Origin of the sequence: Bacillus sp. BF2-3 (assembly GCF_008368795.1) — a bacterium.
In the GTDB taxonomy this organism is placed as follows: domain Bacteria; phylum Bacillota; class Bacilli; order Bacillales; family Bacillaceae_G; genus Bacillus_A; species Bacillus_A cereus.
The window spans coordinates 1-57,671 of record NZ_QOSA01000031.1; the positions used below are offsets into that span (position 1 = coordinate 1).

Below are 57,671 nucleotides of genomic sequence, written 5' to 3' on the forward strand. Positions count from 1 at the left end.
ACTCCTATACCGGTAGCGCCTGTGGTACCCGTGTTACCTTGAGGTCCAGTAGCACCAGTAGCGCCGGTAGCACCTGTGTTACCTTGAACACCTTGAGGTCCAGTAGCACCAGTAGCACCTGTGTTACCTTGAGGTCCAGTAGCGCCAGTAGCACCCGTGTTACCTCGAGGCCCAGTAGCGCCCGTGTCACCTTGAGGTCCAGTAGCGCCTGTGTTACCTCGAGGTCCAGTGGCACCGGTAGGTCCAGTAGCGCCTGTGTTACCTCGGGGCCCAGTGGCACCGGTAGGTCCAGTAGCGCCCGTGTTACCTCGAGGCCCAGTGGCACCAGTAGCGCCTGCTGGTCCAGTAGGTCCGGTAGGTCCTTGAATGAACGAAGCAGAATTAACTAGAGCAGTTTGTAATGCTGCTATTAATTTAAGGAGCTCTTGAAGTGTGCAAGGGTCAATTCGGAATAATTTTGTAATGTATAGTAAATAGTTAATGAGATTTTGAAGCTCAATAAATACAGCGCTTGCTACAAAGGTTGGATTTCTTAATATAGTTATTAAGTTTTTAATAATAGCTAACCCTTGTGCTTTCAGGGAGGAAGTAGCGTCTAGTGAACAAATAAATTTACTCAGTAGGTTCAATGTATCGATTAGATCTTCAATATTTTGGGGAGATGGATTTGCGAAAAGTTTTGGGATTATTTTTGTTAAATCAATAATAATCGCACGAAATGTTCTAAGTTGAGCTTTAGTAATTGGGATTGATGGAGTATTTGGAATTCGTCCGGCGCTACTTGGAAAGCATGGTTTGGAGAATTTGTTTTGATTGTCGTTATAACGAGACATTAAATCTCTCCTTTCTCACGAAAATGTGAACGAAACTCATCATAGTAGATGCAGAAATTAGTTAAATGGTCATAATAAAATCGTTTGTTTAAAGAAAAAATAGAAAAAACGCCTTACAATAAGGCGTTTTTTCTATTTTCTGCGTATTGATAATATCGCTTTAATGAAATTTTTGATTTGAATCCAGCGAGTTTTATAATTTCTGATTCAGGAGTTTCTTTTTTTATTAAGTTTAAAATATAGGTGTTACGAAAATGTTGTCCTGAAATTCCTTTACGTAAATTGGCTCTAGCCACTTCGAGGCGAATCATTTTTTGTATAGCAATTTCCGTTAATGCCTTTGGTGCATCATTTTCATATACCCACCTGTATGTTCCACGGTTAAAATCGAATGCGACAAATAATGGATCATCACTATGGTATTTAGGACGAACTGGTTCCGGGATGCTTTTGTAATAATTATATAGTTGTTTTTTGTCTTCTTTTGCTAATGTAATTGTTCTTTCTACACCTGCGGTTGCTGGGATTGATAATGTGTTAGTTTCAAAGTGAACGTGATGCATTGTTAATGCTGTAAGTTCTTGTAAGGATAAACCGTAGTCAATCAATAGATTTAAAATAGCAATATTGCGATCCATTAATAAGGGGCGCACAGGAAGTTGTTTTTCTGAAAGTCCTTCTAATGAAGTGACTATATACTTTAACCTTTTTTCTTCATCAGGTGAAATGAAATCTTCGTTACGAAGTGTACGGTCTGGTTGAATAGATATCTCCATATTTTTCAATGGATTAGGAATGTTTAGAAAATGATGCATTCTATTTAGTACAATAAATACACGATGCATCGTTTTTTCTGAGTAATGTCGATTCGTTTTTAAATCGGAAAAGTAATCTTCGTAGTCTTTTGTACAAAGTGTAGCCCATATATTACTGGAAGGGAGCTTTTTGTTTTTTTCTAACCAATGTCCGAAGTCTTCAACGTCATAAACATAACGTTTAATAGTTGAGGGTTTTCGGCCTTTATTCAATAAAAAAATAGAAAAGGCTTGTATTGTATCATGGAATTCCGTTGTCTCCATAGTCCCACCACCTTAATTATTTCTTATATTATAGCAAACTTTTCTGAAAATAGGCATTTACAAGGGGGACAGGAATAATAATATTTGGTGAGTGGATAAAATGAGGTGATTGTATGGAACAATCGATGCGAAAGAAAAACAATAATCAAATTAATATTGTGTTAAACCATCGAAAGAAAATTTCTTTGCCAGCCGCAGAAAATAAAACGGTAATTTCAAATGAAACTACAATTAAACATGAAATGCTGCAGAGAATTGAAGAAGAGATGGGGAAGCTTGTTGGGATGGATGATATAAAAAAGATAATAAAAGAAATATATGCTTGGATTTATGTGAATAAAAAAAGACAAGAGAAGGGATTGAAGTCAGAGAAGCAAGTACTTCATATGCTGTTTAAAGGGAATCCAGGTACAGGGAAGACAACAGTTGCTAGAATGATAGGAAAATTGCTGTTTGAGATGAATATTCTATCGAAAGGCCACTTGGTTGAAGCTGAACGTGCTGATCTTGTAGGAGAGTACATCGGCCATACAGCCCAAAAAACAAGAGACTTAATAAAAAAAGCAATGGGAGGTATTTTGTTTATTGATGAGGCGTATTCTTTAGCTCGAGGAGGAGAGAAGGACTTTGGAAAAGAAGCAATTGATACGCTTGTAAAACATATGGAAGATAAACAACATGGTTTTGTATTGATTTTAGCTGGATATTCAAGAGAGATGAATCACTTTCTTTCATTAAATCCAGGGCTGCAATCTCGTTTTCCATTTATTATTGAATTTGCGGATTACTCGGTAAATCAGTTGTTGGAAATTGGGAAAAGAATGTATGAAGAGCGTGAATATCAGTTATCGAAAGAGGCTGAATGGAAATTTAGGGATCATTTACATGCTGTAAAGTATTCGTCGCAAATTACATCGTTTAGTAATGGGCGGTATGTACGGAATATTGTTGAAAAATCAATTCGTACACAGGCGATGCGGTTGTTGCAAGAAGATGCCTATGATAAAAATGATTTAATTGGAATATCGAGCATGGATTTGATGCTCGAAGAGGAGACGCACAGTACATAAACTGTGCGTCGATTTTTGTGTATAAGTTCGTTTACTCTTTTTTTGCTTTTTCTTGGTGTGCTTTATGGAAGTGTTCCATTTTAGCGCTCTTTTCGTGTGCTGAATTAGGATCGTGCCCGAATTGATTTACTGAGCTTTTTTGAGCTCCTTTATTAACGTGGTTTGTCATTTGTATTCACCTCACTTTAAAAATTAGTATAAACATTATATAAAGAAAAAATCGTTAGAAAAGAAAAACCTCTTTACGATATGCAAAGAGGTTAGATTGCTATTTATGCATTGAACGTTCTTTCGTTTCGATACGTCTGTGTGGTAAATGCCATTTGTAATGAATAGAAACCATGCGGAAGCAAACAATTAAAATGAATAAAATGTAAAGAGCCCAATCGCTAACAATAATTTGAGCGCCAATTAAGAAACCTGCTAAAATTGTCCAAAAGGCATATACTTCAGCTCGAAGAACGAGAGGTTTTCTGCGGGCTAAAAGATCGCGAATGATACCGCCGCCGATACCAGTTAAAACAGCTGCTACAATTGTGGCGCTAATTGGTAAATTTAATTTTTGGGCATATAATGCTCCTTGTACAGCAAATGCTGATAAGCCGATAGCGTCAGTGATATTTTCCCACTTTTTCCAATGTCTAATTAACTTATTTGGAAAAAGAAAAATAATAGTCATTGATAAAAGTGCGATTTGGAATAACATGTCTTGTTGCCAAAATGCGACAATCGGATAACCGATTAATAAATTACGAACGGCACCTCCCCCAAATGCGGTTGCCATTCCTAAAATATACACCCCGAAAATATCATAATCCTCTTCCATTGCAACAATGGCTCCGCTTAGTGCGAAAGCGATTGTGCCTATGATGCTAAAAATCTCCCATGCCATGAATTTTCTCCCCCGCTAACTAGATGAAATGTGCTTCCTCTGCTATTATATTAGAAGGTTTAAATTTCGAAAAGGATGAGTGAACATATTTGATGGAAGAAAAAGAAAAAGTCATATTAGTAGGCTGTCAATTGCCACAAGATGATGATGAAAAATTTATGCATTCCATGAAAGAGCTTGCATCACTAGCGAAGACTGCACGAGCAGAATTGTTAGTGTCAACAACGCAAAAACGACCAAAGTTTCATCCGGCAACTTACATAGGTAAAGGGAAATTAGAAGAGCTTACAATGTTAACTGAAGAATTAGAGCCGGATGTTATTGTATTTAATAATGAATTAACGCCGAGTCAAATTCGGAATTTATCCTCAGTATTAAATGCGAGAGTAATTGATCGAACGCAACTAATACTGGATATTTTTGCGCAACGTGCGAAGTCGAGGGAAGGTAAGCTTCAAGTAGAATTAGCTCAGTTGCAATATACAATGCCGCGTCTTATGGGGCAGGGATTGTCCTTATCGCGTCTTGGTGGTGGTATTGGAACGAGAGGACCGGGTGAGACGAAATTAGAGACGGATCGTCGTCATATTCGATCCCGTATTGATGAAATAAAGAAACAACTTGCAGTTGTTGTGGAACATCGAAAAAGATATCGTGAGAGAAGAAAAGATAATAAAGTATTTCAAGTTTCGTTAATAGGGTATACAAATGCAGGGAAATCGACACTGTTTAATAGATTAACGGAAGCTGATACGTTTGAAGAAAACCTTCTGTTTGCAACATTAGACCCAACGACGAGGAAGATGCCGTTACCTTCTGGTTATACAGTATTACTAACTGATACTGTTGGTTTTATACAAGATTTACCCACTTCATTAATCGCTGCTTTTCGTTCGACACTGGAAGAAGCGGGGGAAGCAGATGTCATTTTACATGTAGTTGATTCCGCGGATTCTAACTACATAGGGCATGAAAAAACAGTAAAACGATTATTATCAGAACTTGAAATTAACCATATTCCTATTATTACGTTATATAATAAAAAAGATGAATTACATCAAAACTTTATTCCGTTTCCGAAAAGTGATTTCTTAATGACTAGTGCTTTTGAAGAAAGTGATTTATTGCGTATAAAAGAAGCGATAGAAACGAAGATGAAGAAAGAAATGGATTGTTATCGAGTGGAAATCCCTCCGAGTGAAGGTAAGTTGTTAACGCTTTTAAAGACGGAAACTCTATTAGCAAAGATGGAGTTTCTAGAAGATAAATTTGTATATGATTGTGCAGGGTATATTTTTACTCATTCATCGCTTAATGTGCAATTAAAGAGATTTTTAGTGGAAGAAGGAGAAAATAAAAATGTTTGATCGTTTGAAAAATGGAGAAAAAATTGCTCCAATTGTAAAAGAAGTAGAGAGTCAGATTACAGAAGTACATAAACGTGCGGATGAAGTGATTGAAAGCAATCAGTTTCGTGTATTAGAAAGTTTTCGGAAACATAAAATTAGTGACTCGCATTTTATCCCGACAACAGGTTATGGTTATGATGATATTGGCCGTGATACGTTAGAAAAAGTGTATGCTGATGTATTTGGGGCGGAAGCTGGACTTGTTCGTCCGCAAATTATTTCAGGTACTCACGCTATCTCTACAGCGTTATTTGGTATTTTACGCCCGGGAGATGAGTTATTATATATCACTGGGAAACCGTATGATACGTTAGAGGAAATTGTTGGTGTGCGTGGGAAAGGTGTAGGTTCATTTAAAGAATATAATATCGGTTACAATGCAGTTCCGCTAACTAGTGCTGGGCTTGTTGATTTTGAGGCTGTTGCAGCGGCGATTCATAATAATACGAAAATGATCGGTATTCAGCGTTCGAAAGGTTATGCTACTCGTCCATCGTTTACTATTTCTCAAATTAAAGAGATGATCGCGTTTGTTAAAGAAATTAAACCTGATGTTGTTGTGTTTGTAGATAACTGTTATGGCGAGTTTATTGAAGAGCAAGAGCCATGTCATGTTGGTGCAGATTTAATGGCGGGTTCACTTATTAAAAACCCGGGCGGCGGAATTGTTAAAACTGGCGGTTATATTGTCGGGAAAGAACAGTATGTTGAAGCGTGTGCATATCGTTTAACATCTCCGGGAATTGGTGCGGAAGCTGGAGCGTCTTTATACAGTCTGCAAGAAATGTATCAAGGGTTCTTCTTAGCGCCACATGTTGCAGGACAAGCGCTGAAAGGTGCAATTTTTACAGCTGCGTTTTTAGAAAAGTTAGGAATGAACACGTCACCAGCGTGGAATGCGCCAAGAACAGACTTAATTCAATCGGTTCAATTTGATGATAAAGACCGTATGATTGCCTTCTGCCAAGCGATTCAATATGCATCTCCAATTAATTCGCATTTTACTCCGTATGCAAACTATATGCCAGGTTATGAAGATGATGTAATCATGGCGGCGGGAACGTTTATTCAAGGTGCAAGTATTGAATTGTCTGCTGATGGTCCAATTAGACCACCGTATGTTGCGTATGTGCAAGGTGGCTTAACGTATTCGCATGTTAAAATTGCGATTTGTTCTGCGATTGACGAATTGATTGAAAAGAATTTATTAATAATTTCTTAATGGGAAGCTGTCGATTTTGGCAGCTTTTTTCGTATAAAAGTAATGATTTATGCGATTAGAAAAAAGAATGAAAAAATTCGTAAAAAAAATTATAAAAAATCATGTGAGAAAAGCTAACATCTATTGACACTAAACATAACATGGTATAAAATGAGAAGCAGTTAAGGCGAAGGAGGAACTGAAAAATGAAAGAAGATAGACGTTCTGCCCCGCTGTTTCCTATTGGTATTGTTATGGATTTAACACAATTGTCTGCACGTCAAATTCGCTACTATGAAGAGCATAATCTTGTTTCTCCAACCCGTACAAAGGGGAATCGTAGATTATTTTCATTTAACGATGTAGATAAGTTGTTAGAAATTAAAGATTTGTTAGATCAAGGCCTGAATATGGCTGGTATTAAACAAGTGTTACTAATGAAAGAAAATCAAACAGAAGCAGTGAAAGTAAAAGAAGAAACGAAAGAAATTTCAAAAACTGAGCTTCGCAAAATACTTCGAGATGAACTACAACATACAGGTAGATTCAATCGAACTTCATTGCGACAAGGTGACATTTCAAGATTTTTTCACTAAAGATAACTGATTCTGAAGGCGATTAGAGGGACTAAGGAGGAATTTATAATGTCTAGATACACAAAAGAAGATATTTTCCGTTTGGCGAAAGAAGAGAATGTAAAGTATATCCGTTTACAATTTACGGACCTTTTAGGGGTAATTAAAAACGTAGAGATTCCAGTGAGACAATTAACGAAAGCTCTTGATAACAAAATGATGTTTGATGGATCTTCGATTGAAGGTTTCGTACGTATTGAAGAGTCTGATATGTATTTATATCCTGATTTAGACACTTGGGTAATTTTCCCTTGGACAGCTGAAAAAGGTAAAGTAGCTCGACTAATCTGTGATATTTACAATGCAGATGGCACTCCATTTGATGGAGACCCACGTAACAACTTAAAACGTGTGTTAAAAGAAATGGAAGCTTTAGGATTTTCAGACTTCAATCTTGGACCAGAGCCAGAATTCTTCCTATTTAAGGTTGATGAAAAAGGAAATCCAACATTAGAACTAAACGATAACGGTGGATACTTCGACCTTGCGCCGATGGATCTAGGGGAAAACTGTCGTCGTGATATCGTTCTTGAACTTGAAGAAATGGGATTTGAAATTGAAGCATCTCACCATGAGGTTGCTCCAGGACAGCACGAAATTGACTTTAAATATGCAAATGCAATTCGCTCATGTGATGACATTCAAACATTCAAACTTGTTGTAAAAACAATTGCTCGTAAACATGGTTTACACGCAACGTTTATGCCAAAACCACTATATGGTGTGAACGGTTCAGGTATGCACTGTAACTTATCATTATTTAAAAATGGTGAGAACGTATTCTTTGATGCAAACGGTGACTTACAATTAAGTGATGATGCTCGTCACTTCATCGCAGGTATTTTAAAACATGCACCAGCATTTACAGCGATAGCAAACCCAACTGTAAACTCATATAAACGTCTAGTACCTGGATATGAAGCGCCTTGTTACGTAGCATGGTCTGCACAAAACCGTAGTCCGTTAGTACGTATCCCTGCATCTCGTGGTATTAGTACACGCGTAGAAGTGCGTAGTGTTGACCCAGCTGCAAACCCATATTTAGTAATGGCTACATTATTAGCTGCAGGTCTTGATGGAATTAAAAACAAATTAACTCCACCAGCAGCAGTAGATCGTAACATCTATGTAATGACAAAAGAAGAGCGCGAAGAAGCAGGTATCGTTGACTTACCAGCAACATTAGCGCAAGCATTAGTTACATTACAATCTAATGAAGTAGTATGCGGTGCACTAGGAGAACACTTACTTGAGCACTTCATCGAAGCGAAAGAGATTGAGTGGGATATCTTTAGAACACAAGTTCACCAATGGGAACGCGATCAATATATGTCTCTATACTAAGAGGCTTGAACCCTTGATACAACTAGTATCAAGGGTTTTTTAATTCCCTATTATTACAATTTTATGTGGTTGCAAAATGAAAAACAACCACATAAAAGCCAATAATTAATAACAAGTAGTGATATCATAGAAAAACATTATCAGATAAACGTAAGTTTTATATAATTTATGAACTAAAAAAGCCTTGATACTACGGTATCAGGGCTTTTTTAGTGAAGTTATTGGATATATTAACTACTAGATAATGGATTGTTTTTGGTTATTTTGAATCATGTTACTAAGAAAATCTTTTCAAAAGAATTGATTTTATCTTTTTTAAATCACTTGTGCTATAACTTAATAATTCTTTACTGCCTGTACAACGCGAGCGATGATTTTTATGTCCTCATCTGCAAGGCTATAAGTTTGTGGCTTGTGAATCAGATTATCACTCAATGATATTAACGTAATGATGCTTAGTTATAACGCAGTCTTATTCAGGATTTCGTTAGTTCATTTTCTAAATTTAGGGAATAAATATAGTTTAGTACCTTGCAATAAACAATACTAAGTGGTATATTATGGATAAAACAGGTACCGTGTATTGAACAGTACTAAGATAGGAAAGGAGGATGGCACTTGAACGTTCAATTTAAAAAAGGTGTGCTTGAACTTTGTGTATTAGCACTTGTAAAACGTAAAGATAGTTACGGTTATGAACTTGTTCAGCAAATTTCTAATAAATTTTTAATATCGGAAGGATCAGTATACCCTTTATTACGTCGTTTGACGAAAGAAGGGTATTTTCAAACGTATTTAAAGGAATCTACGGAAGGGCCACCTCGTAAATATTATCAATTAACAGAGCAAGGGGAGACGCAATTTCATTTGTTAGTAACAGAATGGCGTGATTTTGCGAAAGGGGTACAAGAAATTGTTGAAGGGGTGGAATGGGATGAGTAAAGAAGGGTTTCTTAAAGAATTATCAAGTTATCTTAGAAAGTTACCAGAGGAAGAGAGGCAAGATATTTTATTGGATTATGAAGAGCACTTTCAGTTTGGACTAGAAGAGGGGAAAACTGAATCGGAAATAATACAGGGCCTTGGTTCTCCGAAAGTAATCGCGAAAGAATTACTTGCGATGTATCGCTTCGATGAAATGAAAAAAAATCCATCGACTTCAAATGTGACAAGAGCTGTTATGGCAGCGATTGGACTTAGTTTGTTTAATTTTATTATTGTGTTAGGCCCGTTAGTCGCAATTATTGCTTTTATATTTTCTTTTTGGATCGGTGGTATTGCTAGTGTAGTAACACCATTTTTCGTTATTGGAAAAGTATTTATGGGTACTTTTATATGGTTGGATCTTTTCGTTAGTATAACGTTTGTTGGGGTAGGTTTATTTTTATGTATTATCGCTTTTTATAGTACAAAGTGGTTTAAGAGATTGTGTGTACGATATGTAATATGGAACTTCAAAATGATAAAAGGAGAGTAAATGATGAAAAAACTATTTTTAATCGCTATCGCTTGTATCATTATTGGAGTAATAGGAATTTCCCAAACATATGAAAAAGCAGTACAAACTGCTGAAAAAGGCGATAAAGAAAATGTAATTAAAAACGAAACATTAAAAAATATAGAAGTTAAGTTAGATGCCGGGGATATTATTGTCCAAAAATCTCCTGACTCTTCTTTTTATGTAAAGCAATCGGGAGATGTACGTAAACAAGAGATTCGTATCGCAGAAGATGGTGACACATTAAAAATTATTGGGGAAAGAGAAAAAGGTGCTTCATTTGATTTTTCTTTTTACGATTTTAGGTTTCAAACGTCTAAATTGACTCTCCTTGTGCCCGAACGCTCTTACCAAGATGTAAAAGTAAATTCATCTGCTGGACAAATCGAAATGAGTGATGTGAAAAGTGATAGCGTAAGTGTTAGGACACTTGCTGGAGAAGTAGAGTTGAAACAAGTAACGGCTAAGAATGTGGAGGGATCGACAAAAGCTGGTGAGGTGAACTTTAAGAAGGTATTAGGGAAAGTGACCGCAAAAACAACAAGTGGGGAAATAAATATTCAAGATCATGATTCTAAGTATAATCTAGAAGCAAGTTCAACTGCGGGAGATATAGATATTACTTTATCGGAAAAACCACAAGATGCGGTAATTACTGGGCAAAGTGCTGCTGGAGATGTAACAATTTTTAATGAAGAAAATAAAAATGTAACAATTGGAAATGGTAGTAAAAAGATTAGCGGTAAAACGGCTGCGGGAGATGTGACGATTGAAACTCGTTAATAAGAAATAGAATGCATGGAAATCTATCAAAATACAAAAAGAAGATAATTACCGTATATAAATAAGGTAATTATCTTCTTTTTGTTATTTTTAATGTAAATCACGATATACGCCAATTACTTTCCCGATAACTGACACTTGTTTTAAAATGATAGGTTCTAATGAAGAGTTTTCTGGTTGTAGACGGAAATGGTCTTTTTCTTTATAGAAACGTTTAACTGTTGCTTCGTTATCCTCTGTTAAAGCGACTACAATTTCACCATTATATGCAGACTGCTGTTGGCGAACAACAACTAAATCTCCATCGAAAATACCAGCTTCAATCATACTATCTCCAGAAATACGTAACATGAACACTTGGTCTGCTCCAGCAACAATACTAGCTGGAAGTGGGAAATGTTCTTCTACGCTTTCGACCGCTGTAATTGGTAAACCAGCAGTGACTTTTCCGACAATTGGAACTTGAATAACAGATTGTGTTTCCGTATCCATTCGGTCTTCACCTAAAATTTCAATGGCACGTGGTTTTGTTGGATCGCGTCGAATGTATCCTTTTTCTTCTAATCGTGATAAATGTCCGTGCACTGTAGAACTAGAAGCGAGGCCGACTGCTTGACCAATTTCACGTACGGAAGGTGGATATCCTTTTTCTTGTACTTTTAGCTTAATAAAGTCGAGAATGTCTTGCTGGCGTTTCGTTAACTTTTCCATGTTTTCTAACACCTCGTTTTCTTTCATTTTTCTTATTAATAAGTATAACATGTGAAAAAACATTCTACAAACATAAGTTCGAACAAATGGCGGATTTATGTTACACTATAGGGAAATAATAGGGAGAAAGAGGGGTTCAAAATGAATGCAATTATTTATGCACGTGTGAGTACAACGAAAGAAGCGCAAGAAACATCATTATTACGTCAAAAAGATGAATTATTGCATTTAGCTGAGCGCTATCAAATGAATGTTACTAAGGTGATTGAAGAGCAGGCTAGTGGATATACAATTGAACGTGACGGTATATTAGAGGTGTTGGATACAATTCGAGACGAACAAATTGATGTGTTACTTATACAAGATGAAACGCGTCTTGGTAGAGGAAATGCGAAGATCGCGTTAATGCATTGTTTACATAAAGAAGGCATAAAAGTATATACGCATACACATAATGGTGAATTACAATTGTCGGATTCTGATTCAATGGTATTAGATATTATTGGTATTGTTGAAGAATATCAAAGAAAGATTCATAATTTGAAAATTAAACGAGGTATGCAACGTGCAGTAGAAAAAGGTTATCGTCCAGAAAAAAATTTAAAAAATCGTCATTTAAGTGTAGGAAGAGAGAAAAAAGAAGTGCCAATTGAGGAAATTGTACGTTTGCGAAAAAGTGAACTCACGTTTGAAGAAATTGCAGCAACATTACGTGGATTTGGTCATAATGTTTCAAAGGCGACTGTACATCGTAGATATGTAGAGTATACGAAGCAATTGCTTGATAAAGAAGAGTAACTATTGTATGATAATAATCAGTTTTGATTAGAAGGGGGATTCGAGATGATTAATCACGAACTCGTTGAACGCATTAACTTCTTAGCGAAAAAAGCAAAAGCTGAAGGTTTAACTGAAGAAGAGCAACGTGAGCGTCAATCGCTACGTGAACAATATTTAAAAGGATTTCGTCAAAATATGTTAAACGAACTTAAAGGTATTAAAGTTGTTAACGAAGAAGGTACAGATGTTACACCGACGAAATTAAAAGCTTTAAAAAAGCAAGATAATGCAAAATTAAATTAAAAGATGGGCGAAGCCCATCTTTTTTATATGTAAAAATCGTTATTTAATAACTTTCCAGTTGTTATTAACTGTTGCTTCTATCGTTTTATGTTCCAATATATAATTAGCGATAAGTTCAGACATATCTGTGGGTATATCTTTTACTACCGGTTTGTTTTGAAACATAAAGAAATTTCCCCCGCCACTTGCACGATAATTATTCATTACAACGTCATATTCTTCATTCATATTAAGAGGAGCACTGTTATGCTGTAAAGATTCTACTCTTTCACCAATTGGTTTTGAAATGTTTAATACGTATGAAATCCCTTCCCACATATCATAATTATAATGTTGTGGCTTTGGTTCTATGTAGGTAGGACTTACGGTGATGGATCCATCTGTTTTTAATGTGAAATAAGAAGCAGAGAGTTCAAGAGCATTTTTTATATCCGCTCCAGTTATTCTAATTACTTTTAATGTGTTTGGATAAATATAATTAGAAACGATGTCACGCATTGTTACATGTTCCGGGAAACCTGGAGATGTATTATGGAACAAACTTGTACAAGAAATTGATACATTAGCTATATCCATCTGTATTTTATTTATGAATTCGATAAAAGGATGATCATGCAAACGAGTTTGCATAGCATCTGAAATTTGCATATCCCCCTGAATGATTCCAATAGGTTGATCAAGCCACTTTTGTGTTTTCTCTTCGTAATCGGCTACCAATGAAAGTACATCTTGGTCAGCCTCAACTCCTTGTACAGATAATAATTCAGAAGAACTCTCTTTTTTAACCCATTTATGTTTTGTTTTTTCGAATGTTATTTTTACTTTTCCAACTGAGTTTCCATTACATCCGGTCTGTAAAATTGTTACACCGTTAGCCATTGTGTGAGCAATTTCCCGGTGTTGGTGACCTGTTAATAAAATATCTATGTCTTCAATTTCATGGCACATTGCATATCCTTGGTTTTCTCCTGTTAAAACTTCAGTCGGTACCCCGGTTTGTAAATCTCGTTCAACTCCCCCGTGATACGCTACGACTAGTAAATCTGGTTTCTCATGTTTGCGAATGTAAGAAACCCACTTTTTCGTTGTTTCTAATGCATCTTCAAATTGTAAGTCTTTAATGTGATGGGGTTGTTCCCAATTGGTAATGTAGTGCGTTGTCACCCCTAAAATAGCGATTTTTATATTGGATTCAATCTGTTTGATTATATAAGGTTTTCCGAAATAAGGTTTCTTTATGTTTTTATCTAAAATGTTTGCTGATAGGTACGGGAAGTTCGCAGTAGTCACAGCGTTATTTAATATACCCATCCCGTAATTAAACTCATGATTGCCGATAATTGCAGCGTCATACTGTAAGTAATTCGCTAATAAGGACATTGGGTTTTTTTTGTTTTTTTCGTATGTAACATAATGATAAGTAAATGGTGTTCCTTGAATAAAGTCGCCATTATCAATTAAAAGAACGTTTGTATTTTGGGAACGTTCTTTTTTTATAAGAGTAGAAATTTTAGCTAAACCAAGTTCTGCTGGGGAGTTATCTTGGTAGTGAATAGGATAAACAGTGCCATGTATATCGCTTGTTAATAAGATGTTTAAAGTTACAGTTTGATTTTGTTCCAATATGACTCACCTTTTCTATTGTTATCTTCCAATTCATCATATCAAATATGTGAAGAGAATTTTAATGTGAGTGTATAGAATGTGTAAAGATTCTGTAAATAATCAATTATTTGTAAAAATATGTGATATATTTCTTCATGTTTATGAAAGGTTATTTTATAACAATGAAAAATGGAGGCATTAATATGTTGAAAAAAGTTTTTGCAATGAGCACAACAGTTGTACTAGCAGCGGGATTATTAAGTGGCTGTGGAACGAAGGAATCAAGTGCAAGTAAAAATGAAGATACGAAAAAAGGGTATGTACCGAAGACTTTAAATGTTCAATTTGTTCCTTCTCAAAATGCAGATACGTTAGAGGCGAAGGCAAAACCGCTTGAGAAGCTATTAAGTGATAAGTTAAATATTCCAGTAAAAGTTAGTATTTCAACGAACTACAATACAATTGTAGAAGCGATGGCATCTAAACAAGTAGATGTAGGATTTTTACCGCCAACAGCGTACGTATTAGCACATGAAAAGAAGGCTGCAAATGTAATTTTACAAGCACAACGTTTTGGAGTAGAGGATGAAACAGGAGCTCCTACAAAAGATTTAGTAGATTATTATAAATCTGAGTTTGTTGTTAAAAAAGACTCTAATATAAATAGTGTAAAAGATTTAAAAGGTAAAAAGATTGGTTATCAAGATGTAACATCATCAGCAGGGTATGTATGGCCTGCAGCTGTTCTATTAAAAGAGGGAATTGATCCGTTAAAAGATGTGAAACCTGTTACATTAAAAGGTCACGATCAGTCGCTTATTGCTCTTTTAAATGGTGACGTAGATGCAGCTGTTGTATTCCAAGATGCTCGTAATATTGTAAAAAAAGATTATCCGAATATATTCGAGCAAACGAAAATAGTGAAATTTACGGAGAAAATTCCAAACGATACGATTTCGGTACGTTCTGATTTAGATGAAGAGTGGAGCAAGAAATTACAGGATGCTTTCATTGAAATTGGAAAAAATGAGGAAGGTCACAAAATCATTAAAGAAGTATATTCACATGAAGGATATGTTAAATCTGATGATAGTAAATTTGACATCGTTCGTGAATATGGGAAGAAAGTAAAAACGCAATAATACATATGGAAATGGCAGCTAGCTGAAAGGGAATGTTTTCAGTTAGTTTGTCGTTTTGAATACATAGAAGGTAGGTAAGATGTGTGATAGAATTTCGAAATGTCTCCAAAGTGTATCCAAATGGTACAAAAGGATTGAATAATATAAACTTGAAAATTCAAAAAGGTGAGTTTGTTGTAATGGTAGGGCTGTCCGGAGCTGGAAAGTCTACACTTCTAAAATCGGTAAATCGTCTTCATGAGATTACAGAAGGCGAAATCATGATTGAATGTGAGTCTATTACTGCTGCAAAAGGAAAAGATTTACGACGTATGCGCCGGGATATTGGTATGATCTTTCAAAGTTTTAACCTTGTAAAGCGATCAACAGTATTGAAGAATGTATTAGCTGGCCGTGTTGGATATCATTCGACATTGCGTACAACGTTAGGTTTGTTTCCGAAAGAGGATGTGGAGCTCGCATTTCAAGCGTTAAAAAGAGTGAATATTTTAGAAAAAGCATATGCACGTGCTGATGAATTATCAGGAGGACAACAACAACGTGTATCGATAGCTAGAGCATTGGCGCAAGAAGCAAAAATCATATTGGCAGATGAACCTGTTGCGTCGTTAGATCCGCTAACAACAAAGCAAGTATTAGATGATTTAAAGAAAATTAATGAAGATTTTGGAATTACAACAATTGTAAACTTACATTCTATTGCTTTAGCTAGGCAATATGCGACGCGTATTATTGGATTACATGCAGGCGAAATTGTTTTTGATGGTTTAGTAGAAGCAGCAACGGATGAAAAGTTTGCTGAAATTTATGGTGACGTAGCACAGAAAAGTGAATTGTTAGAGGTGGCAGCTAAATGAATGATGTGACGATATATTCGAAGTCGATACCGAAGCCGCCGAGTAAGTTAAAACATATGTTAACGTTTATTCTATTCATTTTACTGTTGTGGGGAAGTAGTATACAGGTCGACGCATCATTTTCAAAGATAGTAGTTGGTTTTCCTAATATAATGGATTTGTTAAAAGAAATGGTGCCGCCAGATTGGAGTTATTTTCAAGTTATTACAACAGCAATGTTAGATACAATACGTATGGCGATTATTGGGACGACTTTAGGAGCGATTTTAGCTATTCCACTTGCACTGTTTGCGGCAAGTAATGTGTTTACTAGTACATTTTTATACAGTCCAGCTCGATTGATTTTAAATTTTATTCGAACGATACCAGATTTATTATTAGCGGCAATTTTCGTAGCTATTTTTGGAATAGGACCACTTCCGGGTATTTTAGCTCTTACTTTTTTCTCAATTGGGCTCGTGGCGAAATTGTTGTATGAATCAATTGAATCAATTGACCCTGGCCCACTAGAAGCGATGACAGCTGTAGGGGCTAATAAGGTGCAATGGATTGTTTATGGAGTCATTCCACAAGTAAAAGCACACTTTGTTTCCTATGTACTATATACATTTGAGGTGAATGTACGGGCAGCGGCTGTCCTAGGTTTAGTAGGAGCAGGTGGTATTGGACTATATTATGATCGTACACTTGGATTTTTACAATATCAACAAACTGCATCTATTATCATCTATACTCTTGTTGTTGTATTGGTAATTGATTATGTAAGTACATTGTTGCGGGAGAAATTATAATGAGTAAAACGACGATAATCGTACCAAAACCGAAGAAACCGAGTGTGTATCGCTCGTTTATTTTTATAGCACTTACATTTGTTTATATATGGGCTTTTTCAGGAGTACCGCTAGAGGGAATAAAGGAAACGGCGGGAGAAATTACAAAAGCAATTATGACAGGGATATTGACTCCAGACTGGTCGTATGTATCTTTGCCAGATGGTGAAGATTTATTACATGGATTAATTGATACGTTGGCAATTGCGATATTAGGTACATTTATTTCTGCATTTTTATCTGTTCCGTTTGCTTTTTGGGCGGCAACGAATATGAGTAGTGGAAAATTAACTTCAGGATTTGGGAAATTTGTACTTAGTTTTGTTCGTACGTTTCCTGAATTAGTTATGGCTCTTTTATTTATAAAAGCTGTTGGTCCAGGCTCTTTTGCAGGAGTATTAGCCTTAGGATTGCATTCTATTGGAATGTTAGGAAAACTATATTCAGAAGGAATTGAAAACATAGATAAAGGACCGACGGAAGCGTTACTAGCAACAGGAGCAAATCGTTTTCAAATACTTTGGTATGCGGTGTTACCGCAAGTGTTACCAGATTTTCTATCGTATACGTTATACAGATTTGAAATTAATGTACGATCCGCTGCGATTTTAGGAGTTATCGGAGCAGGAGGGATTGGTACACCTTTAATTTTTGCGCTGAGTTCACGGAATTGGTCTCGTGTTGGTATTATTTTATTAGGTATTATTTTAATGGTAATTATAATTGATTTGATTTCAAGCTCGATTCGGAAACGGATTGTTTAACTTATTTGAAAAGCATCGAAGTTAGATGCTTTTTTATGTTTTTAAAAACTTATTTAAAAAAGTAAGTGTAGAAGAAATTTGTATAAATATACAGATAATTCCCTTTCTTTTTAAAATAAAAATAATGAAAAAGTATGTCATATTGAATGCCCATACATTCCCGGATACATTGATTTTTTTATAAAAAATCAAAAAAATATCAACATATTTGTCGATACATGTTGTATAATCTTGCGTGGGAAGCTATCATATAAATGTATAAAACGTTTACTAATATAAGCGAAGGGAAGAATAGCATGTCACATTCAATCGAACAACTTTCTATCAACACGATTCGCACATTATCCATCGATGCGATTGAAAAAGCAAACTCTGGTCACCCAGGAATGCCAATGGGTGCAGCACCAATGGCTTATACATTATGGACTCAATTTATGAAACACAATCCAAATAACCCAACGTGGTTTAACCGTGATCGTTTCGTATTATCTGCAGGTCATGGTTCAATGTTATTATACAGCCTACTTCACCTATCTGGTTATGATGTAACAATGGATGACTTAAAGAACTTCCGTCAATGGGGAAGCAAAACTCCAGGACATCCTGAGTATGGTCATACAGCTGGTGTAGATGCAACGACTGGTCCACTTGGACAAGGTATTGCAACTGCTGTAGGTATGGCAATGGCTGAAAGACATTTAGCTGCTAAATATAACCGTGATGCGTATAATGTAGTAGATCATTATACATACGCTATTTGTGGTGATGGAGATTTAATGGAGGGCGTTTCTGCTGAAGCATCTTCATTAGCTGCTCATTTACAATTAGGTCGTCTTGTTGTGCTTTACGATTCAAACGATATTTCATTAGATGGCGATTTAAATCGTTCATTCTCTGAAAGTGTAGAAGATCGTTACAAAGCATACGGATGGCAAGTAATCCGTGTTGAGGATGGAAACGATATTGAAGCAATCGCGAAAGCAATTGAAGAAGCGAAAGCTGACGAAAAACGCCCAACGCTAATTGAAGTAAGAACGACAATTGGTTTCGGTTCTCCAAACAAATCAGGAAAATCAGCTTCACATGGTTCTCCACTTGGTGTAGAAGAAACAAAATTAACGAAAGAAGCATATGCTTGGACTGCTGAGCAAGACTTCCACGTAGCAGAAGAAGTATATGACAACTTCCGTAAAACAGTACAAGATGTTGGTGAAACTGCGCAAGCTGAGTGGAACACGATGCTAGGTGAATATGCACAAGCATACCCAGAATTAGCAAACGAATTCCAAGCAGCAATGAACGGTCAACTTCCAGAAGGTTGGGAGCAAAACTTACCAACTTATGAATTAGGATCAAAAGCAGCAACTCGTAATTCTTCTGGTGCTGTAATTAATGCAATTGCAGAGTCTGTACCATCATTCTTCGGTGGATCTGCTGACCTTGCTGGTTCTAACAAAACATACATGAATAACGAAAAAGACTTTACAAGAGATGATTACAGCGGTAAAAACATTTGGTACGGTGTACGTGAGTTCGCAATGGGTGCAGCAATGAACGGTATTGCACTACATGGTGGTTTAAAAACTTACGGTGGTACGTTCTTCGTATTCTCTGATTACTTACGTCCAGCAATTCGCCTTGCAGCATTAATGCAATTGCCAGTAACGTATGTATTCACACATGACAGTATCGCTGTTGGTGAAGATGGTCCAACACATGAACCAATCGAGCAATTAGCAGCGCTTCGTGCAATGCCAAACGTTTCTGTTATCCGTCCTGCTGATGGTAACGAATCTGTTGCAGCTTGGAGACTAGCTTTAGAATCTACAAACAAACCAACTGCTTTAGTATTAACTCGTCAAGACCTTCCAACATTAGAAGGTGCAAAAGATGATACGTATGAAAAAGTAGCAAAAGGTGCATATGTAGTTTCTGCAAGCAAGAAAGAAACGGCTGACGTAATCTTACTTGCAACTGGATCTGAAGTAAGCCTAGCTGTTGAAGCTCAAAAAGCATTAGCAGTAGACGGCGTTGACGCAGCTGTTGTCAGCATGCCATCTATGGATCGCTTCGAAGCTCAAACTGCAGAGTACAAAGAATCTGTATTACCAAAAGCAGTAACAAAACGTTTCGCAATCGAAATGGGTGCTACATTCGGATGGCACCGTTACGTAGGTCTTGAAGGAGATGTGTTAGGTATCGATACATTCGGTGCTTCTGCTCCTGGTGAGAAGATTATGGAAGAGTATGGATTTACTGTAGAGAACGTTGTTCGTAAAGTAAAAGAAATGCTTTAATCATTTCAGAAAAATCTCTCCGGCATGGAGAGGTTTTTCTATGTAAATGAGTTTTTTCGACAGAAAAAGTTTTTTATCTCTCCGCAGTCAGACAATCATTGCAAATTTTCTTATATATAATGAAGAGAAAAGGTTGTCCAGATTGGGAGTGGAAAAATGAAAACGTATGAATTGTATTTAATTCAAGAGGATATTGCGAAAGCTTATTTTGGTCGTGAATATTTGTTTTTTGATTTATTTGCTCGATTTTCAGAATCTGGGTCCCTTTCGGAGAAAAAAGTGTTATATAAGCAAATGATGTATATAACGATGCCATTGCAAGTAATGAAAATTCATCATAAATTAGAACAAGCTTTGCGCGTTCTTGGTAAATATGATAGAACACATCATACACATACACTTTATACGGGAGCGGAGTACGGCGAAATAATGGTGAAACCGCACTATATTCGTATGAATACCTCTGGAAATGTCTCTATGGAAACGACGTTCTTTGAGGTGTTAAGAAAGTGTGAATTAACATTTTTAGCTATGGATTATGAAAATACAAAGTACGGATGGCTGAATCCTCTAAAACAAGTACGAACATATGTGTAAAAAATGTCGAATTGTATCTTGTCTTATTGAAAAGGTTTTAGTACACTGTAAGGTAGACAACATGAAGGAGGAAAATATATGCCAATTTGGTTAGGTATTCTAGTGGGCGTAGTAGCACTAGTAGCAGGCGTGGCGTTAGGATTTTTCATTGCCCGCAAATACATGATGAATTACTTACAAAAAAATCCACCAATTAACGAACAAATGTTAAAAATGATGATGATGCAAATGGGACAAAAACCTTCCCAAAAGAAAATCAATCAAATGATGAGCGCAATGAACAAGCAACAAATGAAATAAGCGCTAAAAGACACTCGCTAAGAGTGTCTTTCTTTTTGTTAGTTATAGTTTTTAAAACTTTTAAAAATTCTGTATTTTTGGTAAACTGAAAACATCGCTCATTTTAAGGGAGGAGGAAAAAAATGAAAGTGTTTATGAATTTAGCGTGGTTTTTTAAACAAGAAAAACGAGCGTACATAACTGGAATTATTTTATTGTTTGGCGTTGCACTTTTAGAACTTGTAGCACCAAAAGTAATTGGAATCGTTGTAGATGAAATTAATGATGGAACATTGACGACCGATAAGTTACTAAAATGGGTTGTACTATTAGTAATTGTAGGTATTACGATGTACATATTACGTTACATATGGCGTATTATGATTTTCGGGTCTTCATTAAAATTAGCTCGCCAATTACGAAAAAATTTGTATGAACATTTTACAAAGATGAGTCCATCTTTCTATCAGTCAAATCGGACAGGTGATTTAATGGCACATGCGACCAATGATATTCAAGCGATCCAGCAAACTGCTGGAGCAGGTGTTTTGACGCTTGTTGACTCATTAGCTGTCGGAGGATGTGTACTCGTAGCGATGGGTTTTACAATTAGTTGGAAGTTAACATTATTAAGTTTAATTCCAATGCCGATTGTAGCTATTTCGACAAATTATTATGGAACTTTATTACATAAAAGGTTTCATAAAGCACAGCAATCGTTTTCGGAAATCAATGATAAAGTGCAAGAGAGTATGAGTGGAATGAAAGTGATTCGCTCGCTTGGACAAGAGAAAGAAGATTTACAGGCGTTTCGAAGAAAATCAGAAGATGTTGTACATAAAAATGTGTTAGTTGCACGTATTGATTCGTTATTTGATCCGACAATCTCTCTTATCGTTGGATTTTCTTTTTTAATCGCAGTATGTTACGGATCGGTATTAGTTGTAAGAGGTGAATTAACAGTAGGTGATCTCGTTACATTTACGACATATTTAGGTACCCTCGTTTGGCCAATGTTAGCGTTTGGATGGTTATTCAATATTATGGAGCGTGGGCGTGCTTCATATGACCGTGTAGAAAAAATTCTTTCACAAAAATCAGATGTAGTAAATAGCGAAAATGCTGTACATACAATAGCGAGCGGTAATGTTTCGTTTGCCGTTGATTCATTTTCGTATAAGAAAAATGAATTGTTACATTTAAACGATATTCACTTTGATTTGAAGAAGGGCGAAACGCTAGGAGTTGTAGGACGTACAGGCGCAGGGAAAACGACTTTATTAAAATGTTTAATCCGTGAGTATGATCATTTTAATGGTGAATTAAAAATTGGGGAGCGAGATATTCGAGATATAACACTTCATGGTGTCCGTTCTGCCATTTCATACGTGCCGCAAGATCATTTTTTATTTTCAGCAAGTATTGGCGAGAATATTGCCTTTGGAAAGGCGGATGCTACATATAATGAAATTACCCAAGCAGCAGAGATTGCTTGTATTCATAATGACATCCTCCAATTTTCAGAAGGATATGAAACAGTAGTAGGGGAAAGAGGTGTTTCGTTATCTGGTGGTCAAAAACAGCGAATCTCTATTGCTCGTGCTTTATTAACAAATGCTGAAATTTTAATTTTGGATGATTGTTTATCAGCGGTAGATGCAAAAACAGAAGAGACGATTTTAAGTGCCTTAAAGAGGGAGAGAGCAGGGAAAACGACGATTATTACTGCACACCGATTAAGTGCAATTCAGCATGCCAATCTTATTCTTGTTGTTGATGAAGGTAGAATTGTACAAAGAGGTACACATGAGGAATTAATGAAGGAAAACGGCTGGTATAAGGAAATGTATGAAAGCCAGCAATTAGAAGCTTTAGTCGAGAAAGGAGGCGTATGATGGTAGAGAAGAAGCGAAGTGATTTAAGTAGATTGCTTTCCTATATGAAGCCATATAAAGGGTTACTATCTTTAGCATTTATCTTTTTAGTTGGTGCGACAGTAACGGAAATGATGGGTCCTTTTTTAATTAAACAATTCCTCGATGAACACCTAGTACCGCGGGATTTTGAACGATCAGCGCTCGTTACTTTATTTGTAATTTACATAGTTGCTCATTTATTAAAAGTACTATTTACGTATTTAAATCTATTGTACTTTCAGAACATTGCTTTTAAGATTGTTCAAGATATGCGAGTTGAAGTATATGAACATGTTCAAAAGCTGTCATTAAGTTTCTTTGATCGTACGCCGATTGGTACACTTGTATCGCGTATAACAAATGATACGGAAGCGATTAAAGATTTTTATGTCAGTGTATTATCAACATTTGTAAAAAATGTAGTCTTTTTAGTAGGTATTTTAGTAGCGATGTTTTTATTAGATGTAAAATTAGCGCTATTTTCTCTCGTATTAATTCCGATAATGTTTGCGATTATGGTATTATATCGCCGGAAAAGTGCAGCTTTTTATTTAGAAGTACGTAATCAACTAAGCGTGTTAAATGCAAAGTTGAACGAGTCCATACAAGGAATGAATATTGTTCAAGTGTTCAGACAAGAAAAACGTATGAGAAAAGAGTTTGAAGAAGTGAATAATAAACATTATAGTGCAGGGCGACGTACTTTGAAGTTAGACGCATTACTTTTACGACCAGCTACGGATTTAGTACATATTGTAGCTATTGCGTTAGTACTAGGTTTATTTGGGATTGATGCTTTAAAGAGTCCTGTTGAAGTAGGAGTTTTATATGCTTTTGTTAACTATATACATCGTTTCTTCCAACCTGTAAATGAGATGATGATGAAATTGTCCTTCTTCCAACAGGCACTTGTTTCGTCATCACGTGTATTTCATTTAATGGACGAGAAAGATTTAGCACCGGTTCAAAAAGGCAATGAGAATCCTCAAATCGTGGATGGAGATATTGAATTTAAAAATGTTACTTTTTCATATGATGGAAAGCGTGACGTTTTAAAAAATGTATCATTTCACGTGAAACAAGGGCAAACGGTTGCTTTTGTTGGGCATACTGGTAGCGGAAAAAGTACGATTATGAATTTGTTAATGCGATTTTATAATATTAAGTCAGGAAATATTGTAATAGACGGTGTAGATTTAGAAAAATTTGAAGAACGAGAAATTAGAAAGAAAATAGGACTCGTATTGCAAGATGCATTTTTATTTGCTGGAAATGTAAAGCAAAATATTCGTATGTATAATGAAGAAATTACGGATGAAGAAGTAAAAGAAGCTGCTCGATTTGTGCAAGCGAATACGTTTATTGAAAAGTTACCAAAACAGTATGAAACAGAAGTAGTAGAAAGAGGTGCAGCATTTTCAAGCGGTCAACGACAATTAATTGCTTTTGCTAGAACGATAGCAACGAATCCGAAAGTATTAGTATTAGATGAAGCAACAGCTAATATCGATACAGAAACAGAAGAGGCTATTCAAACAGCGTTGCAACAAATGCGAAAAGGTAGAACGACGATAGCCATTGCGCATAGGTTATCTACAATTCAAGATGCGGATCAAATTTTTGTGATGCATGATGGAGAGATAGTAGAGAGAGGGACACATCAAGAATTATTAAGTGAGCAAGGTTTGTATTATAATATGTATTTGCTACAAAATAAAGTGAGTTTGCAAAAGGCCTTGTAATACAAGGTCTTTTTTATTTTGTATACAAAATATGTTTACTCTTTGTTTCTATAGCATAAATGTCGTGTCCTCTTATGAAACTTGTACATATTGTATGTATACGAAGTAAAAAAATGATAGGAGATTTTATATGCAAAACAGATCAAGTTCAAATGTTACGTTTATTGATGTGTCTCATTGGGAAGGGAATATTGATTGGAATGCAGTGAAGGCATCTGGAATTCCAGCAGCGTATGCAAAAGCGACAGAAGGTGTAAACTACATTGATCCTACTTTTACTAAGAATGTACAAGCAGCACGAAATGCGAATGTATTAATTGGTGCATACCATTTTGCACGCCCAGAACAAAATGATGCAATTTCAGAGGCAAAATATTTTGTGAGTATATTACAAAATAACCAGACAGACTTAATGCCAGTTCTGGATTTAGAATCACCAATAGATCCGAGTAACAGTAATTTAACTGGTAACGCTATATCGAATTGGGCAAGAAGCTTCATAAATTATGTGAAACAGGCTACTGGAAAAGATGTAATGTTATATACAGGAGTTTGGTATATTAATGAGTTCGGAATTAGCGGATTAAGTGATATACCGCTTTGGATTGCTAAATACTCGAGTACACCGCCTGCTGATGCTGGTGGATGGACAACGTGGACAGCGTGGCAGTACACAGATTCAGGACAAATTTCAGGCGTAGGAAATTGTGATGTATCAGCTGCAGTTTCATTAGAAGCTTTAAAAGGGAATGGAGCAAGTGGTGGAGGTAATGTTTCCCCGCCTAATAATGCAACTCCAGTGTACGGGGTTGCTATAATTAATGGAGATAATGTGAATTTGAGAAGTGGACCATCTTTGCAGTCTAGTGTAATTCGCCAATTGAATCGTGGCGAAACATATGAAGTTTGGGGAGAACAAGATGGATGGCTTTGTTTAGGGACAAATCAGTGGGTATATAATGATCCGAGTTATATTCAGTATAAACATTATGTGGCGACTATTACTGGTGATAATGTAAATTTGCGTGATGCTCCATCATTAAATGGAAATGTTATAAGACAGTTACATCATGGTGAATCGTATCGAGTATGGAGTAAGCAAGATGGATGGCTTTGCTTAGGGACAAATCAATGGATATACTATGATCCAAGTTATATTCAGTATGGTGTACAATAGAGTGAAAATAAAAGGTGCCCCGTCAGAGGTGCCTTTTATTAAAAATATACAACTTTTACAAAGTCTATATCGAAACCATAGTATACTATAATAGATATATTTATAAAAAATAATCGAAAATGAAATAAAGGGGTAAAAATATGAATTATGTGCTAATAGGTGCGGTTTTAATATTATTAGCTGTAGTATTTGTGCTGTTTTATAAAAATAAACAGTTAGAATCAGAGAGTCAGCAAGTAGAATTTGAAAAGAAACAAGCAATTGAAACGTATGAAAACGAAATTGCAGCTACGGTGATAGAGCATAAAGAACAACAAAATAATTTAAAAAATATGGAACAGAAAAAATACAATGATTTACAAGTAAGTGCAAATAGAGAAATTGAAAATATGCGTATGATGAAGAATCAATTAGCTATGCAACATAGTAAAGAACGTGGTGAAATACAAAATAAACATAATAACGAAATACATATGTTTCAAAAATTAATTGCAAATTTACGAGAATATACTAAAAACGGCGCTGAAATGAATACGTACGAAACATTACATTATATGAAGCGAGGATTCATAGAGCAAGGCATCATATTAGATGCTGAAATTGAAATCATGCCGAATGTTTTTATTAAAAATAATAGTGAAATAAACGATAATCGAATCCATCATCTCATTTTGTGCAAAACTGGTATTTATCTACTTGAGACGAAAGAATGGGAAGAGAAATTAATTCATGGTTTAACGAAAGAAAATGCTGGTATATATTCATTTATGATTGATGAAATGGGTAAGTATCAACAAGAACTTGAAAAAGAAGAGACATTTGAATATATAGTAGGTAAAGATTCGGCAACTATACAAGTGAAAAATGAAGGGAATCCAGTATATAAGGCGAAGAAACTATCTCAAATTTTATACAATTGTTTGAAAGAAATGCAGGCTAATAGTATAAAAGAAAAGGTAAAACCAGTTGTATATTTTTATAATGAAAATGGAAAAGAAATAATAGATCTTTCAAGTGAGGAAACACCTAGATTAAAAGATCGGGAGCAAATTGTAACGTTCTTCAGAAATGAAATCTTAGCAGGAAAAATAGTATATACAGTGCAAGAATTAGAACAGATTCGAGAAATGATTAGCCGGATGAATTATATAGTGAGTTAAAAGGGGAGATCTTTCTGAACGCTATGCTACGTGGCATTTTGTATGTCTATTTTTGTATGTCTATTTTTGTTTGTATATAGTAATGTACATTGTATTTATATTCGTCATTGATATGGTCCATATACCCTTAAGTGTAAGGAGCATTTTTGTAGTATTCATACCATTTGTTTTATTAGTCATGATTCAAAGGGCTATTTTATATGTTTCTAAAAATCGTAATGAAGAAAAGAAGCAAATGTTGGGGGGGTTAATAGTAGCACTCATACCATTAATAGTGTGCACTGTACAACTAAGTGTAAATGAATATACATCAAAGTTTAATCAAAATAGATGGTTAAATCATGCAGATAAGCGGGTACATATGGTAGATGATCTATTACAAAAATATAAATTAATAGGGAAATCAAATGAAGAAATTACACAATTGTTAGGAGCCCCAACGGAAACGAGAAGTGGGGGAGAAGGAGTTATCACTTTGTATTATCTTGGGACTGAACGTGGCTTTATCCCAATAGATAGCGAACAGCTTATTTTACAATTTGATAGAGATGGTAAAGTCATGGAATATACGGTGCATAAAGATTAAAGAAACGTGGAGGGAAGCTATATGTTATAGCTTCTTTTTTATTTTTCAATATGTCAAGGAAGGGGGAGAAGGTTTTTGAGTGGAATAAGGAATGAAAGCGGAGGTGATGCATATATATAGATGCATTGGGCGATTATTCGCCCGATTGGTGAGGGTTAATAATCAATAAGTACGGACCAAAACCCCACTGATGAAAGTTTCACTTTATCATATTGTATAAATGAAAAGGAGGTAAGACGGTGAAAGCAATCCCGACTGATGTCCTGAGTAAAGAATTGATGGAAAGAGAAGGAGTTATATCTATTACAGTAAAGGAATTTGAAAAAATAGAAGTAGCTGGAGTAGTAGTAGCTGGTCCAGCGGTTATTTTGATTAATCAAGATTAAGTACATATCATTGAAATAAAAAGCATCCATCTAGGATGCTTTTTATTTGTATGTAAGGATAAATATGATGGATAATTGTGTTACTGGAGGGAAAGTCTGTGGCAATTATTATAACAATGTTAGTAATGGGTATTTTATTAGGATTTGTTGGAGCTGGAGGAGCTGGGTTTATTATCGCGATACTCACTTTAGTATTTCATATTCCTATTCATGTTGCTCTTGCAACATCTTTAACTGCAATGGCGTTTACGACATTATCAGGTGTTGTCAGTCATTACCGTGAAGGTAATGTAGCACTTATTATAGGCGGGATTGTTGGGGGATTTGGCGCAATTGGCTCTTATATTGGTTCTAAATTTGGTTCACTTATACCAGCACATCTTCTTCATTGGTTTACAGCTGGGATGTTATTTTTATCGGCAATTTTTATGTTTATTAAATTAATTATGTTCCAAAACAAAGAACAGTCATCTTTATATAAGCATAAAGAGTTTTCCATGAACTACTTGTTGAAATGTATATGCCTTGGATTAGTTACTGGAATGATGGCTGGTTCATTTGGGATTGGTTCTGCACCGTTTATTCAGCTTGGATTAATGGTTCTATTGGGATTAACGATTCAGCAATCTGTAGGGACAACAATGCTTGTTATATTACCGATTGCAATTGGAGGCGGTCTAGGATATAGTTCGGAAGGATATTTAGATTATATATTGTTATTGCAAGTATTAATTGGGACCATGTTAGGGGCATATATTGGCGCGAAGTTTACAAATTATGCACCGCGAATGCTTTTGAGGTTTTCGATGATTATGACACCGGTTTTAGCTGGATGTATGCTATTGATGGAGTAAGGTGAAATTATAATAAGTAGGGGGTTACTGCTTACAAATAGTGGGATAAAATTAATATAGCAAACTATTAATATATTTTACGAATGAATTATGTAGGTAATTCATATTTCCCATATAAAAGGATTTGTTTTAATATTATGAGTGTAAAGTTCGAGTATTCGAAGTACTACTTGAATTATATCCCTATCCCTTTTCTAAAAATGCGAACAAGTTTTGCCCTATTCTATTCAATAGTTAATTGCATAGAAATATATTGTTCGATGACCATTATGGAACGTACATAATGGGAAAATCCCGATCCTTAAAGAGGATGCCCCTAATCTTCATGTGAAAATATGATCGGATAAGAAAGCTGACCAATTTATGGTCGGCTTTCTTTTTGTTCAAAAACAATTTTTTCTTTAATTTCTGTTTGTAATAATACAGTTTTTCCAAAGCGACGTTTGCATTCCGCACGCACTTTTTCAATGGCTAGTAGCTGAGTAGTCGCGGGAACTGTGACAATAGCTTGGCGAGCCTTTCGATTTTCTTCACAAAAGACACATTCCACAACATAATTAGAAATCATATTTTCATCCTTCCAGTTTTAATTTCTAAAAAAGGATTGTCTATGAAGTTGATATAATTTTTCGTCATTGTTTTATTATTTTCCTCTTTTTTTCAAGGGGAAAATAAAAAAGAGGGCGAATTTTAGTAGGGGAGGGATGTTTATGGAGAGATGGATAGGTAGTGCAGCGGTATGTGTAAATGAAAGAAATGAAGTTTTAATGGTACTGCAGGGCAAAGAGGGAGAAGAAAAAAGATGGTCTGTCCCAAGTGGAGGACTTGAAAAGGGAGAGACACTAGAAGAATGTTGTATCAGGGAAGTTTGGGAAGAAACAGGTTACAATGTGGAAGTGGTAAATAAAATATATGAAAAAGAGGGTATTACATACGGTGTTCCAGTGTATGTCCATTATTATTTTGTTAAACAAATAGGCGGTAATATGAAAATCCAAGATCCTGATGAGTTAATACATGAAATTGCTTGGAAAGGGATACATGAAATTGAACAATTGTGTTTAGCTTTTCCAGAGGATTATGAATTGCTGTGCCAATATATAGATAAAGAAGCAAGTATGTAAATACTTGCTTCTTTAATGTATCCAAGACAAGAAAAGCGGAACGATAACTAAACTAGCGCCTGCTGTTAAAAGCATGGATAAACTTGCAATTGTTCCTTCCACAGGACCGATTTCGAATGCTTTTGATGTACCGGTTCCATTTGCGCTCGTTCCTAACATAATACCTTTTGCGATTGCTGTTTTAATGCGGCAAATGCGTATGAGAGAAGGACCGAGCAATGCTCCTGTTAAGGCAGTTAAAACGACAAATACAGCAGTTAATTGTGACATACCACCAATCATTTCTGAAATAGCCATTGCGATTGGTGTTGTTACGATATGTGGCGCTAAACTATGTTCTAGTGATGAATCAATTTGAAAATAATTTGCTAGTAGTGCTGAAGTAATGACTGATAAAAACGAACCGACAATGACATTAAGTAAGATAGCCATTCCATGTTTCTTTAACAAATCAAAATATTTATAGATTGGCCATGCAAAAGCAACTGTTGCGGGCTTTAATAATTCAGTTAACCAGTGACCACCAGATTCATATGTTTCATAAGGTGTATCTAATCCGAGCAATAAAGCAATTAAAATAATGGGACAGACGAGAAGAGGAGAAAGTAGACTCCAATTCCAACGTTGATACATTTTTTTTGATATCCAATATGTGAATAGTGTTAATAGTAAACAAAGAAATCCGATCATTGCGTTGATCCTTTCCGCTTTAGTAGCAATTCTGTTAAAAGTCCTGTAACTAAGGTAACGCAAAGAGTGCTAATCATAATAATTAAAATGAGATCGATTCCATATTGTGTTAGTGTATCTCTGTAACGTATGACAGCGACTGCAGAAGGGATGAAAAATAAAATAAGTTCTTTTAATAAAAAATCTGCTCCGTCCTGTATCCATTCTTTCTTAACTAGGTTAAATTTTAACGAAATTAATAATAAAAAAATACCGATTATACTTCCTGGAACTGGGAGGTGTGCCTGTTTTGCAATCCATTCACCTGTCCAAGCGAAACAAAATAGTAACAAAATTTGTCCGCTTAACTTCCACCATTTCATACAGTAACCACCTCTTTCTTTTTTTACATAAAAATTGTAAAAAAGAATTAACAATTTCTACTATACGTTCATTCAAAATATTTGTCTAATATATAAATTATATGTTATTAATATATTAGACATATTAATCGAAAGTGAAAAGGGTGTCCAAAAATGGAATTACGGCATTTGCAATATTTTGTTGTTGTGGCAGAAGAGTTACACTTTGGACGGGCAGCTGCTCGTTTACAAATGACACAACCACCACTTAGTCAACAAATACAGCAATTAGAAAAAGAAATGGGAGTTACATTATTTTCAAGAACGAAAAGAAAGGTTGAACTAACAGAAGCAGGAGAAATGTTTTTAAAAGAAGTAAAAAAAGCGTTTGAACAAATTGAAAAAGCAGTAGAAGTTGCACAAAGTGCGCAAAGGGGAGAAGTAGGATCACTTTCAATTGGTTTTGTAGGTGCGGCGATATATGATATTTTACCATCAATTGTTAGGGAATATAGAAAGAAATTTCCGAGAGTGTCTGTTGCATTACATGAATTGTCAACACCAGATCAAGTTCATGCACTTCATGATAACCGTATTGATATTGGCTTTTTACGTCCACCAATTCCAACACAATTATTAGAATTAGAGCCAATTCAAAGGTTATCTTGTACCTTATGTTTACCAAAGGCACATCCACTTGCAGAGAAAGATGAAATACATATAGAAGATTTACGAGATGAGCCGTTTGTATTTATTACGAGACCAGTATGGCCAGCTTTGTATGATACAATTTTATCTCTTTGCAGAGAAGTTGGATTTAGTCCACGTATTGTACAAGAAGCAACAGAGTATCAAACAGTTATGGGGCTTGTAGCGGCAGGGATTGGAATTACAGTAATACCCGTATCGGCAAATAAGTTATATAAAACAGAAGTTGTATATAAAGAATTATATGATTCTAATTTTGTGGCAGAAATGTCAGTGGCTTACAAAAAAATGAATAGTAATCCAGAGTTGCTAGAGTTTTTAAAAATTGCAAGAGAGAAGAAAAGAATAGAAGTAGAAGATGAGTAATAGTAGTAACAGAAAATGAAGTTAATTCAGATTTATAAAAGTACACCTTGTTAAACAATAAAGCGGAAATGCAACTTAAGTTGCATTTCCGCTTTATTGTTCTTTTTTTAGCTCGATACTAAATAGATAAACGTGTTCATTTTCTTTTAAGAGTAAATCAATACCTTTGTCTTCGTCAATTGTAGGGACGCTTACAGTTTCTTTACTTGTTTGGATTACAGCAGCTAAAATTGTTTTTTGATTGTATTTTAAATTTTTTATAGATTGGATTGTAGTAGTTGCGGAGCTATTTACGCTTGGTGGTGCTTCTTCATGAACAAGCGTTGAAGCACCTTCAATATTCATATACCACTGCCTTTTTTCTTGTATATCTTTATCGAATTGGAAATGTGGTGGTAAAAAAGAAAGCGTTACTTTCTTTTTTGAAAAATGTGAGGTAGCTATATTAGCAATTTCTTTTGTTTTTTTACCATTGTTATAATAATCAATTGTAGCATTTATTTCATCTTTATCATTTTTAAGCGTAACGTTATAAAACATGCTATTTCCTTCTTGAAAAGGAGTCATTTGTAAAATAGAAGCTTGCTCTTTTGTTAATTTGTATGGCTCAACAATGGCAACTTCATTGTTTTTTATTTTGCTACAACTTGTGAGTAATAATAAAAACAAGATTGATAGTAATTTTATACGCATGCAATCTCCTCCTTTTTACAATTATATTCTAAATGTGATTTTTTATCATTTCGTTTTCTAGGACTAAAGACTTAGAAGAAATTCCGATTGTAGTGCGATGTTTAAAATGTCATATTTTTATACACTAGTAGTATAGAATGCGTATGTAATAAGGTAGGGGAAGAATTTTATGTCTTTATGTCGGTTAGCGAGAAAAAATATTAGAACATTTGCTACCAAAAGGATGAAGCAATTTATGTGGATTGCTATGAGTATTATGATTTTGTTTTTTATGATATCGTTACAATTTAATGAAGGAGCTATTTTGAAAGTAGGGGATGCATTTGTATTTCAAATGTATTTTTACACACTGTTTATTGTACTAATTTTCATATGTATTTTTACTACATATAAAATGATGTACTCCCTTTTGCTAGTGAGGAGAGAGGAGTTTACATCTTATGTAGCAGAAAATATAAAAAGAAAAGAAGTACTATGTTTATTATGTCAGGAGCAATTATTCATTTATGGAGCAGCGTTTGTTTTTGGATTAGTTAATGGGATGTTATTTTTAAAATTATTTACGATTATCTTTATAAGAATAGCAGGAATACAAGGGATAAATAGTGCACCGATTACAATATATGCAATAGTAGTAGTGAGTATAATTATGATTGTTATCCTTCTATTATCGATGGTGCAATGTTTTCGATTTGTTCAAAGTTTACAAGATAAAAATTCGTTGCATTTCAAGAAAAAGGCATGAGAAATCATGCCTTTTTCCATTTTACACATAAAAATAATCATGTTACAGTGAAAAGACCTGACAAAGAATGGGAAGGAAAGGTTGTATAGAATGACAAATGAACAATCAATTGTAAAAGTCGATCGGTTAACGAAGCGAATCGGATCAAAGACACTTGTACAAAATATTAGTTTTGAAGTGAAAAAAGGCGAGGTTGTCGGTTTACTCGGACCAAACGGTGCTGGAAAAACGACTTTAATGAGAATGATGGTTGGTATGATCCGTATGACAGAAGGTGAAGTATGGATTGATGGTCAATCTGTGAAACAGCAATTCGAAAAAACAGCTGCGAAAATTGGAGCGGTAATTGAGACACCTGAATTTTATCCTTTTTTGAGCGGCTATGAAAATTTAACATATTTCGGACGAATGAATGGTAATGTGACCGAAGAACGTATCGATGAAGTAGTGAAATTGTTAGGGATGGGACAAGTAATTGATCGCAAAGTAAAAGCGTATTCACTCGGCATGAGACAACGTTTAGGAATCGCTCAGGCACTTATTCACGATCCAGACGTGTTGATACTAGATGAACCGACAAATGGATTAGACCCTAGTGGAATACATGAAATGAGAATGTACATAAAAAAAATTGCACATGAACAAGGAAAAGCTGTACTTGTATCAAGTCACTTACTTTCAGAAGTTGAATTAATGTGTGACAGAGTTATCATTATTCAGCACGGGGAATATGTGGCTACGCAAAATATTCAGCATAGCCAAAGCGAAGAGATGGAGACGATCCGTATACGTGTAGATGATGCGAATAAAGCAGCAGAAATATTAGGGCATGATGTTTTAGTAAAAGATAATGAATTACTTATTAATGTAAAAGATGAAGAAATCCCAAATGTTATTCGTACATTGCTTGAGAAAAATATTCAAGTGTATCGTGTATATGAAGAAAGAAAAACGTTAGAAGAGCAATTTTTAGAATTAACAGGGGGAAAAGATATTGTTTAATTTAGTATATAACGAACTGTATAAAATATTTAAGCGGAAGCGAACGATTATTCCATTTGCAGTTATTGCAGTATTAATAATCGGATTAGGATGGGTTACGGTAAAGTATTTTGAACCGGAAACAAAAGGATGGAAAGTAGATTATACAGAACGAACTGTAGAAATTGAGAAAAAGCTTGGCATGAAAAAAGAAGCTATTTTAGCAGAAAAATCAGGGGATGAGCTTGTAAAAGAATACCAGCTTAAGATGAAGCATTTAGATACGGATACAGCACCGGCAAGCAGTTCTCCACTTTCTTTCATGAGAGATACAGGTTTTATCGTATTTCCAATTTTGCTCCCATTTATCCTCGTGTATGCAAGTACAATTTTTGCGAATGAATATAGCTGGGGAACATATAAATTTTTAACGATACGACCAGCGAGTCGCTTTAAAATTTTAACAGCAAAATTTTTAGCAATCGTTATATTTGCAGCTTTATTATTTATATTTAATATGATCTTCTCCGCTTTATGTGGACTTGTTATTTATAAATTCCAACAGCCTGCATGGAGTGAGTTTATTTTCCAAGATGGAAATATAATAAAACAAAACATTTTTGTAGAAGCAAGTAAATATTATGTTTTATCGTGGTTACCAACGGTTGTGTACGCATCGTTTGCATTTATGATTTCTGTGTTAACGAGATCTAGTGGAGGTGCAATTGGTATTTCACTATTCCTTGCTTTATCAGGCAATATTGCGTTATTAGCAGCCACTAGATATAACTGGGCGAAATATTTATTGCCAGCAAACACAGATTTATATAGTATTTCAAAGAACGGAAGTTTTATTGATGGAGTAACATTCCCGTTTGCATCATGTATGTTGCTACTTTATTTGTTCGTATTTTTATGTATTTCATATACTGTGTTTTTAAAACGTGATTTAACTTAATAAGAAAAGCCGTTCAGGGTGCTGAGATGCACTTTGAACGGCTTTTTTTATGAGAATTGTTTAAGTGCTCTTTCGGCTAGTAAAGCAAAGTATTCTGCACTTATAGGCAGTGCCTCTTCATTAATTGTAAAAGCAGGATGATGCCATTCATGTGTACCGCTCGTTCCCATAAAGACGAATGAACCTGGTATTTCCTGTTGGTAAAATGAGAAATCTTCTCCAGCCATTGATAGACTAGGCGAGATGATATTAAGATTCATCTTTGTGGCAACTTGAGTAGATAAGTCTGAAAGAGCTTTATCGTTGTGAACAGCAGGAGGACCTGAATAAAAACGGAATTTCGTTTTTACACCTAATGCATCAGATACACCTTTAATAATACGCTCCATGAGTGCTGGAATCTTTTCACGTGTTTCAGCTTGGAACGTGCGAATCGTTCCTTCTAACGTAGCTTTTTCAGGAATTACGTTCCACGTATTTCCTGCGTGAATATTTGTAACACTAACAACCGCATTATGAGATGAACTTATATTTCGGCTTACAATTGTTTGCAGTGCCATCACAATTTGAGAGGATGCGACAATAGGATCTACGCCAGCATCTGGTACAGCCGCGTGTGTACCAACTCCGTGAATTTCAATTTCAAATCGATCAACTCCAGCCATCAGTGGACCATCTTTAATGCCAATTGTACCTACTGGTAAATCAGGTTTATTATGCATGCCGAAAATCGCTTGCACATTACGTAAATGTCCAGCATCAATAACTTTGCAAGCGCCATTACTACTTTCTTCAGCTGGTTGGAATATGAAGCGAACCGTTCCATTTAGGGAAGATTCTCTTTCTTTTAATAAGAAAGCAGTACCTAAAATGGCAGCTGTATGAAAATCGTGTCCACAAGCATGCATTTTTCCTCGTACTTTAGATGCATAGGACAAATGTGTTTCTTCTTGAATAGGAAGGGCATCAATATCAGCACGAACTGCTACAATTGGCCCGTTTTTATTACCAGACACTTCAGCGATAATTCCTGTTTCTAAATTGGAGTCAATGATAGTAATGTTTTTTTCTTCTAACCAATTTTTTATTGCTTTTGTTGTTTCGAACTCTTCATATGATAGTTCTGGATACTCATGTAAATGTCGACGGATGGAAATAAGTTTTTCTTTTAGTTGATTTGAAATAGATACCATGTAGTATGCCTTCTTTCTTCAGCAAAATATTTATCATAAGTATACAACAATAAAAGAGAGGATTCTCAAATGAAAATCCTCTCTCGTTTATCCCGTATTAATGGGCAGTCCGATTGGTTCAACTAATTAAAGTTTCGCTTTATGCTGCGACTTTTTTATGCGTATGATGTTTACGATAACGTCCACGCATTGCGTATGCAATTTGCGGGATTGCAATCCCGATTAAAATAAGTGATACACCGAACCATTGTGAAGATAGTACAGCCTCTTTTAAAACGAATACGGACATAATTGTTGTAACTGGTAGTTCCGCTGCACCAAGAATAGTTGCTAAGCCAGAACCGATTTTTGGAATACCGATTGTAAAGGCAATAGATGGAATTACGATACTAAATGTTCCTAATCCTAAACCGTATTTCCAAAGACCTTGAGAAATGGCACCATTAAAAATAAATGTTGGTGGGAATACAATCATGACTAAAGTTAAAGCACCAGTCATTAAGAGAACACCGCGCGGTAATGAAGGTACTTCAACAGCAACTTTTCCGCTCACGAAAATGTATGTTGCGAATGTAACAGCAGATAATAAACCTAAAATGATCCCAGTCGTATCGAAAGCACCTGCTGATTGTTCAAGTAAACCACTTGATAAAAATGTCCCTACAAGTAAGAAAATAACAGAAATAACTTTTTCTCTTGAAGGTAATGTTTTTGTTGCGACTGCTTCAATGATAATTCCGACCCAAACAAATTGGAATAAAAGAATAATTGCAATAGAAGCTGGTACAGTTTTTAATGAAGCATAATAAAAAATTCCGGTAAAACTTGCAGATGTTCCTGCAACGAATAAAAGTAATGCTTGCTTTAAAGGAACGCGATGTCTAGAAAATAGAAGTGTAATAGCAAGCAAAATAATCCAACCGAACAAATATTGGCTGCCAATTACCTCTCCAAGTGAAAATCCTTCTGCATATGCAAGCTTAACAAAAATAGCTAAAATTCCATAACTACACGCTCCTAATAAAACTAAAAGAGAATAACGAAGCATGAAAAATTCCTCCCATCTATATGAAGTTGTTCCGTATCGAAAATATATAACTAGAGGGAAGTATACAAAATTAGAAATAAAGGGTCAAATGAAAGAAAAGTATGACATTTTATAGAATAATAATAAAAGTATGATATTTATGCATAATCTTGAAATTATTAATAGTAGAAGTATTATAAAATCAACTTTGCATTGTATAGAACCGGCATTTGAAAAAAATATTTTTTAAACCAATATGTATATAGACGTACTAGTAACGTGCTAATTATTTGAGAAACTATGTTACCTTTGTTATGGTAATGACAATTAAAGGAGTTTCATAATCCATTTGAGTTTTTTCTATATAATAGAAGGAAATGAAAACGTTTTATTAGAAACTGTGAGGAAGTACTTTTTTCTTATTGCCACGTTGTAAAAGTGATTTCACGAATTGTTCATAGTATTTTTATGTGTTTTTGTTACAATATTTAGGGAGAGGAGTGGAATGATGCAAGATATTAGTATTTTTTTAGCGTTTGGCGCCGGGTTCTTATCATTTATTTCCCCATGTTGCTTACCGCTTTATCCGGCATTTTTATCGTACATAACAGGTATGTCGGTTTCTGAATTGAAAGAAGAAAATGCAATGCTTCGCAAAAGAAGTATGATACATACAGCGTTTTTCTTACTTGGATTTTCAATTATATTTATTGCAATTGGATTTGGTACAAGTTTTATTGGGGGAATCTTTACTGACTATAAAGATTTAATCAGACAGTTAGGTGGTATATTTATCATCGTGTTCGGCTTAATTATTGTCGGGGTGTTTAAGCCGAAATTTTTAATGCAAGACCGTAAATTTACATTTAAAAATCGTCCAAGTGGCTATTTTGGATCAGTACTAATTGGATTAGCCTTTGCAGCAGGGTGGACGCCATGTACCGGACCAATTCTAGTGTCGGTAATTGGATTAGCAGCAACAAACCCAGAATCAGCAATGATTTACATGATTGCTTACATACTTGGATTTGCTATCCCGTTTTTCGTACTGTCATTCTTTATTACGAAAATGTCTTGGATTAAAAGAAATAGTATGGCCTTCATGAAAGTCGGAGGATATATTATGATTGTTATGGGGGTCTTCCTATACTTTAACTGGATGACGAAAATTATCGTATATTTCTCAAGTTTATTTGGTGGTTTTACCGGTTTTTAGTATTATTCTGCGAAAATGTTGGAAATACTAACGGAAAAGCATATAATGAAAGTATATTTTGCATATAGTCACAAAAAAGGATGAGAAAATATGAACATAGTTCTTTTATCAAGTATCGTTGCTGTTTGTATGGCTGTCGGTGCGATGTTTATTCGTTTAAAAGCAGCTAAGAAACCTGCAACATTGAAAAAAATTATACTTCCGCCATTTTTTATGAGCACGGGAGCATTGATGTATGTTTTTCCTGAATTTCGATTAACTCCAGCGGAAATGTTAGAAGCAATTGGCGTCGGTTTGTTTTTCTCTATTTTTCTTATTAAAACATCTAAATTTGAAATTAGAGGACAAGAGATTTATTTGAAGCGTTCAAAAGCGTTTGTTTTTATATTAATTGGATTACTTGTCGTGCGGATTGTATTTAAAACATACTTAAGCCAATCTCTTGATTTAGGACAACTTAGTGGCATGTTCTTCTTACTGGCGTTCGCGATGATTGTGTCATGGAGAATTGCCATGTACCGTTCCTTTACGAAATTACAAAAGGAAATGGAAAAAGAAGATGGTTTTTATAATGAAAAAGATATGAAGCTAACTTAAAAACTGTATATGTACCAAATAAAAAGACAGCGTCAAAGGCGCTGTCTTTTTTATCGAAAATAATATGAAGTTACTTTGCGAGTAAAGATCGATAGTTAGAATAATCAATCTTTTTTTCTTGTAGTTTTTTAATTAAAAATTTATGATCACGCTTTGGTGTGGCAATGATATATCCTTTAATAATTAAGTCTTGTGTAATTTGAGAGGCATTTTCTTGTAATGCAAGTTCCCCGATTTTTCCAGCAATCTTTGATTTTGCAACATCGCGAAATAGTTCTGGAACAGGACTTACAAGCTCTTCTAACAATTGTTTTTGTTCGTCAGCCCATAAATGTCTCGTTTTATTTATGTAGTGTTCTTCCCAATCCAAAATGGACATGCCGTCTTCTTTTGGTAAACGTTTTAAAAATTTTCTGAACATAAAGTATCCACCGATAGACATAAGCCCTAATAAAATAACCGTCCATAATACAATGAACCAACTGAACCATCCTTCGAGCAAGCATATCCCCCCTTAATGATAGCGGTTTTCTTTTATTCATATTATATACAGTGAGATTCATAGAAAGCAAGAACGCTTGGTCATTTTGACCAAGCGTTATCATTTAAACAAAGTATAGTTGTTCCACATGTAAATTATTATTATCATCTTCTACATATTCAATGATTAATGTGCCAACTTTACGATCTTTATCTTCAGTTGTGAAAATAGAGTAAGAAGTAAAACGTGTTTTTGATAGGCCGCTTATGTGTGTAGGTAAAGAAATGTAGTCGTTATCGCGGAAGAATTCCATCAGTTCAATATCCTCAAATTCTTTTCGGTCAACTTGTTTGTTTGTATAGCGGCGTTGAAGTTGTTTTAAAGATTCATTCCAAGAAATTGCTTTTGTGTCGTATACCATTGTTCTATCTCCTTACTGTATGTAATTATTAAGAACATACGTTCTAATCTAGTATACTCTTTTTATTAGAAAAGGGAAAGCAAAAAATAATGTAAGCTTGGATTTCCAAGCTTACATTATTGATGCGTCCGTCATAATCTCTATTTTTCATTATAAGTTAGATAAGAATAAGAAACAAGATGATATATATAATGTTGAGAGTTTTCAAGATTCTGTATATTATAGGTGTACTAAAGTGTAAGGGAATGAGAGGTGTGACATACGTAATTTCACTGCAAGGGCCGATGGCTAGCGGAAAAACAACATTAGCAAAAAGGTTAGAAAAGAGAGGGTTTCGAGTTATATATGAAAATCCATATCCAATTGTAGAGAAGCGAAAAAAATTGAATTTAGATATGAATTCAAAAGTAGGGTTTATTATGAATCAAAAAATGTTTATGGAAGCAAAAATAAAGGAGTTTCAAAATGTGAAAGATTCAGTCGTAATTTTTGATCGCGGACCAGAAGACATTGAGTTTTTTACACTCTTTTATCCAACGAGTATAGGAGAAGAGTGGGATATAGAAACTGAATTGAAAGATGAATTATATAAATTAAGAGAATGCCGTTCGGATGTGATTTTTTACTTAGATGTTACGAAAAAGAATGTATATGATAGAAAAAATAATGATAGAACAAGAAACAGAAGTACATTTGAGGAGCAATTTAAATTAGCAGAAACTGAAAAAGACTGGTATAAACAATTTCCTGTAACTTATGTGGACACAAATAGATTAACAGTTGACGATTTAGAGGTATATTTTATGGACTGGTTAAAGGAGAGAGGGCTATGAAAAAAATACTTTTATTTGTATACCCAACATTTGCGGAGTTTGAAATAACAGTAGCGACGGCATTGCTGAAAAATAAATTTGAAATCATTACAGCGGGCTTAACAAAAGAATTGATTATAAGTGAAACAGGTTTGCAAGTGCAACCACATATAGAAGTAAGTGAAGTACGTGTAGATGAGTATGAGGGGGTACTTATTCCAGGTGGAGAAGAAGTACAGTTGAAAGATGCGAAATCTCTTTTTTCAGTCATTCGTCAATTTCACGAACAAGAAAAATTAGTGGCGGCAATTTGTGCTGGACCGTATGCGCTAGCAAAAGCAGGGTTATTTAAAGGGATTTCTTATACTGCGACTATAGATTATCAAAAATTCGATTGTTTTCCAGTAGAAAATTTCGTGTATGAAGAAGTTGTGCAACACTCAAATATCATTACAGCACAAGGGCATGCATTTGTACCATTTGGAATAGCGATTGCCTCTTATTTTGGAGTGGCAGACGAACATAATACAGATTTTTATTGTGGTAAAGGCAATGTAGTAATGGAGAAACTTTTACGAGAAAACGTGTAAAAGCTAGCAAATGCTAGCTTTTTTACACCGATAAATTACTAACGTTTTTGGATCGCGCCATATACCGTTATGGAGCGATAATTCCTTGTTGATTTCTTCTGTTAGCCATTCTTTCATCTCGGCTTGAAGATACATATTATCGGGTATATTTAACGATGGAAACATGCTGGAAATATAGTTTACTATTGGGGTAGCATGATGAAAAACGAGCGCATTATGAATAACTGTTTCTTCAACCGTTGGAAAAGCAGATGCTACTATCTCTTTACCATTTTCTAAACAAAATGGAGAGACTGCTGGTGATGTTTTCGGTAGATCAAATGCGTCAAGCATGTTGTTACACATTTCAACTATACGAGGTAATGAAACTTTAGAATTTGTTGTAGCTAAAAGTGTTCCGCCAGAACGAATGACTTTATAAAAGCCTTGAATTGTTTTTTCAACATCTTTCACATGGTATAACATATGTCTTGCAATTATTAGGTCATAACAATTTGTTTCGAAAGGAAGTTTACTAGCGTCCCCTCGTTTCCATTCTATTAAGTTATTTATTTTAGCAGCTTCAGCAAGCATAGCTTCGGATTGATCAAACCCGGTTAATGGGTCTTTATGACCATTTGTTTGTAAAAGGGAAAGGAATTTTCCACTAGCGCACCCAACCTCTAATATGTTTTCATCCCCTTGAAGGTGTAAATGTTCAATGACGATCTTATCTAAATCTACGTGTTTTTCTTCGTAATGTGTATGTGTGTCGATGCGTGTTTGTAAATGGTTGCTAACGTTATATTGACGTTTTACATCATTCATTTTGTCACATTCCACCTTTGTGCAAAATTGTTGGATTGCATGTGTTAATACATCTGTTTTCTTTAAACCTTCGTAATGGAGTGCTGATTCAAACCTTTCAAGTAATTTCTCTTCAATTCGAAAATGAATATCTTTTCGTTTTGTCACTGAAATTTCGCCCCTTTGCATCTGTTAGTGAGACTATAGCACGTCTGGAAATTTTGTGTAAATCATTTGTGTACACAAAATTAGGGGGATGAAAAAAATGTTTGAATATGATTTTAAACTATTGACGATTTAACCGTTTTCATATATTCTTAAATTAAGTAATATTCAAATAATTCAAAAGAAATGAGAGAGTCACATGCTTCTTCAAGGAACACATCGAATTGGTCGTATGGCCATGCTGTTGGCACTTGCGGATGAGAATGAAAGTCCTGTATTATCCATTCCAAAAGGTTGGAAGTATTGTACGGGGAAAGTGGGTTCGATGAATTCGCAAAAGGTTGTCGCAGCAATGGAAACAGCGGCTAAAAGCAACCAAGTTATTGAAACAGACGTTTACAGAGAAACACATGCACTTTATCATGCAATTATGGAAGCTTTGTACGGAGTGACGAGAGGTCAAATTCAGTTAGCAGACGTTCTTCGTACAGTAGGACTTCGTTTTGCGATTGTGCGCGGTACACCATACGACGGGAAAAAAGAAGGCGAATGGGTTGCTGTTGCATTATATGGAACGATTGGTGCACCTGTAAAAGGATCTGAGCATGAGGCGATTGGTTTAGGAATTAATCACATATGATTTGCCCATAGTCTATTAGTTAGAAGGGGGCCTTACTTTTTTAGGACAGAAGTCTGTCTTAAAAAGATAAGGTCCCCTTTTGCCTTTTTAAGGAGGAAAAATGATGATTACGTTAACAGGACATACATTGACAGTTGAAGAAATGAAGAGGTTATTACTGGAAGGAGAAGGTGTAACAGCTTGTCCAACTAGTATGCAAAAGGTAGCGGAGTGCCGCGAAGTAGTTGAGAAAATTGTAGAGGACGGAAAAGTCGTTTACGGTATTACAACTGGATTTGGAAAGTTTAGTGATGTGCTTATCCAAAAAGATGATGTAAAGGCACTTCAACATAATTTAATTCAGTCACATGCATGTGGGATAGGTGATCCATTCCCGGAAGAAGTATCGCGCGGAATGTTAATTTTACGAGCGAACACGATGCTTAAAGGAGTATCAGGCGTAAGGCCGCTTGTTGTAAATATGCTTCTTGAGTTTGTAAATCGTAAAATTCATCCAGTCGTTCCGCAACAAGGTTCACTTGGTGCAAGTGGAGATTTAGCACCTTTATCTCATCTTGCGCTCGTATTATTAGGCGAAGGTGAAGTGTTCTATAAGGGGAAACGCGTTCATGCAATGGTTGCTCTTACAGAAGAAGGGCTTGAGCCAATTGAACTTGAAGCGAAAGAAGGTCTTGCGTTAATTAATGGTACGCAGGCGATGACAGCACAAGGAGTTCTTTCTTATATAGAAGCAGAAGCAACGGCATATCAAGCTGAACTAATTGCTTCGATGACAATTGAAGGGTTACAAGGCATTATTGATGCATTTGATGAAAATGTTCATAAAGCACGTGGCTATAAAGAGCAAGTGGATGTAGCAAGCAGAATTCGTGACATTCTTCATGATAGTAAGTTAACAACAAAACAAGGAGAACTACGTGTACAGGATGCCTATTCACTTCGTTGTATCCCGCAAGTACACGGTGCTTCTTGGCAAGTTTTGAATTATGTGAAAGAAAAATTAGAAATTGAAATGAATGCCGCAACAGATAATCCGCTAATCTTTGATGGCGGGGAAAAAGTAATTTCAGGTGGTAATTTCCATGGTCAACCGATTGCATTTGCGATGGACTTCTTAAAAGTAGGAATGGCGGAACTTGCAAACATTTCAGAGCGTCGTATTGAGCGTTTAGTAAATCCGCAGTTAAACGATTTACCGCCATTTTTAAGTCCAGAACCAGGACTTCAGTCTGGTGCAATGATTATGCAATATGCTGCAGCGTCACTAGTTTCTGAAAATAAAACGTTAGCACATCCGGCGAGTGTTGATTCAATCCCGTCATCAGCTAACCAAGAAGATCACGTAAGTATGGGAACAATCGCTTCACGTCATGCACATCAAATTATTCAAAATGTAAGACGTGTTCTTTCAATTGAAATGATTTGTGCGATGCAAGCGGCAGAATATCGCGGGATTGAAAACATGAGTACAGTGACGAAGAGCTTCTACCATCAAGGGCGTCAGCAAGTACCATCTATTACAAATGATCGCATCTTCTCAACGGATATTGAAAATATTGCACATTGGTTAAAAACGAATTATTCGATAAAAGAAAGATTGGATGTAAACGCAGCACTATAAAACGAGAAAAGGGAGAGATTGAAATGGAAAAAGTACAACAAACAATTCGCGCGCCAAGAGGTACAGAGTTACAAACGAAAGGGTGGGTGCAAGAAGCTGCACTTCGTATGTTAATGAACAATTTAGATCCGGAAGTTGCTGAAAAACCAGAAGAATTAGTTGTGTATGGCGGAATTGGCCGTGCAGCTCGTAACTGGGAAAGCTATCAGGCGATTGTAGATTCATTAAAAACGTTAGAAAGCGATGAAACGTTACTTGTTCAATCAGGAAAACCAGTTGCCATTTTTAAATCACATGAAGATGCACCTCGCGTTCTGTTAGCGAACTCAAACTTAGTACCAAAATGGGCAAACTGGGATCACTTCCGAGAACTAGAGAAAAAAGGTCTTATGATGTACGGACAAATGACAGCTGGTAGCTGGATTTACATTGGAACACAAGGGATTCTACAAGGAACATATGAAACATTTGGTGAAGCAGCTCGTCAACATTTCGACGGTTCATTAAAAGGTACATTAACACTTACTGCTGGTTTAGGTGGTATGGGTGGTGCACAACCTCTTGCTGTAACGATGAACGGCGGTGTTGTTATTGCTATTGATGTTGATAAGCGCAGCATTGATCGTCGTATTGAAAAGAGATATTGTGACATGTATACAGAATCATTAGAAGAAGCATTAACTGTTGCGAACGAGTATAAAGAGAAGAGAGAACCAATTTCAATTGGTTTGTTAGGAAATGCGGCAGAGATTTTACCAGAACTAGTGAAGCGTAATATTACGCCAGATTTAGTTACAGATCAAACATCTGCTCATGATCCATTAAACGGTTATATTCCAGTAGGTTACACATTAGAAGAAGCAGCGAAACTTCGTGAAGAAGATCCAGAACGTTACGTACAATTATCAAAAGAAAGTATGACAAAACATGTGGAAGCGATGCTTGCGATGCAAGAAAAAGGCGCAATTACATTTGATTATGGAAATAACATTCGCCAAGTTGCTTTCGATGAAGGTTTGAAAAATGCTTTCGATTTCCCAGGATTCGTTCCAGCATTTATTCGTCCATTATTCTGTGAAGGAAAAGGGCCATTCCGCTGGGTAGCGCTTTCTGGTGATCCAGAAGATATTTATAAAACAGACGAAGTAATTTTACGTGAGTTCGCTGATAATGAACATTTATGTAACTGGATTCGTATGGCACGTCAACAAGTTGAGTTCCAAGGACTTCCATCACGTATTTGTTGGTTAGGTTACGGTGAGCGTGCGAAATTTGGTCGCATCATTAATGAAATGGTTGCAAATGGTGAATTATCAGCACCAATCGTTATCGGTCGTGACCATTTAGATTGTGGATCAGTAGCATCTCCAAACCGTGAAACAGAAGCGATGAAAGATGGTAGTGATGCAGTAGCTGACTGGCCAATTTTAAATGCATTAATTAATAGTGTAAACGGTGCAAGCTGGGTATCTGTTCACCACGGTGGTGGCGTTGGTATGGGTTATTCACTTCATGCGGGAATGGTTATCGTTGCAGATGGAACAGAAGCAGCAGCAAAACGTATTGAGCGCGTATTAACTTCTGACCCTGGTATGGGTGTTGTTCGTCACGTTGATGCAGGGTATGACTTAGCTGTGGAAACTGCGAAAGAAAAAGGCGTTAACATTCCAATGATGAAATAAGGAGGAGAAAACATGCTGGACACTTTACTAATCAATATCGGTCAATTACTAACAATGGATCAAGAAGATGGCTTGTTAAGACGAGAAGCGATGAACACGCTTCCTGTTATCGAAAACGGTGCGGTTGGAATTGAAAATGGTGTAATCACTTTCGTTGGAACAGCGGAAGAAGCGAAAGGATTACAAGCGAAAGAAGTTATTGATTGCGGGGGGAAAATGGTTTCTCCTGGTCTTGTTGATCCGCATACCCATCTTGTATTTGGTGGATCTCGTGAAAATGAAATTGCGCTAAAATTACAAGGAGTTCCGTACTTAGAAATTTTAGAACAAGGCGGAGGTATTCTTTCAACTGTAAATGCAACGAAACAAGCATCGAAAGAAGAACTTGTTCAAAAAGCGAAATTCCATTTAGACCGTATGTTATCTTTCGGCGTTACAACTGTAGAAGCGAAGAGTGGTTACGGATTAGATGATGAGACGGAATGGAAACAATTAGAGGCAACTGCACAATTACAAAAAGAGCATCCGATCGATTTAGTTTCCACATTTTTAGGTGCTCATGCAGTTCCGAAAGAATATAAAGGTAGATCGAAAGAATTTTTACAATGGATGTTAGACCTATTACCAGAAATGAAAGAGAAACAATTGGTGGAATTCGTTGATATTTTCTGTGAAACAGGTGTGTTCTCAGTAGAAGAATCAAAAGAATTTTTATTAAAAGCGAAAGAGCTTGGCTTTGATGTGAAAATTCATGCAGATGAAATCGACCCTCTTGGTGGTGCGGAAGCAGCGGCAGAAATCGGTGCAGCATCAGCAGACCATCTAGTTGGCGCTTCTGATAAAGGGATTGAAATGCTTGCAAACTCGAATACAGTAGCAACATTATTACCAGGAACAACTTTCTATTTAAATAAAGAAAGCTTTGCTCGCGGTCGTAAAATGATTGATGAAGGTGTTGCAGTTGCGTTAGCTACAGACTTTAACCCAGGTAGCTGTCCAACTGAAAATATTCAGCTTATTATGAGCATTGCGATGCTAAAATTGAAAATGACACCAGAAGAAGTTTGGAATGCCGTAACGGTTAACTCATCATATGCCATTAACCGTGGTGATGTAGCTGGGAAAATTAGAGTTGGTCGTAAGGCAGATTTAGTTTTATGGGATGCTTACAATTATGCTTACGTACCGTATCATTACGGCGTAAGTCATGTGAATACAGTATGGAAGAATGGTAATATTGCATATACAAGAGGTGAACAATCGTGGAGCACGGCCACTATTTAAAGAAAAACGCAAAGTTTATTGATCGTGAAGTGACAAAATGGAGTGAGATGATTAAAGATTGGGAGGAAGGTGTAGAAATATTCGGTGCTGCCTTAATTGGAGCACCCCTTTCTAAACCATCTATTAGTCATTCAGGAGCGAGTTTTGCTCCAAAGACAATTCGTGCGATGTTAGATGCATATAGTACATATGCAATTACAGAAAAACACGATATGAAAGAAAGTGTCTTATATGATTGCGGCGATATTACGATGCATGTGACGGATATAAAAGAAAGTCATAAACGAATTGCGAAAACAGTTGGTCATGTAACGAAAGTAAACCCGAACATGATACCAATTGTTCTTGGTGGTGACCACTCGATTAGTTTTCCGAGTATAACAGGTTTTGCAAACAGTAAAGGAAAGGTCGGAATTATTCAATTTGATGCTCATCATGATTTACGTAATTTAGATGATGGAGGCCCGTCAAATGGTACACCATTCCGTAGTTTACTAGAAAATGATGTCATTACAGGGAAACAACTTGTTCAAATTGGAATTCGTAATTTTTCTAATGCACGTGCGTACCATGAATATGCAATAGAGCATGGTGTAACAGTGTATACAATGAAAGACGTAAGAGAGCGAGAAATAAAAGATATTATCACGGAAAGTATTGAATTATTAAGAAATCAAGGTGTGACTTCTATTTATATTTCTCTTGATATGGATGTGCTAGACCAAGCGTTTGCACCAGGTTGTCCAGCAATTGGGCCTGGTGGAATGGATAGTACGACTTTACTAGATGCGATTGAATTCCTTGGTAAAGAACCGCTCGTTCAAGGGATGGATATAGTAGAGATTGATCCAACTCTTGATTTCAGAGATATGACGAGTAGAGTAGCAGCGCAAGTGATTATGAGTTTTCTTTTAGCGAGGGAAACGGTTAGTAAGCAGGTTAGCATATAGACGGAAAAGTAGATCTTTATTTATGTCTTATCAAAAACACATCACTACTTAAATGTAGTGATGTGTTTTTGTATTAAAAGAGAATGAATGTGTGTGGAACTGTTAATGGAATTGCGGTTTTTATAGTGTATTGTGTAAATTTAATTTCTTGCTTCTGAAGTATTGACGTGTAAAATAATTTTATGATAAAATAAAAATTTTGCTAAAAAACTAAAAGTGTGTTAAGCTTGAGAAGGTTACCATATATGGAGGTGGATTATTTGTTTCAAATTGGCGATAACATTGTTTATCCAATGCAGGGAGCAGGTATAATTAAAGCCATAGAAGAGAAGGAAATCTCAGGAGAAAAACAACAGTATTATGTTATAAAAATGTCAGCTAGTAATATGGAACTAATGATTCCAGCAGGGAGAATATTGAATTCGAATATACGTCCAGTTACGGATATAACCGCATTAGCACACATAATGGATATTTTTCAACATGGGGAATCAGATAGATTACTTACGTGGAAACAAAGGTATAAATTGAACACTGATAAAATAAAGACGGGTAAAATGCAAGAAGGTGCTGAAGTTGTGCGTGATTTAATGCGTATACAGAAAGAAAAAGCACTTAATGCAAGCGAAAAGAAGATGTTAGATAACGCATATGAATTTTTGATTAGTGAACTGGGATTAATTGAAGGTATCACAGAAAATCAGATAAAAAGCTTTTGTTAAGGTTCATTACAAATAATGTATTATATCCCAAAAAAGATCTTGAATTTTTTGGGAACATAATTATAGAAAATTTATCATTTCAAAGACATTCAACTCTTTCAAACCACTTTTAGAGCATTACCTCTATTGTTATTACTACAATCAAATCCATTTTTATTTTTTAATTTCATTTATGAATGTTCGAAGTTTAATTGAATACTTCGATAAAATAGTTACTTGATTTTTGCAATCCTGATTCACACTGGCACGGACGAGGAGCCGTAAGGATGAAAGAGAGGTAGGGCTTTCATTGTTTTAGGTATATAAGTTATTATTTTTAGAAGAATACTGAACCATTTTCACTTCTATTGATAAGGTGTTTTTTTATTAAAGAGATAAACGAATTGACAGCCATATATGGTCAACAAAAAAGGTTTCCTCCTAAGGAAACCTTTTTAATATTATTTATAGCATTTTATTTTTTGGATATTCGAATTTTTTATTGTAAAGTCGTAAAAATTGACGTTACTATCTAAAAGTAAGTATGATGCGATTATAGTAAGATTTTTTAGGGGGAAGAAAAATGACAAGTTCAAGTAATAAAGCAGCGAGTATTTATGAAGGAACAAATGTAAATGCTGGGGGATTTTTTGAAAACGTTGAAGAAACAAAGTTGTTTGATCCAATTCAAGTTGGAGCTTGGTCTCTTCGTAATCGTATAGCGATGGCACCGATGACAAGATGCTTTGCAGATAATGAGACTGGAGTAGTTGGTGCGGATGTAGTGGAGTACTACAGAAAACGTGCTGCGGATGGAATTGGACTAATTATTACAGAAGGAATTGTCATTAGTCCGAGAGCAAAAGGAAACCCAGGAGTACCAGGTATTTATACACAAGAACAAATCGATTCTTGGAAACCTGTTACAGAGGCAGTACATAAAGAAGGCGGGACGATTATTGCTCAAATATGGCATGTTGGGCGTATGAGTCATCATGAAATAATTGGTGGTCAAATGCCACAAGCACCGTCGGCTATCGCTGCAGAGGGAAATGTTCCACGCTTTCGTAAACCGTTTGATACGCCAGAAGCAATGACGTTAGAAGAAATACAAGAAGTGATCGGTCAATACGCACAAGCTGCGAAAAATGCAATCGAAGCTGGATTTGATGGAGTAGAAATTCACGGTGCACACGGATATTTAATCGATCAATTTACGTATGAGTTTGCGAATAAGCGAACAGATAAATATGGGGGTGATTTAAAACAAAGGTTAACGTTTATGAAAGAAGTAACGGCGGCTGTAATAGAAGCTGTTGGAGCTAATAAAACACTTCTTCGTTTCTCTGCTTTCAAAGGTGATAATCCTACTTATATGTGGGAAAACCCTGAGTTTGCAATTGAAACGTTCATAAATATGTTTAAAGAGGTTGGGTTAACGATGATCCATCCTTCAACGATGAATTATACCCAAGAGATTGCTGACGGAAAGAATTTTCATCAACTAGTAAGAAAATATTGGGATGGTACGATTGTTGGGGTTGGTAATTTAAATCCGAAAGAGGCCGAAGAAGCGTTGCAAGAAGGAACGATTGATGTAGCGGCATTCGGAAGACCGTTAATTGCTAATCCAGACTTTGTTCATCGAATTAAACACGCTGAAAGTTTAGTTGAATATGACGCGAAAGAGCATCTTGCTACGTTAGTATGAATAAAGATAAAAGGAGAACACATCTAGTGTTCTCCTTTTATTATGGAATTTCATAGGGGGAAGCGGGATGAGTGAAACGCTACTCGTTATTATTAGTATATTACTATTTTTAATGTTGCTTTTAATCGTCTTTTTTATCATTACATTTTTTATAAAAAAACGAACACATCATTCTATTTTAAAATTACATCCGTACTTAGGAAGAATGCGCTACTTACTGGAAAAGATAGGGCCTGAATTTCGACAATACTGGTTTGATCATGATACGGATGGAAAGCCTTTCTCACGTTATGATTTTCAAAGTGTTATGTTTTTAGCGAAATATCGCTCTGAAATACTTGGTTTTGGATCAAAACGAGATTTTGAAGCTTCTGGATATTATATTGCTAATACATTATTTCCGATATTAACGGAGGAATTAAGTGTGAATCTCACGCAAGAGCGAGAAGGTAAAAAGTACGTGATTAATAAAGAAGGGTTATTTTCAAGAAGAGAAAAATTGACAGCGGATACAACGAATCTTTGGCTGTACGAAGAAGATGATGCAATTATAGTCGGTGAGAACCGTAAATATCCGTGGAAGCTACATGGCATGTTTGGTGCATCTGCGACTTCTTATGGTGCGATTGGAGAAAATTATATTTTAGCGAGTGGTCTTGGAGCAAAAATGGCAGGCGGATCGTGGATTAATACGGGTGAAGGTGGCGTTATTCCAGAACATTTACATACAGGAGCGAATATCGTTGCGCAAATTGGTCCAGGGTTATTTGGATACCGTGATGAAGACGGTAATTTTTCAATGGGAAAATTCATGGAGAAAGTGAAAGAAAGTAATATTAGAGCATTCGAATTGAAATTTGGGCAAGGTGCTAAAATACGTGGTGGTCATTTAGAGGGGCAAAAAGTAAATGAGAAAATTGCGTTTGTTCGCAACGTCCGAAAGGGAGAGACGATTAATTCACCGAATCGATTTTCATTTTTAAAGAATGCAGCGGATACACTTTATTTTATTCAACAGTTGCAAGAAAGCGGCGGTAAACCAGTTGGAATGAAAATTGTAATTGGTCAGCAGAAGCCTTTGGAAGATTTAATAAAAACAATGAAAGAACTAAACATTTATCCAGATTTTATTACAATAGACGGTTCAGAAGGCGGGTCAGGGGCAACGTATAAATCGATGGCAGATTGTATGGGACTGCCGCTTATTCCAGCATTACTTACATTTATTGATACAGCAAACCATTATGGTGTTCGTAACAAGTTTAAAGTATTTGCATCGGGTAAATTAATCACACCAGATAAAGTAGCGATTGCTTTAGCGATTGGGGCAGATGCTGTAAGTTCAGCCCGCGGATTTATGATGGCAAGCGGCTGTATTATGGCCCTTCAATGTAATTCTGGCCAATGTCCATCTGGTGTAGCCACGACGAATCCGCATTATCAAAAAGCGTTAGATCCGTATGAGAAGAAGTGGCGAGTCATGAATTATATTATTAGTATGAGATATAGTTTATTTTCATTAGCGGCAGCGGTGGGAGTGAAGAGCCCGCGTCATTTAAAGAGAGAGCATATTGTATTTAAAGACGAGATGGGGCGGGTAGTTCCTCTCTCAGAATTGTTTCCTACTAGTAAATAGTAAGCTATGTTTAATAGATTAAAAGTCATACATTTGTATGGCTTATTTTTATTAAAAAATAAGGTGTTTAATTATCTGAATATTTTTACTTTAATTTCTTTTGAAAACAGGGTAATCCACTGGGATAAAGGCGCTTATAAAGGTTTTCACATGTAATGAAAAGTGCTCGTTCACTTGAAAGAACAAAAAATGTTTGTTAAGGTAGGGAACCATAAGCGAAAACAAGAAAATAGAAAAAGTCATTTTTCGAAATTTTGAATGGCTTATGGACTAAGGGAGAGATTTGGTGAAGATTGAAATTATGGTTTCGCTTGCTGTTTATATGGCAGGTATGTTGTATATCGGATATTGGTCTTATAAGAAGACATCCGATTTATCAGATTATATGTTAGGCGGGAGGGGACTTGGTCCAGCAGTTACAGCTTTATCAGCTGGTGCTTCTGACATGAGTGGCTGGATGTTAATGGGATTACCTGGTGCGATGTATGCAACAGGATTATCAAGTGTATGGATTGCGATAGGTTTATTAATAGGTGCGTATGCAAACTATTTAATCATTGCCCCGCGTTTACGAACGTATACAGAAGTGGCAAATGATTCAATTACGATTCCAGACTTTTTAGAGAATCGGTTTAAAGATCGTACGAAAATACTTCGTTTTGTCTCCGCTATCGTCATTTTAGTATTTTTCACATTTTATGCGTCGGCTGGTTTAGTTTCAGGTGGACGTTTGTTTGAAAATTCTTTTAACCTTGATTATAAAATTGGTTTATTTGTAACAGTAGGTGTCGTTGTTGCGTATACACTATTTGGTGGCTTTCTAGCCGTAAGTTGGACGGACTTTGTGCAAGGTTGTATTATGTTTATTGCGCTTGTACTAGTGCCAATTGTTGCTTTTACGGATGTCGGTGGTGTAACAGAAACATTTAATACGATTAAGCAAGTCGATGCATCGCATTTAGATATGTTTAAAGGGACCACAATACTTGGTATTATTTCATTTTTAGCATGGGGCCTTGGATATTTTGGTCAACCACATATTATTGTCCGCTTTATGGCAATTACCTCTATTAAAGATTTAAAAACTTCTCGTAGAATCGGTATCGGTTGGATGACGATTTCAATTATAGGTGCAATGCTTACTGGTCTAATTGGTATCGCCTATTATGCTAAAAATAATGCGACATTACAAGACCCAGAAATGGTCTTTGTAACATTCTCAAATATTTTATTCCATCCGTATATTACAGGATTTTTATTATCAGCTATTTTGGCTTCGATTATGAGTAGTATTTCCTCACAATTACTTGTTATTTCAAGTGCAGTAACGGAAGATTTCTATAAAACATTTTTCCGTCGTAATGCAAGTGATAAAGAACTTGTATTTATCGGTAGGCTGTCGGTATTAGTTGTAGCGATGATTGCAGTTGTTTTAGCGTATCATCCGAGTGATACAATTTTAACGCTTGTTGGATATGCTTGGGCAGGATTTGGATCAGCATTTGGACCAGCAATTTTATTAAGTTTATATTGGAAGAGAACGAACAAATGGGGCGTTCTTGCTGGGATGATTGTCGGTGCATTAGTTGTTATCACTTGGGTACAAATTCTAAGTTTAAAAGCGACTATGTATGAAATGGTACCTGGATTCTTCTGTAGTTTATTAACTGTTATCATTGTAAGTTTATTAACGAAAGAACCCGTTAAGGCAGTTCATCGTGAATTTAATGAGATGGAAGCAGTACTGGAAGAAGAAAAGAAATGATTTGCAAAAAGAGTAAACGATGAATAGCGTTTACTCTTTTTACATGTAAAATGAAAGTAAGGACTTATTGACAATAAAAAATAAGTAACTTATAATAAATCTCGAGTTCGAGATAAATAACATGCATAATGAAGAAATATTATGGTTATAAATCGAACGAATATTTTTTGTAAATTATCTTGAGTTCAAGATAATTTGATAGGTTAGACACCAATATGTATTTTTGTAATTAATATCTCGAATTCGAGATAAAATTGTTATAACGGATTTTACTTTGCAGCATGGACAAAATGAATAATGAATTTAAATGTAAAAGAATTTTTATAATGAAATAAAAAAGGAGTGGAAGAAATGGAAAAGAAAACAATGGGAATCCATCACATTACAGCGATTGTAGGGAATCCACAAGAAAATGTAGACTTTTATGCTGGTGTATTAGGGTTACGTTTAGTGAAACAAACAGTGAATTTTGATGATCCAGGTACGTACCATCTTTATTTTGGAAATGAAGGAGGAAAGCCTGGAACAATTATTACGTTTTTCCCATGGGCAGGTGCTCGTCAAGGTATTATTGGGGACGGTCAAGTAGGAATTACGTCTTACGTTGTACCAAAAGGTACAATGGAGTTTTGGGAAAATAGATTAGAAAAATTCGATGTTTCGTATACAAAAATGACTCGTTTTGGAGAGCAGTATTTAGAATTTGATGATCCGCATGGTTTGCATATAGAATTAGTTGAAAGAGAAGCAGGCGAATTAAACAATTGGAGTTTTGGAGAAGTTACACCAGAAGTAGCAATTAAAGGGTTTGGAGGTGCTGTTCTTTTATCTGCACAGCCTCAAAAAACAGCTGAATTGTTAGAACATATTATGGGTCTTGAAAAAATTGGAGAAGAGGGCGAATTTGTTCGATTCCGTTCTTCTGCTGACATTGGAAATATTATTGATTTGAAATTATCAACAATCGGTCGTGGCCAAATGGGCGTTGGTACAGTTCATCATATAGCTTGGAGAGCGAGTGACGATGCTGATCAGCTAGACTGGAAAGAGCATGTGTCGCGTTTTGGATATCACGTAACTCCTGTACAAGATCGAAATTATTTTAACGCGATTTATTTTAGAGAACATGGTGAAATCTTATTTGAAATTGCAACAGATCCTCCTGGTTTCGCTCATGATGAATCGTTAGAGACGATGGGAGAGGAATTAAAGTTACCGGAACAATATGAACAACATAGAAAACAGATTGAACAAACGCTTTTACCATTTGAAGTGAGAAATTTAGATTAAAGTGATTGAAGGGGGAAAAGGATTATGATGAAACATGTTTTTCAAAAAGGAAAAGATACGTCAAAACCAGTGCTGTTATTACTTCATGGCACAGGTGGTAATGAATTAGATTTACTACCACTTGCAGAAATAGTTGATTCGGAAGCGTCGGTATTAAGCGTTAGGGGAAATGTGTTAGAGAATGGGATGCCGCGTTTTTTCCGCCGATTAGCAGAGGGCATTTTTGATGAAGAGGATTTAATTTTCCGTACGAAGGAATTAAATGAATTTTTAGATGAAGCGGCTAAAGAATATAAATTCGATAGAAATAACATTGTAGCTATCGGTTATTCGAATGGGGCAAATATCGCAGCAAGCTTATTATTTCATTACGAAAATGCATTGAAAGGTGCTGTGCTTCATCACCCAATGGTACCTAGAAGAGGAATGCAATTAGCAAATTTAGCAGGGAAATCTGTGTTTATTGCTGCTGGGACAAATGACCCAATTTGTTCATCAGCAGAGTCAGAGGAATTGAAGGTACTATTAGAAAATGCAAATGCGAATGTAACAATGCATTGGGAAAATCGAGGGCATCAATTAACGATGGGTGAAGTAGAAAAAGCAAAAGAGTGGTATGACAAAGCATTTTAAAAAAAGAAGCATCTGCTAACGATTAGCAGATGCTTCTTTTTTATTTAAGACTGGATTGCAAGATGAGATGAAGAAAGTGGTAGCTCAATATCAACAATCGTACCTTTATTTAATTCGCTTGAAATGTGTAATTTACCATGATGTTCTTCAATTATTTTGTAACACATCATTAATCCTAGTCCTGTGCCTTTTTCTTTTAAACTATAAAAAGGTTCGCCTAGACGGGAGATACGATCTTCTGGAATGCCACAACCTTCATCGATAATTCGTATTAAGATGAAATTATCCTCTAATGGTTTTGTTTGGATGAAAATATTTCCGCCATTTGGCATCGCTTCTATCGCATTTTTTAATATGTTTATAAAAACTTGTTTTAATTGGTTACCGTCACATTGAATATCATATACGTAATCAAAATGATCCATGATGATATGAACGCTATGCATAATTGCAGTCGGTAAAATAAATGTAACTACCTCTTCAATTAAAGTTTGTATGTTACAAGTTTGGATAGATAATACTTGTGGCTTAGACATCGCCATAAATTGACTCGTGATGGATTCCATTTGTGAAATCTCACTTAACATAACATCGATATACCATTTTTGCTCCTCATTTATTTCAGGGAGGAGCAACGTTAGAAAACCTTTTAGAGAAGTGAGTGGATTTCGAATTTCATGGGCAATTCCAGCTGTCAGTTGTCCGACTACTGCGAGCTTCTCAGATTTTCGTAATAACTTTTCAGTTTCTTTTAGCTCAGTAACATCTCTCCCCATCACGATAAGACCTTTGCGAGAACCGTCAGGATGATAAAGCGGGACTTTTGATATACTTAAGATTAGATCGAAATCATCTCTATGTATAATAAATTCCTCGCCATGAAGAATTTGTCTTTGTTGCCATGCTAGTTCATCAATTTCTTCACAATGTAAAAAAGCTTCTCGGTATGCTTCATTATATTGAATGAGTTCGCTATCTTTTTTCCCGTGGTAAGGTACATGATGGAAATTGAAGCAAGAAAGTGCGTAGTCATTTGCCTCAAGCCAGCGCCCTTCATGATCTTTAAAAATAACAAACGCAGGCATGGAGTTTACTAATGTACGCAATCTCTTCTCACTTTCTTTTAGTATATTC

General features: G+C 35.6%; 60 protein-coding genes and 2 pseudogenes (1 of these 62 running past the window's edge). 45 read left to right on the forward strand and 17 right to left on the reverse strand.

Going from position 1 to position 57,671, the window contains the following annotated elements:
• Nucleotides 1-833, reverse strand: an 833-nt coding sequence (locus DN401_RS21660; protein ID WP_149287926.1) for a collagen-like repeat preface domain-containing protein, incomplete at its 3' end; no start/stop codon positions are given.
• Nucleotides 834-946: 113 nt separating this feature from the next.
• The gene (locus DN401_RS21665; protein ID WP_000450326.1) at nt 947-1,912 is read right to left on the reverse strand and encodes a tyrosine-type recombinase/integrase; all 966 of its coding nucleotides are present in this window, start codon (nt 1,910-1,912) and stop codon (nt 947-949) included.
• 113 nt (nt 1,913-2,025) lie between these two features.
• Here DN401_RS21665 and spoVK point away from each other — a divergent pair, with 113 nt between their 5' ends.
• Nucleotides 2,026-2,982 carry a stage V sporulation protein K gene (spoVK, locus tag DN401_RS21670; RefSeq protein WP_000438178.1) on the forward strand — a complete coding sequence of 319 codons (957 nt, stop codon included), beginning with the start codon at nt 2,026-2,028 and terminating at the stop codon, nt 2,980-2,982.
• A 31-nt stretch (nt 2,983-3,013) separates the two neighbouring features.
• Here the strand turns inward: spoVK and DN401_RS29935 are convergent, their stop codons facing one another.
• Both DN401_RS29935 and DN401_RS21675 read right to left on the reverse strand, forming a co-directional pair.
• A complete protein-coding gene (locus DN401_RS29935; protein ID WP_000181500.1) occupies nt 3,014-3,151 on the reverse strand; it encodes a hypothetical protein in 138 nt (45 codons plus the stop codon).
• 99 nt (nt 3,152-3,250) lie between these two features.
• Complete coding sequence (locus tag DN401_RS21675; RefSeq protein WP_149287927.1) at nt 3,251-3,874, reverse strand: trimeric intracellular cation channel family protein; 624 nt, start codon at nt 3,872-3,874, stop codon at nt 3,251-3,253.
• Between the two features lie 92 nt (nt 3,875-3,966).
• On the opposite strand from DN401_RS21675, the gene hflX reads away from it, so the two are divergent.
• From hflX to glnA, 4 genes are all read left to right on the forward strand, one after another.
• Nucleotides 3,967-5,241 carry a GTPase HflX gene (gene hflX, locus DN401_RS21680; RefSeq protein WP_000391408.1) on the forward strand — a complete coding sequence of 425 codons (1,275 nt, stop codon included), beginning with the start codon at nt 3,967-3,969 and terminating at the stop codon, nt 5,239-5,241.
• On the forward strand, nt 5,234-6,505 hold the full coding sequence (locus DN401_RS21685; protein WP_000460304.1) for a methionine gamma-lyase family protein: 1,272 nt from the start codon (nt 5,234-5,236) through the stop codon (nt 6,503-6,505). Before hflX ends, DN401_RS21685 begins: the two co-directional genes overlap by 8 nt.
• A gap of 185 nt (nt 6,506-6,690) precedes the next feature.
• On the forward strand, nt 6,691-7,080 hold the full coding sequence (gene glnR / locus DN401_RS21690) for a transcriptional repressor GlnR (protein ID WP_000656783.1): 390 nt from the start codon (nt 6,691-6,693) through the stop codon (nt 7,078-7,080).
• A 48-nt stretch (nt 7,081-7,128) separates the two neighbouring features.
• Nucleotides 7,129-8,463, forward strand: coding sequence for a type I glutamate--ammonia ligase (glnA, locus tag DN401_RS21695; RefSeq protein WP_000092763.1), 1,335 nt, complete (start codon nt 7,129-7,131; stop codon nt 8,461-8,463).
• A 336-nt stretch (nt 8,464-8,799) separates the two neighbouring features.
• Here the strand turns inward: glnA and DN401_RS30495 are convergent.
• A pseudogene (locus DN401_RS30495) lies at nt 8,800-8,919 on the reverse strand (LexA family protein); the annotation flags it as partial.
• A gap of 162 nt (nt 8,920-9,081) precedes the next feature.
• Between DN401_RS30495 and DN401_RS21700 the strand changes: the two are divergent.
• Genes DN401_RS21700 through DN401_RS21710 form a run of 3 tightly spaced genes read left to right on the forward strand, consistent with a single transcriptional unit; the run spans nt 9,082 to nt 10,744 of the window.
• Nucleotides 9,082-9,405 carry a PadR family transcriptional regulator gene (locus tag DN401_RS21700; protein ID WP_001102629.1) on the forward strand — a complete coding sequence of 108 codons (324 nt, stop codon included), beginning with the start codon at nt 9,082-9,084 and terminating at the stop codon, nt 9,403-9,405.
• Entirely contained in the window at nt 9,398-9,940 is a 543-nt protein-coding gene (locus tag DN401_RS21705) for a DUF1700 domain-containing protein (protein WP_000031382.1), read from the forward strand. Before DN401_RS21700 ends, DN401_RS21705 begins: the two co-directional genes overlap by 8 nt.
• Nucleotides 9,941-10,744, forward strand: coding sequence for a DUF4097 family beta strand repeat-containing protein (locus DN401_RS21710; RefSeq protein WP_000976237.1), 804 nt, complete (start codon nt 9,941-9,943; stop codon nt 10,742-10,744).
• Nucleotides 10,745-10,834: 90 nt separating this feature from the next.
• Here DN401_RS21710 and lexA read toward each other — a convergent pair whose 3' ends face one another.
• Nucleotides 10,835-11,455 (reverse strand): transcriptional repressor LexA, encoded by a 621-nt coding sequence (gene lexA / locus DN401_RS21715; protein WP_000413738.1) that lies wholly within the window; start codon nt 11,453-11,455, stop codon nt 10,835-10,837.
• 141 nt (nt 11,456-11,596) lie between these two features.
• On the opposite strand from lexA, the gene DN401_RS21720 reads away from it, so the two are divergent.
• Together DN401_RS21720 and DN401_RS21725 are read left to right on the forward strand one after the other, a co-directional pair.
• Nucleotides 11,597-12,253 (forward strand): YneB family resolvase-like protein, encoded by a 657-nt coding sequence (locus DN401_RS21720; protein ID WP_000991469.1) that lies wholly within the window; start codon nt 11,597-11,599, stop codon nt 12,251-12,253.
• Between the two features lie 45 nt (nt 12,254-12,298).
• Nucleotides 12,299-12,538, forward strand: a complete 240-nt coding sequence (locus DN401_RS21725) for a DUF896 domain-containing protein (protein ID WP_000607015.1) — start codon at nt 12,299-12,301, stop codon at nt 12,536-12,538.
• A 39-nt stretch (nt 12,539-12,577) separates the two neighbouring features.
• Here DN401_RS21725 and DN401_RS21730 read toward each other — a convergent pair whose 3' ends face one another.
• Nucleotides 12,578-14,161, reverse strand: coding sequence for a bifunctional metallophosphatase/5'-nucleotidase (locus DN401_RS21730; RefSeq protein ID WP_000437456.1), 1,584 nt, complete (start codon nt 14,159-14,161; stop codon nt 12,578-12,580).
• Between the two features lie 185 nt (nt 14,162-14,346).
• Between DN401_RS21730 and DN401_RS21735 the strand changes: the two genes are divergently transcribed.
• The 14 genes from DN401_RS21735 (at nt 14,347) to DN401_RS21800 (ending at nt 28,730) form a co-directional block, all read left to right on the forward strand.
• Nucleotides 14,347-15,285 carry a phosphate/phosphite/phosphonate ABC transporter substrate-binding protein gene (locus tag DN401_RS21735; protein ID WP_000915065.1) on the forward strand — a complete coding sequence of 313 codons (939 nt, stop codon included), beginning with the start codon at nt 14,347-14,349 and terminating at the stop codon, nt 15,283-15,285.
• Nucleotides 15,286-15,368: 83 nt separating this feature from the next.
• Nucleotides 15,369-16,142: a phosphonate ABC transporter ATP-binding protein gene (gene phnC, locus DN401_RS21740; protein WP_000569244.1), complete on the forward strand. Its 774-nt coding sequence runs from the start codon at nt 15,369-15,371 to the stop codon at nt 16,140-16,142.
• Entirely contained in the window at nt 16,139-16,933 is a 795-nt protein-coding gene (gene phnE, locus DN401_RS21745) for a phosphonate ABC transporter, permease protein PhnE (protein WP_001000760.1), read from the forward strand. Before phnC ends, phnE (DN401_RS21745) begins: the two co-directional genes overlap by 4 nt.
• Entirely contained in the window at nt 16,933-17,736 is an 804-nt protein-coding gene (gene phnE / locus DN401_RS21750; protein ID WP_000047897.1) for a phosphonate ABC transporter, permease protein PhnE, read from the forward strand. Before phnE (DN401_RS21745) ends, phnE (DN401_RS21750) begins: the two co-directional genes overlap by 1 nt.
• A 296-nt stretch (nt 17,737-18,032) precedes the next feature.
• Entirely contained in the window at nt 18,033-20,033 is a 2,001-nt protein-coding gene (gene tkt / locus DN401_RS21755) for a transketolase (protein WP_000019766.1), read from the forward strand.
• Nucleotides 20,034-20,189: 156 nt separating this feature from the next.
• On the forward strand, nt 20,190-20,630 hold the full coding sequence (gene sirA / locus DN401_RS21760; protein WP_000860645.1) for a sporulation inhibitor of replication protein SirA: 441 nt from the start codon (nt 20,190-20,192) through the stop codon (nt 20,628-20,630).
• 78 nt (nt 20,631-20,708) lie between these two features.
• Nucleotides 20,709-20,930 (forward strand): YneF family protein, encoded by a 222-nt coding sequence (locus DN401_RS21765; protein WP_001123317.1) that lies wholly within the window; start codon nt 20,709-20,711, stop codon nt 20,928-20,930.
• A 122-nt stretch (nt 20,931-21,052) separates the two neighbouring features.
• Complete coding sequence (locus DN401_RS21770; protein WP_000862455.1) at nt 21,053-22,804, forward strand: ABC transporter ATP-binding protein; 1,752 nt, start codon at nt 21,053-21,055, stop codon at nt 22,802-22,804.
• Entirely contained in the window at nt 22,804-24,567 is a 1,764-nt protein-coding gene (locus DN401_RS21775) for an ABC transporter ATP-binding protein (RefSeq protein ID WP_000229520.1), read from the forward strand. The genes DN401_RS21770 and DN401_RS21775 overlap by 1 nt, the downstream gene beginning before the upstream one ends.
• A gap of 130 nt (nt 24,568-24,697) precedes the next feature.
• The gene (locus tag DN401_RS21780) at nt 24,698-25,744 is read left to right on the forward strand and encodes a GH25 family lysozyme (protein ID WP_001181393.1); all 1,047 of its coding nucleotides are present in this window, start codon (nt 24,698-24,700) and stop codon (nt 25,742-25,744) included.
• Nucleotides 25,745-25,884: 140 nt separating this feature from the next.
• On the forward strand, nt 25,885-26,904 hold the full coding sequence (locus tag DN401_RS21785) for an NERD domain-containing protein (protein WP_025689692.1): 1,020 nt from the start codon (nt 25,885-25,887) through the stop codon (nt 26,902-26,904).
• An 82-nt stretch (nt 26,905-26,986) separates the two neighbouring features.
• Nucleotides 26,987-27,490, forward strand: a complete 504-nt coding sequence (locus DN401_RS21790; RefSeq protein WP_071741034.1) for a hypothetical protein — start codon at nt 26,987-26,989, stop codon at nt 27,488-27,490.
• A 239-nt stretch (nt 27,491-27,729) separates the two neighbouring features.
• Nucleotides 27,730-27,876: a BC1881 family protein gene (locus DN401_RS21795; RefSeq protein WP_000644411.1), complete on the forward strand. Its 147-nt coding sequence runs from the start codon at nt 27,730-27,732 to the stop codon at nt 27,874-27,876.
• A gap of 98 nt (nt 27,877-27,974) precedes the next feature.
• Nucleotides 27,975-28,730 carry a sulfite exporter TauE/SafE family protein gene (locus DN401_RS21800; RefSeq protein WP_000974659.1) on the forward strand — a complete coding sequence of 252 codons (756 nt, stop codon included), beginning with the start codon at nt 27,975-27,977 and terminating at the stop codon, nt 28,728-28,730.
• 361 nt (nt 28,731-29,091) lie between these two features.
• Here DN401_RS21800 and DN401_RS21805 read toward each other — a convergent pair whose 3' ends face one another.
• A complete protein-coding gene (locus DN401_RS21805; protein WP_000625222.1) occupies nt 29,092-29,298 on the reverse strand; it encodes a DUF3903 domain-containing protein in 207 nt (68 codons plus the stop codon).
• Between the two features lie 142 nt (nt 29,299-29,440).
• On the opposite strand from DN401_RS21805, the gene DN401_RS21810 reads away from it, so the two are divergent.
• Nucleotides 29,441-29,854 carry an NUDIX hydrolase gene (locus tag DN401_RS21810; RefSeq protein ID WP_000442981.1) on the forward strand — a complete coding sequence of 138 codons (414 nt, stop codon included), beginning with the start codon at nt 29,441-29,443 and terminating at the stop codon, nt 29,852-29,854.
• A 12-nt stretch (nt 29,855-29,866) separates the two neighbouring features.
• Here the strand turns inward: DN401_RS21810 and DN401_RS21815 are convergent, their stop codons facing one another.
• Together DN401_RS21815 and DN401_RS21820 are read right to left on the reverse strand one after the other, a co-directional pair.
• A complete protein-coding gene (locus DN401_RS21815) occupies nt 29,867-30,544 on the reverse strand; it encodes an LrgB family protein (RefSeq protein ID WP_000578954.1) in 678 nt (225 codons plus the stop codon).
• The gene (locus DN401_RS21820; RefSeq protein ID WP_000872365.1) at nt 30,541-30,906 is read right to left on the reverse strand and encodes a CidA/LrgA family holin-like protein; all 366 of its coding nucleotides are present in this window, start codon (nt 30,904-30,906) and stop codon (nt 30,541-30,543) included. The genes DN401_RS21815 and DN401_RS21820 overlap by 4 nt, the downstream gene beginning before the upstream one ends.
• Before the next feature lie 153 nt (nt 30,907-31,059).
• Here DN401_RS21820 and alsR point away from each other — a divergent pair, with 153 nt between their 5' ends.
• Nucleotides 31,060-31,959: an acetoin biosynthesis transcriptional regulator AlsR gene (gene alsR / locus DN401_RS21825; RefSeq protein WP_000423234.1), complete on the forward strand. Its 900-nt coding sequence runs from the start codon at nt 31,060-31,062 to the stop codon at nt 31,957-31,959.
• Nucleotides 31,960-32,052: 93 nt separating this feature from the next.
• Here alsR and DN401_RS21830 read toward each other — a convergent pair whose 3' ends face one another.
• Entirely contained in the window at nt 32,053-32,652 is a 600-nt protein-coding gene (locus tag DN401_RS21830) for a histidine kinase (protein ID WP_098214153.1), read from the reverse strand.
• Between the two features lie 169 nt (nt 32,653-32,821).
• Here DN401_RS21830 and DN401_RS21835 point away from each other — a divergent pair, with 169 nt between their 5' ends.
• The 3 genes from DN401_RS21835 (at nt 32,822) to DN401_RS21845 (ending at nt 35,336) form a co-directional block, all read left to right on the forward strand.
• A complete protein-coding gene (locus tag DN401_RS21835) occupies nt 32,822-33,397 on the forward strand; it encodes an ABC transporter permease (protein ID WP_000050617.1) in 576 nt (191 codons plus the stop codon).
• Nucleotides 33,398-33,487: 90 nt separating this feature from the next.
• Nucleotides 33,488-34,399: an ABC transporter ATP-binding protein gene (locus DN401_RS21840; protein ID WP_000180622.1), complete on the forward strand. Its 912-nt coding sequence runs from the start codon at nt 33,488-33,490 to the stop codon at nt 34,397-34,399.
• Nucleotides 34,392-35,336: an ABC transporter permease gene (locus DN401_RS21845; RefSeq protein WP_000482759.1), complete on the forward strand. Its 945-nt coding sequence runs from the start codon at nt 34,392-34,394 to the stop codon at nt 35,334-35,336. Before DN401_RS21840 ends, DN401_RS21845 begins: the two co-directional genes overlap by 8 nt.
• Nucleotides 35,337-35,383: 47 nt before the next feature.
• On the opposite strand, the gene DN401_RS21850 is transcribed toward DN401_RS21845, so the two are convergent.
• Both DN401_RS21850 and DN401_RS21855 read right to left on the reverse strand, forming a co-directional pair.
• Nucleotides 35,384-36,529 (reverse strand): M20 peptidase aminoacylase family protein, encoded by a 1,146-nt coding sequence (locus tag DN401_RS21850; RefSeq protein WP_000253674.1) that lies wholly within the window; start codon nt 36,527-36,529, stop codon nt 35,384-35,386.
• A 139-nt stretch (nt 36,530-36,668) separates the two neighbouring features.
• Complete coding sequence (locus DN401_RS21855; RefSeq protein WP_000947043.1) at nt 36,669-37,577, reverse strand: EamA family transporter; 909 nt, start codon at nt 37,575-37,577, stop codon at nt 36,669-36,671.
• A 322-nt stretch (nt 37,578-37,899) separates the two neighbouring features.
• Between DN401_RS21855 and DN401_RS30500 the strand changes: the two are divergent.
• From DN401_RS30500 to DN401_RS21870, 3 genes and pseudogenes are all read left to right on the forward strand, one after another.
• Nucleotides 37,900-38,048, forward strand: a pseudogene (locus DN401_RS30500) (peptidase T).
• Nucleotides 38,049-38,064: 16 nt separating this feature from the next.
• Entirely contained in the window at nt 38,065-38,772 is a 708-nt protein-coding gene (ccdA, locus tag DN401_RS21865) for a cytochrome c-type biogenesis protein CcdA (protein WP_001152676.1), read from the forward strand.
• Between the two features lie 90 nt (nt 38,773-38,862).
• On the forward strand, nt 38,863-39,369 hold the full coding sequence (locus tag DN401_RS21870) for a CcdC family protein (protein ID WP_001028439.1): 507 nt from the start codon (nt 38,863-38,865) through the stop codon (nt 39,367-39,369).
• 70 nt (nt 39,370-39,439) lie between these two features.
• On the opposite strand, the gene DN401_RS21875 is transcribed toward DN401_RS21870, so the two are convergent.
• Together DN401_RS21875 and DN401_RS21880 are read right to left on the reverse strand one after the other, a co-directional pair.
• On the reverse strand, nt 39,440-39,871 hold the full coding sequence (locus tag DN401_RS21875) for a DUF2621 domain-containing protein (protein WP_000889373.1): 432 nt from the start codon (nt 39,869-39,871) through the stop codon (nt 39,440-39,442).
• Nucleotides 39,872-39,974: 103 nt separating this feature from the next.
• Entirely contained in the window at nt 39,975-40,271 is a 297-nt protein-coding gene (locus DN401_RS21880; RefSeq protein ID WP_000262401.1) for a hypothetical protein, read from the reverse strand.
• Nucleotides 40,272-40,516: 245 nt separating this feature from the next.
• On the opposite strand from DN401_RS21880, the gene DN401_RS21890 reads away from it, so the two are divergent.
• Together DN401_RS21890 and DN401_RS21895 are read left to right on the forward strand one after the other, a co-directional pair.
• Nucleotides 40,517-41,104, forward strand: a complete 588-nt coding sequence (locus tag DN401_RS21890) for an AAA family ATPase (RefSeq protein ID WP_033688984.1) — start codon at nt 40,517-40,519, stop codon at nt 41,102-41,104.
• Complete coding sequence (locus tag DN401_RS21895; RefSeq protein ID WP_000722200.1) at nt 41,101-41,673, forward strand: DJ-1/PfpI family protein; 573 nt, start codon at nt 41,101-41,103, stop codon at nt 41,671-41,673. The genes DN401_RS21890 and DN401_RS21895 overlap by 4 nt, the downstream gene beginning before the upstream one ends.
• Before the next feature lie 3 nt (nt 41,674-41,676).
• On the opposite strand, the gene DN401_RS21900 is transcribed toward DN401_RS21895, so the two are convergent.
• On the reverse strand, nt 41,677-42,627 hold the full coding sequence (locus DN401_RS21900) for a class I SAM-dependent methyltransferase (protein ID WP_149287928.1): 951 nt from the start codon (nt 42,625-42,627) through the stop codon (nt 41,677-41,679).
• Between the two features lie 196 nt (nt 42,628-42,823).
• On the opposite strand from DN401_RS21900, the gene hutP reads away from it, so the two are divergent.
• The 11 genes from hutP to DN401_RS21955 all read left to right on the forward strand — a co-directional run bounded on the left by hutP (nt 42,824) and on the right by DN401_RS21955 (nt 56,537).
• On the forward strand, nt 42,824-43,264 hold the full coding sequence (gene hutP, locus DN401_RS21905; RefSeq protein ID WP_000926516.1) for a hut operon transcriptional regulator HutP: 441 nt from the start codon (nt 42,824-42,826) through the stop codon (nt 43,262-43,264).
• 103 nt (nt 43,265-43,367) lie between these two features.
• A complete protein-coding gene (hutH, locus tag DN401_RS21910) occupies nt 43,368-44,885 on the forward strand; it encodes a histidine ammonia-lyase (RefSeq protein ID WP_000631874.1) in 1,518 nt (505 codons plus the stop codon).
• Between the two features lie 23 nt (nt 44,886-44,908).
• Nucleotides 44,909-46,567 (forward strand): urocanate hydratase, encoded by a 1,659-nt coding sequence (gene hutU, locus DN401_RS21915; RefSeq protein WP_000416948.1) that lies wholly within the window; start codon nt 44,909-44,911, stop codon nt 46,565-46,567.
• A 12-nt stretch (nt 46,568-46,579) separates the two neighbouring features.
• On the forward strand, nt 46,580-47,851 hold the full coding sequence (gene hutI, locus DN401_RS21920; RefSeq protein ID WP_086692758.1) for an imidazolonepropionase: 1,272 nt from the start codon (nt 46,580-46,582) through the stop codon (nt 47,849-47,851).
• The gene (gene hutG, locus DN401_RS21925) at nt 47,830-48,801 is read left to right on the forward strand and encodes a formimidoylglutamase (RefSeq protein ID WP_000399851.1); all 972 of its coding nucleotides are present in this window, start codon (nt 47,830-47,832) and stop codon (nt 48,799-48,801) included. Before hutI ends, hutG begins: the two co-directional genes overlap by 22 nt.
• Before the next feature lie 260 nt (nt 48,802-49,061).
• Nucleotides 49,062-49,523 (forward strand): CarD family transcriptional regulator, encoded by a 462-nt coding sequence (locus DN401_RS21930; protein ID WP_170317877.1) that lies wholly within the window; start codon nt 49,062-49,064, stop codon nt 49,521-49,523.
• Between the two features lie 562 nt (nt 49,524-50,085).
• A complete protein-coding gene (locus tag DN401_RS21935; protein WP_000204582.1) occupies nt 50,086-51,213 on the forward strand; it encodes an alkene reductase in 1,128 nt (375 codons plus the stop codon).
• A 67-nt stretch (nt 51,214-51,280) separates the two neighbouring features.
• Nucleotides 51,281-52,849 (forward strand): FMN-binding glutamate synthase family protein, encoded by a 1,569-nt coding sequence (locus tag DN401_RS21940; protein WP_000005173.1) that lies wholly within the window; start codon nt 51,281-51,283, stop codon nt 52,847-52,849.
• A gap of 286 nt (nt 52,850-53,135) precedes the next feature.
• Nucleotides 53,136-54,614: a sodium/proline symporter PutP gene (putP, locus tag DN401_RS21945; RefSeq protein WP_142285651.1), complete on the forward strand. Its 1,479-nt coding sequence runs from the start codon at nt 53,136-53,138 to the stop codon at nt 54,612-54,614.
• Nucleotides 54,615-54,965: 351 nt separating this feature from the next.
• Nucleotides 54,966-55,904 carry a ring-cleaving dioxygenase gene (locus DN401_RS21950; RefSeq protein WP_149287929.1) on the forward strand — a complete coding sequence of 313 codons (939 nt, stop codon included), beginning with the start codon at nt 54,966-54,968 and terminating at the stop codon, nt 55,902-55,904.
• A gap of 24 nt (nt 55,905-55,928) precedes the next feature.
• Entirely contained in the window at nt 55,929-56,537 is a 609-nt protein-coding gene (locus DN401_RS21955) for an alpha/beta hydrolase (RefSeq protein ID WP_000975492.1), read from the forward strand.
• 44 nt (nt 56,538-56,581) lie between these two features.
• Here DN401_RS21955 and DN401_RS21960 read toward each other — a convergent pair whose 3' ends face one another.
• On the reverse strand, nt 56,582-57,671 hold the 3' portion of the coding sequence (locus tag DN401_RS21960) for a BA3702 family sensor histidine kinase (RefSeq protein ID WP_000087648.1). The gene runs 443 nt beyond the window's last position; only the last 1,090 of its 1,533 coding nucleotides appear in the window; the start codon falls outside the window, past its right edge; its stop codon occupies nt 56,582-56,584.

Bases quoted from the DNA above. Each gene is read 5' to 3' on its own strand.
- hutU (WP_000416948.1), top strand. From the start codon at position 44,909: ATGGAAAAAGTACAACAAACAATTCGCGCGCCAAGAGGTACAGAGTTA.
- DN401_RS21775 (WP_000229520.1), top strand. From the start codon at position 22,804: ATGGTAGAGAAGAAGCGAAGTGATTTAAGTAGATTGCTTTCCTATATG.
- DN401_RS21675 (WP_149287927.1), bottom strand. From the start codon at position 3,874: ATGGCATGGGAGATTTTTAGCATCATAGGCACAATCGCTTTCGCACTA.
- DN401_RS21735 (WP_000915065.1), top strand. From the start codon at position 14,347: ATGTTGAAAAAAGTTTTTGCAATGAGCACAACAGTTGTACTAGCAGCG.
- spoVK (WP_000438178.1), top strand. From the start codon at position 2,026: ATGGAACAATCGATGCGAAAGAAAAACAATAATCAAATTAATATTGTG.
- lexA (WP_000413738.1), bottom strand. From the start codon at position 11,455: ATGGAAAAGTTAACGAAACGCCAGCAAGACATTCTCGACTTTATTAAG.
- DN401_RS21835 (WP_000050617.1), top strand. From the start codon at position 32,822: ATGTCTTTATGTCGGTTAGCGAGAAAAAATATTAGAACATTTGCTACC.
- hflX (WP_000391408.1), top strand. From the start codon at position 3,967: ATGGAAGAAAAAGAAAAAGTCATATTAGTAGGCTGTCAATTGCCACAA.
- hutI (WP_086692758.1), top strand. From the start codon at position 46,580: ATGCTGGACACTTTACTAATCAATATCGGTCAATTACTAACAATGGAT.
- DN401_RS21725 (WP_000607015.1), top strand. From the start codon at position 12,299: ATGATTAATCACGAACTCGTTGAACGCATTAACTTCTTAGCGAAAAAA.
- DN401_RS21830 (WP_098214153.1), bottom strand. From the start codon at position 32,652: ATGCGTATAAAATTACTATCAATCTTGTTTTTATTATTACTCACAAGT.
- ccdA (WP_001152676.1), top strand. From the start codon at position 38,065: ATGCAAGATATTAGTATTTTTTTAGCGTTTGGCGCCGGGTTCTTATCA.
- DN401_RS21855 (WP_000947043.1), bottom strand. From the start codon at position 37,577: ATGCTTCGTTATTCTCTTTTAGTTTTATTAGGAGCGTGTAGTTATGGA.
- DN401_RS21810 (WP_000442981.1), top strand. From the start codon at position 29,441: ATGGAGAGATGGATAGGTAGTGCAGCGGTATGTGTAAATGAAAGAAAT.
- tkt (WP_000019766.1), top strand. From the start codon at position 18,033: ATGTCACATTCAATCGAACAACTTTCTATCAACACGATTCGCACATTA.
- DN401_RS21890 (WP_033688984.1), top strand. From the start codon at position 40,517: ATGAGAGGTGTGACATACGTAATTTCACTGCAAGGGCCGATGGCTAGC.
- DN401_RS21805 (WP_000625222.1), bottom strand. From the start codon at position 29,298: ATGATTTCTAATTATGTTGTGGAATGTGTCTTTTGTGAAGAAAATCGA.
- glnR (WP_000656783.1), top strand. From the start codon at position 6,691: ATGAAAGAAGATAGACGTTCTGCCCCGCTGTTTCCTATTGGTATTGTT.
- DN401_RS21665 (WP_000450326.1), bottom strand. From the start codon at position 1,912: ATGGAGACAACGGAATTCCATGATACAATACAAGCCTTTTCTATTTTT.
- DN401_RS21840 (WP_000180622.1), top strand. From the start codon at position 33,488: ATGACAAATGAACAATCAATTGTAAAAGTCGATCGGTTAACGAAGCGA.
- DN401_RS21705 (WP_000031382.1), top strand. From the start codon at position 9,398: ATGAGTAAAGAAGGGTTTCTTAAAGAATTATCAAGTTATCTTAGAAAG.
- phnE (WP_001000760.1), top strand. From the start codon at position 16,139: ATGAATGATGTGACGATATATTCGAAGTCGATACCGAAGCCGCCGAGT.
- DN401_RS21850 (WP_000253674.1), bottom strand. From the start codon at position 36,529: ATGGTATCTATTTCAAATCAACTAAAAGAAAAACTTATTTCCATCCGT.
- DN401_RS21765 (WP_001123317.1), top strand. From the start codon at position 20,709: ATGCCAATTTGGTTAGGTATTCTAGTGGGCGTAGTAGCACTAGTAGCA.
- DN401_RS21685 (WP_000460304.1), top strand. From the start codon at position 5,234: ATGTTTGATCGTTTGAAAAATGGAGAAAAAATTGCTCCAATTGTAAAA.
- DN401_RS21895 (WP_000722200.1), top strand. From the start codon at position 41,101: ATGAAAAAAATACTTTTATTTGTATACCCAACATTTGCGGAGTTTGAA.
- alsR (WP_000423234.1), top strand. From the start codon at position 31,060: ATGGAATTACGGCATTTGCAATATTTTGTTGTTGTGGCAGAAGAGTTA.
- DN401_RS21780 (WP_001181393.1), top strand. From the start codon at position 24,698: ATGCAAAACAGATCAAGTTCAAATGTTACGTTTATTGATGTGTCTCAT.
- DN401_RS21955 (WP_000975492.1), top strand. From the start codon at position 55,929: ATGATGAAACATGTTTTTCAAAAAGGAAAAGATACGTCAAAACCAGTG.
- DN401_RS21880 (WP_000262401.1), bottom strand. From the start codon at position 40,271: ATGGTATACGACACAAAAGCAATTTCTTGGAATGAATCTTTAAAACAA.
- DN401_RS21950 (WP_149287929.1), top strand. From the start codon at position 54,966: ATGGAAAAGAAAACAATGGGAATCCATCACATTACAGCGATTGTAGGG.
- phnE (WP_000047897.1), top strand. From the start codon at position 16,933: ATGAGTAAAACGACGATAATCGTACCAAAACCGAAGAAACCGAGTGTG.
- DN401_RS21785 (WP_025689692.1), top strand. From the start codon at position 25,885: ATGAATTATGTGCTAATAGGTGCGGTTTTAATATTATTAGCTGTAGTA.
- DN401_RS29935 (WP_000181500.1), bottom strand. From the start codon at position 3,151: ATGACAAACCACGTTAATAAAGGAGCTCAAAAAAGCTCAGTAAATCAA.
- DN401_RS21820 (WP_000872365.1), bottom strand. From the start codon at position 30,906: ATGAAATGGTGGAAGTTAAGCGGACAAATTTTGTTACTATTTTGTTTC.
- DN401_RS21790 (WP_071741034.1), top strand. From the start codon at position 26,987: ATGTACATTGTATTTATATTCGTCATTGATATGGTCCATATACCCTTA.
- DN401_RS21870 (WP_001028439.1), top strand. From the start codon at position 38,863: ATGAACATAGTTCTTTTATCAAGTATCGTTGCTGTTTGTATGGCTGTC.
- glnA (WP_000092763.1), top strand. From the start codon at position 7,129: ATGTCTAGATACACAAAAGAAGATATTTTCCGTTTGGCGAAAGAAGAG.
- DN401_RS21770 (WP_000862455.1), top strand. From the start codon at position 21,053: ATGAAAGTGTTTATGAATTTAGCGTGGTTTTTTAAACAAGAAAAACGA.
- sirA (WP_000860645.1), top strand. From the start codon at position 20,190: ATGAAAACGTATGAATTGTATTTAATTCAAGAGGATATTGCGAAAGCT.
- DN401_RS21940 (WP_000005173.1), top strand. From the start codon at position 51,281: ATGAGTGAAACGCTACTCGTTATTATTAGTATATTACTATTTTTAATG.
- DN401_RS21710 (WP_000976237.1), top strand. From the start codon at position 9,941: ATGATGAAAAAACTATTTTTAATCGCTATCGCTTGTATCATTATTGGA.
- DN401_RS21815 (WP_000578954.1), bottom strand. From the start codon at position 30,544: ATGATCGGATTTCTTTGTTTACTATTAACACTATTCACATATTGGATA.
- hutP (WP_000926516.1), top strand. From the start codon at position 42,824: ATGCTTCTTCAAGGAACACATCGAATTGGTCGTATGGCCATGCTGTTG.
- hutH (WP_000631874.1), top strand. From the start codon at position 43,368: ATGATTACGTTAACAGGACATACATTGACAGTTGAAGAAATGAAGAGG.
- DN401_RS21720 (WP_000991469.1), top strand. From the start codon at position 11,597: ATGAATGCAATTATTTATGCACGTGTGAGTACAACGAAAGAAGCGCAA.
- DN401_RS21935 (WP_000204582.1), top strand. From the start codon at position 50,086: ATGACAAGTTCAAGTAATAAAGCAGCGAGTATTTATGAAGGAACAAAT.